Source organism: Cytobacillus sp. IB215665 (assembly GCF_033963835.1).
In the GTDB taxonomy this organism is placed as follows: Bacteria; Bacillota; Bacilli; order Bacillales; family SM2101; genus Nanhaiella.
On the sequence record NZ_JAXBME010000027.1, the window covers coordinates 1 to 48,884 of the forward strand.

Annotated in this window: 78 protein-coding genes; 69 read left to right on the forward strand and 9 right to left on the reverse strand. The window is 36.3% G+C overall.

Going from position 1 to position 48,884, the window contains the following annotated elements; all coding sequences use genetic code 11:
* The 37 genes from SLH52_RS21585 to SLH52_RS21765 all read left to right on the forward strand — a co-directional run.
* Positions 1-2,056 (forward strand): DEAD/DEAH box helicase (locus SLH52_RS21585; protein ID WP_320211270.1); only part of this gene is annotated, 2,056 nt, incomplete at its 5' end.
* A gap of 192 nt (positions 2,057-2,248) precedes the next feature.
* A complete protein-coding gene (locus tag SLH52_RS21590) occupies positions 2,249-2,521 on the forward strand; it encodes a hypothetical protein (RefSeq protein WP_320211271.1) in 273 nt (90 codons plus the stop codon).
* Positions 2,518-3,051: an ERCC4 domain-containing protein gene (locus tag SLH52_RS21595; RefSeq protein WP_320211272.1), complete on the forward strand. Its 534-nt coding sequence runs from the start codon at positions 2,518-2,520 to the stop codon at positions 3,049-3,051. Before SLH52_RS21590 ends, SLH52_RS21595 begins: the two co-directional genes overlap by 4 nt.
* On the forward strand, positions 3,048-3,602 hold the full coding sequence (locus SLH52_RS21600; protein WP_320211273.1) for an HTH domain-containing protein: 555 nt from the start codon (positions 3,048-3,050) through the stop codon (positions 3,600-3,602). Before SLH52_RS21595 ends, SLH52_RS21600 begins: the two co-directional genes overlap by 4 nt.
* A 195-nt stretch (positions 3,603-3,797) precedes the next feature.
* Entirely contained in the window at positions 3,798-3,941 is a 144-nt protein-coding gene (locus SLH52_RS21605; protein WP_320211274.1) for a hypothetical protein, read from the forward strand.
* Between the two features lie 18 nt (positions 3,942-3,959).
* Positions 3,960-4,088, forward strand: a complete 129-nt coding sequence (locus SLH52_RS21610) for a hypothetical protein (RefSeq protein ID WP_320211275.1) — start codon at positions 3,960-3,962, stop codon at positions 4,086-4,088.
* Between the two features lie 118 nt (positions 4,089-4,206).
* Positions 4,207-4,440, forward strand: coding sequence for a hypothetical protein (locus tag SLH52_RS21615; RefSeq protein ID WP_320211276.1), 234 nt, complete (start codon positions 4,207-4,209; stop codon positions 4,438-4,440).
* A gap of 172 nt (positions 4,441-4,612) precedes the next feature.
* Complete coding sequence (locus SLH52_RS21620) at positions 4,613-5,134, forward strand: hypothetical protein (protein WP_320211277.1); 522 nt, start codon at positions 4,613-4,615, stop codon at positions 5,132-5,134.
* Complete coding sequence (locus SLH52_RS21625; protein ID WP_320211278.1) at positions 5,124-6,917, forward strand: phage terminase large subunit family protein; 1,794 nt, start codon at positions 5,124-5,126, stop codon at positions 6,915-6,917. The genes SLH52_RS21620 and SLH52_RS21625 overlap by 11 nt, the downstream gene beginning before the upstream one ends.
* A 3-nt stretch (positions 6,918-6,920) precedes the next feature.
* Positions 6,921-7,151 (forward strand): DUF6148 family protein, encoded by a 231-nt coding sequence (locus tag SLH52_RS21630; RefSeq protein WP_320211279.1) that lies wholly within the window; start codon positions 6,921-6,923, stop codon positions 7,149-7,151.
* Entirely contained in the window at positions 7,148-8,710 is a 1,563-nt protein-coding gene (locus SLH52_RS21635; RefSeq protein ID WP_320211280.1) for a phage portal protein, read from the forward strand. Before SLH52_RS21630 ends, SLH52_RS21635 begins: the two co-directional genes overlap by 4 nt.
* A complete protein-coding gene (locus tag SLH52_RS21640; RefSeq protein ID WP_320211281.1) occupies positions 8,655-9,752 on the forward strand; it encodes a head maturation protease, ClpP-related in 1,098 nt (365 codons plus the stop codon). Before SLH52_RS21635 ends, SLH52_RS21640 begins: the two co-directional genes overlap by 56 nt.
* Positions 9,753-9,758: 6 nt before the next feature.
* Positions 9,759-10,130 carry a head decoration protein gene (locus SLH52_RS21645; protein WP_320211282.1) on the forward strand — a complete coding sequence of 124 codons (372 nt, stop codon included), beginning with the start codon at positions 9,759-9,761 and terminating at the stop codon, positions 10,128-10,130.
* 15 nt (positions 10,131-10,145) lie between these two features.
* Positions 10,146-11,189 carry a major capsid protein gene (locus tag SLH52_RS21650; RefSeq protein WP_320211283.1) on the forward strand — a complete coding sequence of 348 codons (1,044 nt, stop codon included), beginning with the start codon at positions 10,146-10,148 and terminating at the stop codon, positions 11,187-11,189.
* A gap of 12 nt (positions 11,190-11,201) precedes the next feature.
* Positions 11,202-11,612, forward strand: a complete 411-nt coding sequence (locus tag SLH52_RS21655; protein ID WP_320211284.1) for a hypothetical protein — start codon at positions 11,202-11,204, stop codon at positions 11,610-11,612.
* A gap of 2 nt (positions 11,613-11,614) precedes the next feature.
* On the forward strand, positions 11,615-11,950 hold the full coding sequence (locus SLH52_RS21660) for a hypothetical protein (RefSeq protein WP_320211285.1): 336 nt from the start codon (positions 11,615-11,617) through the stop codon (positions 11,948-11,950).
* A 6-nt stretch (positions 11,951-11,956) separates the two neighbouring features.
* On the forward strand, positions 11,957-12,514 hold the full coding sequence (locus tag SLH52_RS21665) for a phage tail protein (RefSeq protein ID WP_320211286.1): 558 nt from the start codon (positions 11,957-11,959) through the stop codon (positions 12,512-12,514).
* A complete protein-coding gene (locus tag SLH52_RS21670) occupies positions 12,511-12,993 on the forward strand; it encodes a hypothetical protein (RefSeq protein WP_320211287.1) in 483 nt (160 codons plus the stop codon). Before SLH52_RS21665 ends, SLH52_RS21670 begins: the two co-directional genes overlap by 4 nt.
* Entirely contained in the window at positions 12,983-13,258 is a 276-nt protein-coding gene (locus SLH52_RS21675; RefSeq protein WP_320211288.1) for a hypothetical protein, read from the forward strand. Before SLH52_RS21670 ends, SLH52_RS21675 begins: the two co-directional genes overlap by 11 nt.
* Entirely contained in the window at positions 13,258-14,709 is a 1,452-nt protein-coding gene (locus SLH52_RS21680; protein WP_320211289.1) for a phage tail sheath family protein, read from the forward strand. Before SLH52_RS21675 ends, SLH52_RS21680 begins: the two co-directional genes overlap by 1 nt.
* A 13-nt stretch (positions 14,710-14,722) precedes the next feature.
* Entirely contained in the window at positions 14,723-15,247 is a 525-nt protein-coding gene (locus SLH52_RS21685) for a phage major tail tube protein (protein WP_320211290.1), read from the forward strand.
* 13 nt (positions 15,248-15,260) lie between these two features.
* Positions 15,261-15,581, forward strand: coding sequence for a phage tail assembly protein (locus SLH52_RS21690; RefSeq protein WP_320211291.1), 321 nt, complete (start codon positions 15,261-15,263; stop codon positions 15,579-15,581).
* 360 nt (positions 15,582-15,941) lie between these two features.
* A complete protein-coding gene (locus SLH52_RS21695; protein ID WP_320211346.1) occupies positions 15,942-18,218 on the forward strand; it encodes a phage tail tape measure protein in 2,277 nt (758 codons plus the stop codon).
* The gene (locus tag SLH52_RS21700; protein WP_320211292.1) at positions 18,211-18,429 is read left to right on the forward strand and encodes a tail protein X; all 219 of its coding nucleotides are present in this window, start codon (positions 18,211-18,213) and stop codon (positions 18,427-18,429) included. The genes SLH52_RS21695 and SLH52_RS21700 overlap by 8 nt, the downstream gene beginning before the upstream one ends.
* Entirely contained in the window at positions 18,426-19,442 is a 1,017-nt protein-coding gene (locus tag SLH52_RS21705; RefSeq protein ID WP_320211293.1) for a phage late control D family protein, read from the forward strand. The genes SLH52_RS21700 and SLH52_RS21705 overlap by 4 nt, the downstream gene beginning before the upstream one ends.
* Complete coding sequence (locus SLH52_RS21710; RefSeq protein ID WP_320211294.1) at positions 19,442-19,903, forward strand: phage baseplate assembly protein V; 462 nt, start codon at positions 19,442-19,444, stop codon at positions 19,901-19,903. The genes SLH52_RS21705 and SLH52_RS21710 overlap by 1 nt, the downstream gene beginning before the upstream one ends.
* Positions 19,904-19,905: 2 nt before the next feature.
* Positions 19,906-20,310 carry a phage tail protein gene (locus SLH52_RS21715; protein WP_320211295.1) on the forward strand — a complete coding sequence of 135 codons (405 nt, stop codon included), beginning with the start codon at positions 19,906-19,908 and terminating at the stop codon, positions 20,308-20,310.
* Positions 20,311-20,321: 11 nt separating this feature from the next.
* Positions 20,322-20,624 carry a hypothetical protein gene (locus tag SLH52_RS21720; RefSeq protein ID WP_320211296.1) on the forward strand — a complete coding sequence of 101 codons (303 nt, stop codon included), beginning with the start codon at positions 20,322-20,324 and terminating at the stop codon, positions 20,622-20,624.
* The gene (locus SLH52_RS21725; protein WP_320211297.1) at positions 20,617-21,732 is read left to right on the forward strand and encodes a baseplate J/gp47 family protein; all 1,116 of its coding nucleotides are present in this window, start codon (positions 20,617-20,619) and stop codon (positions 21,730-21,732) included. The genes SLH52_RS21720 and SLH52_RS21725 overlap by 8 nt, the downstream gene beginning before the upstream one ends.
* Positions 21,725-22,396 (forward strand): phage tail protein I, encoded by a 672-nt coding sequence (locus tag SLH52_RS21730; protein ID WP_320211298.1) that lies wholly within the window; start codon positions 21,725-21,727, stop codon positions 22,394-22,396. Before SLH52_RS21725 ends, SLH52_RS21730 begins: the two co-directional genes overlap by 8 nt.
* A gap of 12 nt (positions 22,397-22,408) precedes the next feature.
* Positions 22,409-22,714, forward strand: coding sequence for a hypothetical protein (locus tag SLH52_RS21735; RefSeq protein WP_320211299.1), 306 nt, complete (start codon positions 22,409-22,411; stop codon positions 22,712-22,714).
* Positions 22,711-23,310: a hypothetical protein gene (locus tag SLH52_RS21740; protein WP_320211300.1), complete on the forward strand. Its 600-nt coding sequence runs from the start codon at positions 22,711-22,713 to the stop codon at positions 23,308-23,310. Before SLH52_RS21735 ends, SLH52_RS21740 begins: the two co-directional genes overlap by 4 nt.
* A 2-nt stretch (positions 23,311-23,312) precedes the next feature.
* Positions 23,313-26,342, forward strand: a complete 3,030-nt coding sequence (locus tag SLH52_RS21745; protein WP_320211301.1) for a hypothetical protein — start codon at positions 23,313-23,315, stop codon at positions 26,340-26,342.
* A complete protein-coding gene (locus SLH52_RS21750; RefSeq protein ID WP_320211302.1) occupies positions 26,342-26,563 on the forward strand; it encodes a hypothetical protein in 222 nt (73 codons plus the stop codon). Before SLH52_RS21745 ends, SLH52_RS21750 begins: the two co-directional genes overlap by 1 nt.
* A gap of 2 nt (positions 26,564-26,565) precedes the next feature.
* Entirely contained in the window at positions 26,566-26,709 is a 144-nt protein-coding gene (locus SLH52_RS21755) for an XkdX family protein (protein WP_320211303.1), read from the forward strand.
* A gap of 106 nt (positions 26,710-26,815) precedes the next feature.
* A complete protein-coding gene (locus SLH52_RS21760; RefSeq protein WP_320211304.1) occupies positions 26,816-27,232 on the forward strand; it encodes a phage holin family protein in 417 nt (138 codons plus the stop codon).
* A complete protein-coding gene (locus SLH52_RS21765; RefSeq protein ID WP_320211305.1) occupies positions 27,232-27,951 on the forward strand; it encodes an N-acetylmuramoyl-L-alanine amidase in 720 nt (239 codons plus the stop codon). Before SLH52_RS21760 ends, SLH52_RS21765 begins: the two co-directional genes overlap by 1 nt.
* Positions 27,952-28,039: 88 nt before the next feature.
* Here SLH52_RS21765 and SLH52_RS21770 read toward each other — a convergent pair whose 3' ends face one another.
* Entirely contained in the window at positions 28,040-28,369 is a 330-nt protein-coding gene (locus tag SLH52_RS21770; protein WP_320211306.1) for a YolD-like family protein, read from the reverse strand.
* A gap of 367 nt (positions 28,370-28,736) precedes the next feature.
* On the opposite strand from SLH52_RS21770, the gene SLH52_RS21775 reads away from it, so the two are divergent.
* The 8 genes from SLH52_RS21775 to SLH52_RS21810 all read left to right on the forward strand — a co-directional run bounded on the left by SLH52_RS21775 (position 28,737) and on the right by SLH52_RS21810 (position 31,671).
* Entirely contained in the window at positions 28,737-28,886 is a 150-nt protein-coding gene (locus SLH52_RS21775; RefSeq protein WP_320211307.1) for a hypothetical protein, read from the forward strand.
* A 182-nt stretch (positions 28,887-29,068) separates the two neighbouring features.
* Positions 29,069-29,383: a helix-turn-helix domain-containing protein gene (locus SLH52_RS21780; protein WP_320211308.1), complete on the forward strand. Its 315-nt coding sequence runs from the start codon at positions 29,069-29,071 to the stop codon at positions 29,381-29,383.
* A 243-nt stretch (positions 29,384-29,626) separates the two neighbouring features.
* A complete protein-coding gene (locus tag SLH52_RS21785; protein WP_320211309.1) occupies positions 29,627-29,779 on the forward strand; it encodes a hypothetical protein in 153 nt (50 codons plus the stop codon).
* A 252-nt stretch (positions 29,780-30,031) separates the two neighbouring features.
* Positions 30,032-30,265 carry a DNA-binding protein gene (locus SLH52_RS21790; protein WP_320211310.1) on the forward strand — a complete coding sequence of 78 codons (234 nt, stop codon included), beginning with the start codon at positions 30,032-30,034 and terminating at the stop codon, positions 30,263-30,265.
* A gap of 16 nt (positions 30,266-30,281) precedes the next feature.
* Positions 30,282-30,470: a hypothetical protein gene (locus SLH52_RS21795; RefSeq protein WP_320211311.1), complete on the forward strand. Its 189-nt coding sequence runs from the start codon at positions 30,282-30,284 to the stop codon at positions 30,468-30,470.
* 75 nt (positions 30,471-30,545) lie between these two features.
* Positions 30,546-30,929, forward strand: a complete 384-nt coding sequence (locus SLH52_RS21800) for a hypothetical protein (protein ID WP_320211312.1) — start codon at positions 30,546-30,548, stop codon at positions 30,927-30,929.
* A gap of 144 nt (positions 30,930-31,073) precedes the next feature.
* Positions 31,074-31,424, forward strand: a complete 351-nt coding sequence (locus SLH52_RS21805) for a hypothetical protein (RefSeq protein ID WP_320211313.1) — start codon at positions 31,074-31,076, stop codon at positions 31,422-31,424.
* 157 nt (positions 31,425-31,581) lie between these two features.
* Positions 31,582-31,671: a putative holin-like toxin gene (locus SLH52_RS21810; protein ID WP_320209868.1), complete on the forward strand. Its 90-nt coding sequence runs from the start codon at positions 31,582-31,584 to the stop codon at positions 31,669-31,671.
* A gap of 197 nt (positions 31,672-31,868) precedes the next feature.
* Here the strand turns inward: SLH52_RS21810 and SLH52_RS21815 are convergent, their stop codons facing one another.
* Positions 31,869-32,012: a hypothetical protein gene (locus SLH52_RS21815; protein ID WP_320211314.1), complete on the reverse strand. Its 144-nt coding sequence runs from the start codon at positions 32,010-32,012 to the stop codon at positions 31,869-31,871.
* A 163-nt stretch (positions 32,013-32,175) separates the two neighbouring features.
* On the opposite strand from SLH52_RS21815, the gene SLH52_RS21820 reads away from it, so the two are divergent.
* Positions 32,176-32,622: a hypothetical protein gene (locus SLH52_RS21820; protein WP_320211315.1), complete on the forward strand. Its 447-nt coding sequence runs from the start codon at positions 32,176-32,178 to the stop codon at positions 32,620-32,622.
* Between the two features lie 498 nt (positions 32,623-33,120).
* The gene (locus SLH52_RS21825) at positions 33,121-33,318 is read left to right on the forward strand and encodes a hypothetical protein (protein WP_320211316.1); all 198 of its coding nucleotides are present in this window, start codon (positions 33,121-33,123) and stop codon (positions 33,316-33,318) included.
* Positions 33,319-33,348: 30 nt separating this feature from the next.
* On the opposite strand, the gene SLH52_RS21830 is transcribed toward SLH52_RS21825, so the two are convergent.
* The 4 genes from SLH52_RS21830 to SLH52_RS21845 all read right to left on the reverse strand — a co-directional run bounded on the left by SLH52_RS21830 (position 33,349) and on the right by SLH52_RS21845 (position 35,658).
* The gene (locus SLH52_RS21830; RefSeq protein ID WP_320211317.1) at positions 33,349-34,311 is read right to left on the reverse strand and encodes a hypothetical protein; all 963 of its coding nucleotides are present in this window, start codon (positions 34,309-34,311) and stop codon (positions 33,349-33,351) included.
* 115 nt (positions 34,312-34,426) lie between these two features.
* Positions 34,427-34,633: a hypothetical protein gene (locus SLH52_RS21835; protein WP_320211318.1), complete on the reverse strand. Its 207-nt coding sequence runs from the start codon at positions 34,631-34,633 to the stop codon at positions 34,427-34,429.
* A gap of 16 nt (positions 34,634-34,649) precedes the next feature.
* Entirely contained in the window at positions 34,650-35,252 is a 603-nt protein-coding gene (locus SLH52_RS21840) for a hypothetical protein (RefSeq protein ID WP_320211319.1), read from the reverse strand.
* Positions 35,239-35,658, reverse strand: coding sequence for a hypothetical protein (locus SLH52_RS21845; RefSeq protein ID WP_320211320.1), 420 nt, complete (start codon positions 35,656-35,658; stop codon positions 35,239-35,241). The genes SLH52_RS21840 and SLH52_RS21845 overlap by 14 nt, the downstream gene beginning before the upstream one ends.
* A gap of 335 nt (positions 35,659-35,993) precedes the next feature.
* Here SLH52_RS21845 and SLH52_RS21850 point away from each other — a divergent pair, with 335 nt between their 5' ends.
* Positions 35,994-36,533 (forward strand): DUF3967 domain-containing protein, encoded by a 540-nt coding sequence (locus SLH52_RS21850; protein WP_320211321.1) that lies wholly within the window; start codon positions 35,994-35,996, stop codon positions 36,531-36,533.
* 32 nt (positions 36,534-36,565) lie between these two features.
* On the opposite strand, the gene SLH52_RS21855 is transcribed toward SLH52_RS21850, so the two are convergent.
* Positions 36,566-36,931, reverse strand: coding sequence for a hypothetical protein (locus SLH52_RS21855; RefSeq protein ID WP_320211322.1), 366 nt, complete (start codon positions 36,929-36,931; stop codon positions 36,566-36,568).
* The gene (locus tag SLH52_RS21860; protein WP_320211323.1) at positions 36,903-37,907 is read right to left on the reverse strand and encodes a ParM/StbA family protein; all 1,005 of its coding nucleotides are present in this window, start codon (positions 37,905-37,907) and stop codon (positions 36,903-36,905) included. Before SLH52_RS21860 ends, SLH52_RS21855 begins: the two co-directional genes overlap by 29 nt.
* Before the next feature lie 580 nt (positions 37,908-38,487).
* Here SLH52_RS21860 and SLH52_RS21865 point away from each other — a divergent pair.
* The 5 genes from SLH52_RS21865 to SLH52_RS21885 all read left to right on the forward strand — a co-directional run bounded on the left by SLH52_RS21865 (position 38,488) and on the right by SLH52_RS21885 (position 41,903).
* Positions 38,488-39,387 (forward strand): hypothetical protein, encoded by a 900-nt coding sequence (locus tag SLH52_RS21865; RefSeq protein WP_320211324.1) that lies wholly within the window; start codon positions 38,488-38,490, stop codon positions 39,385-39,387.
* Between the two features lie 628 nt (positions 39,388-40,015).
* Complete coding sequence (locus SLH52_RS21870) at positions 40,016-41,221, forward strand: AimR family lysis-lysogeny pheromone receptor (RefSeq protein ID WP_320211325.1); 1,206 nt, start codon at positions 40,016-40,018, stop codon at positions 41,219-41,221.
* Between the two features lies 1 nt (position 41,222).
* Positions 41,223-41,414, forward strand: a complete 192-nt coding sequence (locus tag SLH52_RS21875; protein ID WP_320211326.1) for a hypothetical protein — start codon at positions 41,223-41,225, stop codon at positions 41,412-41,414.
* 148 nt (positions 41,415-41,562) lie between these two features.
* Entirely contained in the window at positions 41,563-41,760 is a 198-nt protein-coding gene (locus SLH52_RS21880) for a hypothetical protein (RefSeq protein WP_320211327.1), read from the forward strand.
* Positions 41,761-41,780: 20 nt separating this feature from the next.
* Entirely contained in the window at positions 41,781-41,903 is a 123-nt protein-coding gene (locus tag SLH52_RS21885; protein WP_320211328.1) for a hypothetical protein, read from the forward strand.
* On the opposite strand, the gene SLH52_RS21890 is transcribed toward SLH52_RS21885, so the two are convergent.
* Complete coding sequence (locus tag SLH52_RS21890) at positions 41,904-42,263, reverse strand: helix-turn-helix transcriptional regulator (RefSeq protein ID WP_320211329.1); 360 nt, start codon at positions 42,261-42,263, stop codon at positions 41,904-41,906.
* Positions 42,264-42,458: 195 nt separating this feature from the next.
* Here SLH52_RS21890 and SLH52_RS21895 point away from each other — a divergent pair, with 195 nt between their 5' ends.
* The 16 genes from SLH52_RS21895 to SLH52_RS21970 form a co-directional block, all read left to right on the forward strand.
* A complete protein-coding gene (locus SLH52_RS21895; RefSeq protein WP_320211330.1) occupies positions 42,459-42,650 on the forward strand; it encodes a helix-turn-helix transcriptional regulator in 192 nt (63 codons plus the stop codon).
* 55 nt (positions 42,651-42,705) lie between these two features.
* Positions 42,706-42,906: a hypothetical protein gene (locus SLH52_RS21900; RefSeq protein WP_320211331.1), complete on the forward strand. Its 201-nt coding sequence runs from the start codon at positions 42,706-42,708 to the stop codon at positions 42,904-42,906.
* Position 42,907: 1 nt separating this feature from the next.
* Positions 42,908-43,147 (forward strand): hypothetical protein, encoded by a 240-nt coding sequence (locus SLH52_RS21905; RefSeq protein ID WP_320211332.1) that lies wholly within the window; start codon positions 42,908-42,910, stop codon positions 43,145-43,147.
* Positions 43,140-43,307, forward strand: coding sequence for a hypothetical protein (locus SLH52_RS21910; protein WP_320211333.1), 168 nt, complete (start codon positions 43,140-43,142; stop codon positions 43,305-43,307). The genes SLH52_RS21905 and SLH52_RS21910 overlap by 8 nt, the downstream gene beginning before the upstream one ends.
* Before the next feature lie 9 nt (positions 43,308-43,316).
* The gene (locus tag SLH52_RS21915; protein WP_320211334.1) at positions 43,317-43,550 is read left to right on the forward strand and encodes a hypothetical protein; all 234 of its coding nucleotides are present in this window, start codon (positions 43,317-43,319) and stop codon (positions 43,548-43,550) included.
* Positions 43,551-43,593: 43 nt separating this feature from the next.
* Positions 43,594-44,064, forward strand: a complete 471-nt coding sequence (locus SLH52_RS21920) for a hypothetical protein (protein ID WP_320211335.1) — start codon at positions 43,594-43,596, stop codon at positions 44,062-44,064.
* Between the two features lie 47 nt (positions 44,065-44,111).
* Entirely contained in the window at positions 44,112-44,492 is a 381-nt protein-coding gene (locus SLH52_RS21925) for a hypothetical protein (protein ID WP_320211336.1), read from the forward strand.
* Positions 44,493-44,532: 40 nt separating this feature from the next.
* Positions 44,533-44,760 carry a hypothetical protein gene (locus SLH52_RS21930; RefSeq protein ID WP_320211337.1) on the forward strand — a complete coding sequence of 76 codons (228 nt, stop codon included), beginning with the start codon at positions 44,533-44,535 and terminating at the stop codon, positions 44,758-44,760.
* Between the two features lie 48 nt (positions 44,761-44,808).
* Positions 44,809-45,168, forward strand: coding sequence for a hypothetical protein (locus SLH52_RS21935; RefSeq protein ID WP_320211338.1), 360 nt, complete (start codon positions 44,809-44,811; stop codon positions 45,166-45,168).
* Positions 45,169-45,207: 39 nt separating this feature from the next.
* Complete coding sequence (locus SLH52_RS21940; protein ID WP_320211339.1) at positions 45,208-45,486, forward strand: hypothetical protein; 279 nt, start codon at positions 45,208-45,210, stop codon at positions 45,484-45,486.
* Positions 45,487-45,529: 43 nt separating this feature from the next.
* Complete coding sequence (locus tag SLH52_RS21945) at positions 45,530-46,141, forward strand: MazG-like family protein (RefSeq protein ID WP_320211340.1); 612 nt, start codon at positions 45,530-45,532, stop codon at positions 46,139-46,141.
* Positions 46,138-46,326 carry a hypothetical protein gene (locus SLH52_RS21950; RefSeq protein ID WP_320211341.1) on the forward strand — a complete coding sequence of 63 codons (189 nt, stop codon included), beginning with the start codon at positions 46,138-46,140 and terminating at the stop codon, positions 46,324-46,326. The genes SLH52_RS21945 and SLH52_RS21950 overlap by 4 nt, the downstream gene beginning before the upstream one ends.
* Positions 46,323-46,865, forward strand: a complete 543-nt coding sequence (locus SLH52_RS21955; protein WP_320211342.1) for a host-nuclease inhibitor Gam family protein — start codon at positions 46,323-46,325, stop codon at positions 46,863-46,865. Before SLH52_RS21950 ends, SLH52_RS21955 begins: the two co-directional genes overlap by 4 nt.
* A 1-nt stretch (position 46,866) precedes the next feature.
* Entirely contained in the window at positions 46,867-47,472 is a 606-nt protein-coding gene (locus tag SLH52_RS21960) for an ERF family protein (RefSeq protein ID WP_320211343.1), read from the forward strand.
* Between the two features lie 4 nt (positions 47,473-47,476).
* On the forward strand, positions 47,477-47,839 hold the full coding sequence (locus SLH52_RS21965; RefSeq protein WP_320211344.1) for a single-stranded DNA-binding protein: 363 nt from the start codon (positions 47,477-47,479) through the stop codon (positions 47,837-47,839).
* Between the two features lie 47 nt (positions 47,840-47,886).
* Positions 47,887-48,884, forward strand: a 998-nt coding sequence (locus SLH52_RS21970) for a hypothetical protein (protein WP_320211345.1), incomplete at its 3' end; no start/stop codon positions are given.

Consider the following 48,884-nt stretch of genomic DNA (forward strand, 5'->3'; position numbering starts at 1 on the left):
AGGCAAATTCCAATACTATGAGCCTAGCGGACACACGCCCACGACATACAACCATGAAGCTATCAAAGTAAAAAGGTACATTCCGAAAGATACAGCAAAAGAGATCCTTAGTAGGCAGCAAAGAATATTAGTAAACTCTGCTACTGGAAGCGGAAAAACAACGGCATTTTTAGATGCATTCAAAGAACTGGAGAGCGAGAAAAATCACTTTTACATATTTTCAGCTCCAACAATTGCCCTAACTTTGCAGAATGCTACTAAACATAAGCTAATGTGCGTGAAGGGGCAAACTAAGAACCTGTTTAAAGAGGTTGCTCATTATGTAAGAAGTGGCAAGCGTATTTTCATATCAACCTATGATATGGCACCTGTGTTAGTTGAGTTTTTACGAATACTAAATGAGAATATGAAATTTAGTTTAGTAGTAGACGAGATGCACAAGTTTGTAACAGATTATGATTTGAATTATCGCTATGAAGCTATCAAAAACTTACATGAAATCAGCCATCAAGCTGCGTCATTTGTAGGTTTAAGTGGAACGATTGATGATATTTACAAAAATGAATTTGAAACAGTAATTGAAATTGATAACGGAAATCCTCAGTCACCATGCCAGGAGTTTGCAGTGTACACCTATGAAAAGAAAGCTGACTCGTTGCCTGAACTAGCACAATTAATTGAGGTATGGACAAGCAAGCGCAAATTATTGATATATATACAGTCAAAAAAGCAGATTGAGAAGCTTAAGAAGTTGTTACAACGCAAGGGAATAAAGGTACGAGCGATAAATGCGAACAGTAAGAGCAACCCAACCTACAAGCAATTAGTAGATAGTGAGACGATAGATTCTGATGTACAAGTAGTTTTAACAACGAGCGTTATTGCTGATGGAGTGAACATTCAAAATGATGTTGAATGGGAAGTTATTGCAGTCTGTAACGATTATTCTAACCTGTTTAATTATTCATCTATTAAACAAATATCGAACAGATTACGGAACACATACAGAAGGTTTTCCGTTTTCATGCAAGAGCCACGCAACAAGGATAAACAAAGGTTTGAACTAGAGAATGCGTACCAATTTCGCCTACGGTTGGCGACACAAATTGTTAGTGAAATCAATGGCCACCCTTACTTTGATCCTAGCTTATTTCGTTCAAGTATTATCGAGCGTAGATATGGCATCTATCAAGGTATGGAAGGCTTAGAAATAGATACATTATTCCTGCGTCACGCAGTGTCAGAAGAGCAAGAACGATACTTTTACGGTTATCGAATAGCATTTATTGAAGCAGTAGAAAAAGCTCTTCACATGAAATCTGAAGGCATCTTGAACATATCCGAAGAGATCCGTCAGAAGAAACTAGACTTAACATTCATAAGGGATATCCTGAATGAACTTGATGAATTAGAAGAACAAGAGGAAGAGGAAAAGGCTTCCGGCATAGGTCAAATGTTCACACAAGACATTTACAAGGCATTTGTGGAACAAGACGAAGTGAAGCTTAATGAGTTCAAACAAGTTGTGTCACCTATACATTATTCTTGCCTCACAAAAATTACTAATCTAGCTGACTTCCGAACTTGTCACAAGATAGTTACGAAGGTGCATCGTAAGGCCGACACACACGCCTTCTACAATGCGATTAGGCATCTAGCAGAGGCAAACTACTTGATGGCTTTATCTCGCCCCAGCAAGACCAAAAGAGTATTGGTAGGATTACTTAAACTTGAGGGATTTATGCCTAATGTTGAGTTTGAGAGGTGCCTTAAAAAGATTGCTAAACAAACGAAAACCACAAAATCAGACGTGAAATTAGTTGAGAAGATGCTTGAGTTTGAAAAGGTTCGAAACAAGAAGGAACGACACAAGCGAATTGTAGGGATCATTAAGCTAGAGAGTATTGTTGAAAGGTTCGAGTTGAACATGGATACAGTTAAGGCTATTACATTGAATTACAGTAAGCAAAAAGGCAAGACATTTGAAGCTGTAATTAAGAGTAAATTTGCGCAGATTGAGAACCGTACTAAAGAGGGGCTAGAAACGTTGATTTAATCGCATTTAGGGGTGACAGTTAATCCCCATAATAGTTAGTAATATATAAACAAATATCATGGGTTTAATTGTCACCCTAAAACGTTGATATACCAAGGATTACAGCGTGTCAAAATGCACGAAAATTAAATGCAAAATGGATAGCTTCAAAACAGGGCATTTTTTCTACAAATTTGTGGGGGTGAAATAGCCATGAAAAACAGCCAAAATGTTAGGCAAACGATGATGAAAATTATTAATTTCTTATTAGGTATAGAACAGGAAATTAATTTCAAAATAAATGATTGGTTAAAACATGATGATGAAGCTTTTCAACAAACTGTGAAGCTGTTCAATCAATTAGCAGAAAACGGTTGGAAGGATCATCATGATAACTTTACAGATTACGAGAGCAAGGACACGGACCAAATAGCAGCAGAGCTATACAAAAGGGCTATGTCATATTTCAAGGGGGTTGCTGCATGAATACAGCGTTACAGATGCACTTTACAGATACCGAGATTAAGAAAATAGAAAAGAGTCTTGTGATTATTACAGATACGAGAGAGCAGCAAAATAAACATATCCTTGAGTACTTCGATAAAAAGAAAATTCCATACAAACAAAAAGCCATGAAAACAGGCGATTACGCTGCAATGATACCTAAAAACCCGGAGCTAGGGATCATGCGTGATATATACCTTAATGCAGTAATTGAGAGGAAAAATAGTATCAATGAACTTGTGAGTTCAATCAAGGATAGACAACGTTTTGAAAATGAACTGATAAGAGGATCTAAACACCCTTTCTTGTTACTGATTGAGGATATGGACGGGTACAGAAAAATATTGATGGGCGATTACAGAAGTGAATACAAGCCCAAATCATTACTGGCAAGCATAAAGACGTTTGAAGCAAGATACAACTTTACTACTGTGTTTATTGATCCAATATTTACAGGTAACTATATCTATCATCATTTTCTTTACAGAGCAAAGGAGGCATTGAAGGGATGAATAAAAAGAAAACCAATCACACAGCGTTAATGGAACAAGTTGCTAAGATCAGTGCTGAAACGGCAGTAAATGCAGCGATTGAATATATGGAAGAGCAGAAAAGAAAAGAAGAAAAGGAAAGACGAGATAAACGGCTACGCAACACAAAGCTATTACTGAAGAATTACCGTTCCTTTGTTCTTCATACAGAGGAAATTACAGAGGACATTAATATCCTTAATGAATCAATACTCGATGATATGATTGAGGTCAATGAGCTTGCTGTAGAAAGCATCAGACGTAGTAAAAAGCGCACGTTAGCAATGGTTAAGTTCATGAATCAAATGCTAAGTATCTACAAAGTTATATGCGAGAATTCAAGTAAGCCTGAGGATATGAGAAGATATGAAACGGTTTATCTCATGTACATTTCAGAGGATAAAATGACTGCTAGTGAAATAGCTGAAACCCATAACATTGATAATCGTACTGTTTACAAAGATATTGATTCTGCAGCAAAAGAGATATCAAGTCTTATCTTTGGTGTAGATGGTATACGATTTGTAAGTTAGGGCAAAAAGAGGGCATTTTATGTACAGTACATGGATGTTACTATGATATTGTGAAGTAGTTGTCTCACATTCCTCCTTAGTATAATATTAGTGTTTAAAGTCTATCCGATGGGTAGGCTTCTCTTTTTGTTAAAGGGATTAAATAATAAATATAGAATCTATTAGTATAACAACAATGTGCGAGGTGATACGATGATGGCCGGAGACACTTCAGTTCCTACAGGCGGACGTAGTAGAAGTGGAAGTGGTGACGTTCCAGTTCCTACAGGTGAAAGATTTTTTAATCAAGATGAACCGATAGGAGGGTTTATGCCTCCGATTGATCCTGATATAAGTTAACTTGAAAGGGTGAATGATATGAGAAAAGATCCTATCAATCCTGGAGGGCACCATTTAGATCCGATTAATCCAGAGCCAGGTGGAGGACCATCAGTTAAACCTGGAGGCTATCATTTAGATCCAGTTGAACCAAAGCCAGGTGGTTAATAAATATTGAGTTACAAAGTCTATCCAATGGGTAGGCTTTATTCATATAATTTTCAATTTACCAATACAGGAAGATATCTCCTTTTGTCGAAATAAGTAGAGTAAAGGAGGTGTTAACATGGAGAGTCTAGAAAAGTATGAAGTTATATATAGTTTCCCAGATGGATCAACTGTAATAGAAGAATTCGATGCCAAAAGCATTGATGACATCTTATATAAGCATGATCTACAAGCTAGCAGGTGGTTTTCAGTTAATGGTGAAAGAATTTGGATAAACAAAGAATATATCCAATATATAAAAATTTTAAAAAAGAAAGCGAAAAGAGTAATGGATAAGCCATCATACTTGTGAGCATTCCTTCAGGAGTGCTTTTTTATATGGAGAAATACTAGGTTCTTTTGGGACTTAAATTCCTTGCGGGTAGTCGCCACCCCGAAATTTGGCTAGTTTCAAATGAAAAAAGGTCATTTTCGTTTTCGAATATAAATCTTGGGAAATATTTTTTTGAAAGGCGGTGAAACCCTTGTCAAATAAAGGTTTAAGCAAAGAATTAAAAGTTGTAACAAGTGCTCAAATTTCGAAAATCCTTGGTTTTACAACTGCAAGAATACGACAACTAGAATCAGAAGGTGCGCTTGTAAAAATATCTCACGGTAAATTTGATTTACCAGCATCGATTCAAAAGTATGTGGAATATATACGGCTTCAAGAAACTCCTGAAGAAGAATTAGACAAAACAACTGAAGAAACCTTATTGGTTAAAGCCAAGCGTGAAAAAGCTGAGCTTGATTTATCACTTATGAAGGGGCAAACACATAGATCAGAAGATATTGAAAGTGTCATGAATGACATGGTTGCAGCCGTCCGTTCAAAAATCTTAGCATTACCATCAAAACTAGCACCTCAATTAGTGAATTTAGAAAAAATTGCGGTGGTTAAAGAAAAGCTAACTAGTGAAATGCACGATGCTTTAACTGAGCTGTCCGAATATGATCCAGAAGTGTTTTATGGTTCTGAATATGTGGAGTTGGAGGATGATGGATAAAAATGTTGTTAAACTGTTTCGTAACATTGCTAAACAATTTGCGCCACCTCCCACCCTAACAGTATCTGAATGGGCAGATAAATATAGAAAACTATCTCCAGAAGCATCTGCAGAGCCAGGACAATGGAGAACAGATAGAGCACCTTATCAACGTGAAATTATGGATGCTGTTAATTCATCTGAATATGAAACAGTAGTCATTATGTCCTCAGCCCAGGTCGGAAAAACGGAACTGTTATTGAATGTCACAGGATATTTTATCGACTATGATCCAGCACCTATGATGTTAGTACAACCAACTGATAAGATGGCTGAGGCGTTTTCTAAAGACAGGCTTGCTCCTATGTTAAGGGATTCACCAACACTCAAAGGTAAGGTGAAGGATGTAAAATCAAGGGACAGTGGTAATACATTGTTACACAAAAAATTTGCTGGTGGTCATATTACATTAGCTGGTGCTAATTCCCCGGCTTCTCTTGCTAGTAGACCAATTCGCATTGTTTTACTTGATGAAGTGGATCGTTTTCCTTTATCAGCAGGCTCTGAAGGTGATCCCGTTTCACTAGTATCTAAACGAACAAATACCTTTTGGAATCGAAAGAAAATCCTCGTGAGTACGCCCACAATTAAGGGTGTATCAAGGATTGAATCTGCTTATGAAGATTCAACAATGGAACAGTGGCACTTGCCTTGTCCTAATTGTGAAGAATACCAGCCTTTAACTTGGGGGAAGATCAAGTTTGACCAGCAACCAATCACAATGGAATGTGAAGATTGTGGGTTCAGATTTACCGAACAGGAATGGAAAGCAGGAAAAGGTAGATGGGTGGCTCGGAAAACAAACGTAAAAGCTCGTGGTTTTCATCTTAATGAGTTATCTAGCCCTTGGAAACGCTGGGAAGAAGTAGTGAATGATTTTAAAGAGGCAAGAGAAGTACAGAAAAAAGGTGACAACGAGCGTATGAAAGTGTGGGTAAATACTTCTCTTGGTGAAACGTGGGAAGAAGATGGGGAACAATTAGACGAAAACTCATTGATAGATAAGCGTGAAGTTTATAAGGTTGACGTTCCTTTAGGTGTAAAAGTATTAACGGCTGCCGTGGATGTACAGGGCGATAGGCTTGAGTGTGAAGTTGTAGGTTGGGGAGCTGGAAAAGAATCATGGGGTATTGAATATAGGCGTTTTTATGGGGATCCTAGTGAACCTGAAGTGTGGAATGAACTAGATGATTATCTTGATCGCACTTGGAAACGTGAAGATGCTTTGGATTTGAAAGTTTCTTGTACTGCAATTGATTCAGGCGGTCACCATACGACAGAGGTTTATAGATTTTGTAAAGCAAGAGAGCACAGGAGAATATTTGCTATAAAAGGGCAAGGGGGCCAAGGTGTTCCCCTTATTGGGCGCATGTCTCGTACAAAACGTGAGAAATGCGCTTTATTTATTGTGGGAGTTGATTCAGGGAAGGAACTAGTAGTATCTAGGCTTAAAAAGGAATTTCAAGGTCCAGGATTTTGTCATTTTCCAAGCCAAGCTGATAAAGGGTATGACGAAGAATATTTCCGTGGTTTAACCTCAGAGAAGAAAGTCATTAGGTACCATAAAGGACGACCAAGGTTTGAGTGGGTAAAGGTAGGAAGTGTTAGAAATGAACCACTTGACTTAAGGAACTATGCAACTGCAGCCCTTGAGATATTGAACCCTGATTTAGATAAAGAACAACTTGTGAGAAAGAAACGTGTAAAAAGAAAACGTGGTGTATTAAGTAAAGGTGTGCAATAGGAGGTGAACGGAACAATGCCGTGGGATTTAGCAACTGCGAAGAAACATTTAGATGCGTGGCTTGAAGCAGAACTTGCTGTTTCAACAGGTCAATCTTATCGTATGGGACCATCACAATTGACTCGTGCCGATTTAGGGGAAATTCGTAAACAAGTTGAGTATTGGAAAAGAGAAGTTATACGACTTCAGTCAGGTAAAAGACGAGCAAGACGTATTGTTCCCCGTGATTTATGAACCGTCTTGATCAAGTAATTTCAAGCATATCACCTAAATGGGGATTAAAAAGGCAGGTTTCAAGGCAAAAACTTCAATTGGTGAATTCAGGATATGGGAACCATGGAGCTAGTAGGACCAAAAAGTCATTACTTGGGTGGAATTACAGAGGTGGTTCACCAGATGAGGATATTATTAAAAACCTTGATGTATTACGTCAAAGATCAAGGGATTTGTATTCAGGTGGAGCTGCATTAGCAACAGGGGCATTAAAAACATCACGAACAAACGTAATTGGTACTGGATTAAAGTTAAAGCCCTCTTTTGATGCCAATTTTTTAGGTATGTCGGAGGATGAAGCGAAAGAATTCAAGCAAAACATTATAAGAGAATTCGACTTGTGGGCAGATTCTAAGAATTGTGATGCAAGCAGAATGAATAACTTCTACGACTTACAACAATTAGCGTATCTTTCTCAATTAATGAGTGGAGACACTTTCGCATTGTTACCTTTCATTGAGCGAAAAAACAGCACCTATGACATTTGTGTAAGGTTGATTGAGGCAGATCGCTGTTGTAACCCTGATCAAAAGAAAAATAAAGACATTATGGGCGGGGTTGAAGTTGATGAAAATGGGGCGGTTATAGCCTATCACTTTGTCAATCAGCATCCACTAGGGGTTCAGTCAAAGAAAAAAGAGTGGTCAAGAGTAGAGGTTTTTGGTGAAGAAACAGGGAGGCGCAATGTTCTTCATTTAATGGAGTCTGAACGTCCAGAACAGCGCAGGGGTGTTCCTATCCTAGCCCCGGTCATTGAGTCATTAAAGCAGATAGGAAGGTACACAGAGGCGGAATTAATGGCTGCAGTAGTGTCAGGGCTATTTACAGTCTTTGTCCAAAGTAATCAAAGTGATGATCCATTAGCTAGTGGATTAGAAGAAGATGAACAATTAGATCCTGAAAATAACGATGCCATTGAACTTGGAAATGGTTCTGTTATTAATTTACTACCAGGTGAAACAGTAGAGACAGCGAATCCTGGTAGACCTAATGCTGTATTTGATACATTTGTGACTGCCATTCTTAGGCAAGTTGGAGCAGCATTAGAAATACCTTATGAATTACTTGTCAAACACTTTACGGCAAGCTATTCAGCGAGTCGTGCTGCATTACTTGAAGCGTGGAAGTCATTTCGAATGCGTAGAGCTTGGCTTGTATCAGATTTTTGCCAGCCTATTTATGAGGAATGGTTTGCTGAAGCTGTAGCAAAGGGGCGTATCCTTGCACCGGGATTCTTTGATGATCCACTCATTAGAAAAGCATATACAAAAGCTGAGTGGCATGGACCTTCACCAGGTCAAATTGATCCACTGAAAGAAGTAAATGCAGCAACGAAACGTATTGAACAAAAGCTGAGTACAAGGGAAAGAGAAACAGCCGAATTGACAGGCGGTGACTTTGAAACAAATGTCCGTCAATTAATAAGGGAAAATAAAATTCTCGAAGAAGGAGGCTTGATGGTCATTGACTCAGAAACAGAAGAAGTTTTGGAACATGGTGAAAAACGAGAAGAAGAATAGCGGTGAAATTAAAATATACGGTGAAATCAGTGATTACAATTGGTGGGGAGATTCTATCACACCAAAAGATTTTGCTACTGATCTAGCAGATTTAGGTGATGTTGAAAACATTGATGTGAGAATTAACAGTGGAGGCGGTGGAGTCTTTGCTGGATTATCTATCTACAATCAATTAAAAAGACATTCAGCAAACATAACAGTGTTTGTTGATGGTCTTGCAGCCTCCATAGCGTCTATCATTGCAATGGCTGGTAACAAAATCGTGATCCCTACAGGATCTTTTTTTATGATTCACAACCCAATGTCTAGTGTATGGGGAGGTGATGCAAATGAATTGAGGGAAACAGCAGAGTTATTGGATAAAATTCGTGATTCCCTTGTAGATGTTTATGAAGCGAGAACGAGTATGAATCGTGATGAAATAGTAGAAAAAATGGACAATGAATCTTGGTTTGGAGCTAGTGAAGCCGTTGAATTTGGATTAGCAGATGAAATAGAAGAAGCCATGTCGGTGACTGCAAGCATGCAGGGGCGAATGGCTATTTTTAATGGAGTAAACATTGATTTATCTCGTTTCACAAATGCTCCTAAGCTCCCAAAACAGCAAGCAAATCCATCAAATGAGCCACAAAACATTGTTCAAAATACTAATAACGAGGTGAAAAAAACAGTGAAAAATCTTGAAGAATTAAAAAATGAGCACCCTGATATTTATAATCAAGCCATACAAGCAGGAGCAGAACAAGAAAGGGGAAGAATTGAAGCCCTGGATAAAGTGAAAGACAGTAATCCTGGTAATGATGAAATTATTAATAAAGCAAAATATGAAACTTTCAATACTGCAGAACAAGCAGCATTGGACATTTTGAATGCTCAAAGTGCCAAACGTAATGATTATTTAAACAACGTAAAAAATGACGCTCAAAATTCAGGTATTAACAACGTTACACCACAAGAACCACATAATCAAAAAACGGTAAATGAAGAGGCAAAAGAAAAAGGTAGCGCCATTGCTAACTTCATTAATAAAAACAGGGGGTAATTGACCATGCCGGAACAATTAGTAACTGATATTGGTAGTAGAGATTTTGACAATCTCATAGCTGGTGGCCAAGAGAATATTACAACAGGGGTTGTTACTTTAAAAGGTGGAAATCAATACACCCGTGGAACAGTAGTCGGTCTTTTAACTGCAGATGGCAGTTCCGTTATTGTTGATTCTAGTAAATCTGATGGTTCGGAACGTCCTTACGGAATTTTAACAGATGATGTTGATACTACAGATGGAGATATGGAAGCTGTTGTTTATCTCACTGGAGAATTCAATGAAGATAAGCTTACTTTTGGTGGGGCAGATACACCAGGTAATCACAGGCAATCATTAAGAGAAATGGGCATTTTCATTAAGAAAATAGGATAGGGAGGATTTAATTTTATGACAATCAGTTTATATGATCCACGTACAATGTTAGAAGCTGTAAGACAAATGAAGCCTGTTAATACATTTTTAAAAGATACCTTCTTTTCAAATAATCGTACTTTCACTACTGAAACTGTAGATGTTGATTATTACAAAGGACGTAGAAAAATGGCTCCGTTTGTATCACCAAGACTAGCTGGAAAGGTAATAGCAAGAGAGGGATTTGACACAAAAAGCTTTAAAGCTCCGTTAATTAAGCCTAAAAGAGTTATTACAGCCGATGATTTGTCGAAACGTTCAATGGGAGAAAATATTTATAGCGGTTCAACACCTGAAGAAAGACAAGCTGAAATGTTAGCAAATGACCTTATGGAACTTGACGATATGATTACAAGGCGTGAAGAGTGGATGGCTTCACAGGTGCTGTTTACTGGACAAGTTCATATGGTGGGTGATGGTGTTGATCAAGTATTAGACTTCAATTTTACAAATAAAGTTGTGCTTACTGGAAGTAAATTATGGGATGATCCGAATTCAAACCCTTACGCAGATTTGAAAGAATGGCGTTTGAAAGTAATTAAAGCCTCTGGTACAACACCTGACCGAGTTATTTTGGCAAGTGATGTAACTGAGAGTTTTATTAACCATCCTAAAACAAAAGAGTTACTTGATAATCGTAGAATTATCATGGGACAAATCAATCCACAAACATTCCCTAATGGTGTGACGTATCTTGGTTCTATATCTGCGTTAGGTTTAGATATTTACAGTTATGATGAGTGGTATTATGACGATGAAACAGACCCTGAAAATCCTACAGAAAAGCCAATGGTTCCAGAAGGTACAGTATTTTTAGGTTCTACCCGTTCTCGTTCATCAATGTTATATGGTGCGGTAAACATTATTCAAAACGGTGAAAATTTCGGAACGTTTGAAGGAACAAGAATACCTAAATCATGGGTTCAAAATGATCCAGATGCTAGATTCTTGCAGATTAATAGCCGTCCGTTACCTGTTCCACATGAAGTAGATGCTTGGCATATTGCTCAAGTGCTGTAAGGGGTGAGGTAAATGAACATTATTTGTAGGTGGCCCATTCAAAAGGGAAAGGAAATTGTGCCGGTTGGTGAACCAATTGATCTACCTGTAAATGAAGCAGAGCGTTTAATTAAAAAGGGGCTTGCAGAGGAAGTAAGGACTATCCCATTGCTTGAAGGCAGTCATACTACTGAATTAGCAGATGAAGTTGATCAAGAAAATATCAGTGAAGATAGTGACTATATAGAAATAACAGAACAAGAGTACCAGGAACTACATCAAGCATTGTACCAAGCATTTAATAAAGATCCATTGATTACAGCAGCAAAGGCTGTAGGCGTGGAATTAAGTGAAGAAGATGTGAAGAAGAAAGACTCTGTGATTGAACAAATTATAACGCAAGACAAGGTGGATGAAGTTCTTGCTACAAAAGAAGTTGATTAATCATGCCTAAGCTGCGTGATTATTTAAAATCTGATTTAAACACTTTTTTTAATACAGATGAATTCGGTGAGGTGCATACTTTAGGCTCGAAGGAAGTTGTGATGATAATTTATGAAGATGGATTCGGAGAGAAATCGGGGAGAGCGAATGACCTTGAAAATGCCACTCAAAGCATCTATGAATCTGTAACTACGATTTACCTAAAAGCTTCTGACTATAAAAAGCCATCTGTTGGGAAAAGAATTAAATTAGATGGCAAAAATTATTATGTTGTTGATACATCTGTAACAGGCGAGATATTAAAAATCAGTTTAGAGGCAAATGAAAGTTACGGGTGATGCCCTATGATAAAAATTAATGCAGAACAGTTAGAAAAACTAGAGGGTATATTTGCTAATACTCCTGGTCAAATTCCCATTGTTACAGCAAGAGCTATAAACCGTGCTGCAGAAGCTGCCAAAACACAGGCTAGTAGATCAGCACGGGATATTTATATTATCAAGCATAAGGGTATTACAGACACTATCAAAATAAAGAAAGCTAATTCTAGTAACTTGAATGCAAGTGTTCGTTCGCGTGGTTCTAAGATTGATTTAATCAAGTTTAAAGTTAATCCTAAAAAACCACAACCTAAACGGAAAACACCTATTGTTGTTACTGTGAAAAAGGGATCAAAAAAACCTTTTAAAGATGGCTTTGTAGCCGAAACATCAAACGGACACATAAATGTGTTTACGAGAGTTTCAAATAAGAGGCTCCCTATTAAGGGGCACTATGGTCCGTCAGTTCCTCAGATGCTTGGCAATGAATCAGTTGTAAAACATGTTGAGGATCGAGCTTATGAGGTATTAGATACAAGGCTAGAGCATGAGATTAACAGATTGTTAGGGGGTAGATCATGACAACGCCCATTAATTTAGTAGATGAATTGGTTAAATTTATTGAAGGTGTAGTTAAAGAATATGATTTAACTACCAAAATAAAAGGGGAGAATAAAGCACCTTCTGTGTATGCTGGCTATCTCCCACCAGAGGATGATGATGGCGAGGAAAGATTAACACCTCAAGATTATCCTTTTGTTATTGCTCGCTTTGTATCGAATACAGATGATTTCTCTAATGGGGATTCTGTTAATATTCGTCTAGTTATAGGTACATATAGCGAAGATGAACAAAATGGCTGGCGTGACACGTTAAACATTGCAACTAGAATCAAAATTGAGTTGAAGAAAAAACAAATATTAGGTGCATTTGCCCTTACGAATCAGATCCAAGTAGAACTATTCGAAGAGCAATTAGTACCTTTTTGGCATGCAATCATGGATTTGAGTTTTAACGAACCTCAAGTCCAATCAGAAACGGGGTTTGATTATGACAACTAAAAAGAAGAAAAAAGCAGCCTCTACTAAAGGGGCTGTTTTAATTTATGTGGGACCATCTAATAATTTTATTGCTCGATATTCTAGTTATAAAAATGGGTACCCAGCCCATTTAAAGGACCATTTAGAAAAATCTCCTACACTAAAAACACTGTTCGTGGAGTCAGGAAAATTTGCAGAGTTTGAAAACAACGTAAGCCAACCAGGTACCGTTGAGAATATTCGCTTTCAGGAAGCGAAAAAGTATTTTAGTAAGGCGGTGAAATAATGAGTTACAGACATGGTGTTTATGTATCGGAAGTACCAACGTCAGTCATATCGCCAATTGAAGCTACTGCAGGGCTGCAAGTTGTCGTGGGTACAGCACCGATTAATCTAGCAAAAACAGATGAGTATTTCAGTAAACCTTTATTAGCTTACTCATTAACTGAAGCTGTTGAAGCACTAGGGTACTCAGATGATTTTGAGAACTACACCTTGTGCGAAGCCATGGACAGTTCATTTAGGCTCTTTGGTGTTGCGCCTGTAGTTTTTATCAATGTATTGGATCCTGAAACTCATAACACTACTGGAGAGAAAGAAATAAACCTTGTAAATCAAAAAGCCACTATTGATGAACAAGGCATATTGCTAGATAAATTGACTGTAAAACTAACTAATGATGCAGCAGAAGCATTAGTCAAAAATACAGACTATCTCGCAACATTTGATAATGATGGCAAAGTAGTAATTGCTATTATTCCAGGCGATGGGGTTACTGCGGAACAGGAAAAGCTCTATGTATCTTATACAAAGCTAGATCCATCAAAGGTTGATAATGACGACATTATTGGTGGTGTGGATGTTGATACTGGGGAAGCCACAGGGCTAGAGCTGATAAACAACGTATTCCCTAAATTTGGACTTATTCCTGGTCAAATACTTGCTCCAGGATTCAGCACGGAGCCAACCGTTGAGGCTGTGATGAAAGCTAAAGCTGGGAATATTAATACGTACTTTAAGGCTGCAGCATTAACGGATGTTGATTCATCTACAGCAGATACCTATTCAAAAGTTGCTGAGTGGAAAAACCAAAATAACTACACAGGAGCAAATGAAGCTGTTTGTTGGCCAAAAGTAGCCCTAGGTGACAAGGTTTATCACATATCCACTCAATTAGCTGGACTTAATGCACGAACGGATGCAGAAAACGGTGATATCCCTTATGTGAGCCCTTCTAACAAGAATTTGCAGATGAATAGAGCTGTTTTAGAAGATGGCACAGAAGTTAACTTGGGACCTGATCAAGCAGCATACTTAAACGGGCAAGGAATTGTTACGGCATTAAACTTCAGTGGAGGATGGAAAGCCTGGGGAAATAGAACAGGGGCTTATCCTGGTACTTCTGATGTGAAAGATACGTTTATTCCTGTCAGGCGGATGCACAATTGGATTGCAAATACTATTGTTCTTACAACTTGGCAGAAAGTTGATGGACCAATTAATAAAAGATTGATTGAAACAATTGTAGATAGCCTCAACATTTGGCTCAACGGCTTAACATCAACAGGCGCATTAGTTGGTGGAAAAGTGGAATTCAGGAAAGAGGAAAATCCAACAACTGATCTATTAGACGGTACAGTGCGGTTTCATGTTTCTCTCGCTGAACCAACGCCAGCAAGAGAAATAGAATTTTTACTTGAGTTCGATGCCACTTATTACAATAGATTGTTTGAATAAGGAGGAATGATATATGTCAAAGGTGATCCCGGAAAAAGTAAATGACTATAGGGTATACCCAAACGGTTCTACAGACTTAAGGGGGGTTGCGGATTTGCAACTCCCTTCTTTTGATGCTATGACGGAAAGCATCACAGGAGCAGGAATTATTGGTGAATACGAAGCTGCAAACTACGGACACTTTGGGAGCATGAAACTAACGTTAAACTGGAGAATGATCACAGGGGAATTGACTGAGTTTCTGAAGCCTGAAGCTTTGCAGCTCGATTGCAGAATTGTTAATCAAGAGTATGCGGTAGCTGCTGCGAATCACGCCTTTACACCTCAACGAGTTTTGGTAAAAGGGCAAGTTATTAAAAATGATTTAGGGAAAGTTGCTAAAGGATCTGGGTATGAAGGATCAACAGAAATTGAGGTCACTTATATAAAACTAGAGCGTGAAGGAAAAACAATAGTTGAACTTGACAAAATGAACTATATCTATGTAGTTGATGGAATCGATTATATGAAAAAAATCCGTGAAGGATTAGGACTATAAAGGAGGAATAAACATGAAAATTGAATTAATTAAACCGTTTAAAATTGATGGAAAAGAACTTAAGGAGATCGATTTAAACCTTGAAAATTTAACAGGTGCAGATATATTAAAAATTGATATGGAGATGAGAAGGGAAAAAACCAGAGGATTTGCTGATGTTTATGACCAAGAAATCCTTTTAAGGTTGGCATCAAAAGCTTGCGGTATTCTTAAAGATGATTTGGAGAAGTTACCAATTAATGATTTCCTTGAAGTTACCTTTGGAGTGAGAAATTTTTTGCTGAGATCGTCGGAGGAGCAGGAGGAGCTAGAGACTTCAGAGAAATCCTCTTAACCTTTGCTGGAGTTACTAGGGACGGTCTACAATATTGGGAATCTAAAACTATTCTTGAATTAAGAATGTGGAAAGAGGACATAGCAGCAATGAGGGGGGATTCCGATGGGTAGAAAAAACTACGAAATGTCGTTTCAAATCGGAGGAAACCTCCAAAGGTCTTTCTCCAGTTCATTTTCGAAAGTAACAAAAGGCCTTACAGGAATAAAAAACGAAGCCAGGCAAACCCAAAGGGCTTTGGATTCTTTGGGTAATGATTTCAGAAGAGGAAAAATACATCAAAGCCAGTACGCAGAAGAAACAACAAGACTTACAAAAGAACTAAAGCAATTAGAACGTGCTCAAAGCCGGATCAACACCATGAAATCATCTTTTAGTAGTAGTGTTAGTACAGTTAAGGCAACGGCTGGTATTGCTGCGGTTGGTACTGCAGCAGTAGCCACCAGTGTAGCTTTTAATTCTATGAATAAAGCAGCGAACTTTGAATCGCAAATGACAAAGGCTGGCGTTATTGCAGGAGCCTCATCATCTGAGCTTAAAAAATTAAGTGACGAAGCATTAAAACTAGGAGCTACATCAAGCCTTTCTGCCTCTGAGGTATCTGTTGCTATGACAGAGCTCGGGGCAAAAGGTATGGACACAAACAAGATTATAGCAGCCATGCCTGGCATATTGGCGGCTGCCGAAGCAAGTGGCGAAGATTTAGCCATGACTTCAGATGTTGTTACGTCTGCCTTGAACGCTTTTGAGCTGAAAGCTTCAGATGCAAACCACGTAGCTGATGTGATGGCCATGAGCGCAAACAAAACAGCAGCCGGAGTTATGGACCTTGGTTATTCCTTTAAGTATTCTGCGCCTCTAGCTAAAACTGTAGGAATAAGCTTGGAAGAATTAGCAGCCGTTACAGGGATTATGGTTGATAAGGGGCTTTCAGGGGAGCAAGCCGGAACAGCATTACGAATGTCATTATCTCGTTTAGCAGATCCACCTAAAGAAGCTTCAACAGCCTTGGATAAATTAAACATATCGGTAACTGATAGCCAAGGAGAATTTAAGTCCTTAGCTGAAATAGCAGGCGATTGGAATAAGGCTACTAAAGATCTTACTCAAACTCAGAAAGTACAATATGCCACAACGGTTTTCGGTACTGAGGCTGCAACAGGGATGCTGAATATATTCTCTGCAGGCCCTGATAAGATTAATCAGATGACAACGGCACTTGTCAACTCTGAAGGGTCAGCAATGGATGCAGCAAAAGCTATGAAAGATAATTACGGGGGAGCACTTGAAGAATTAAAGGGATCCATTGAATCAGCACAAATTAAATTTTCTTCACCTATTCTTCCTGTATTTCAGGATCTTTTTTCTGGTCTTAGCGCAGGAATTGACGGTAAATCAAGTGAAATTGAAAAAGCTGGTCAAAAGCTTGCTGCAGGGCTAAGTGATATCTTTGAGCCGTTTTCGGTTCAAATGCCTGTTAAGCCTGAGTTTAACGCAAATGATATGAGAATGATTGACGGACAATCATTCCATTCTCAAGCTATGGCCCAATATGAAGAGGACTTGAAGAAATTCAATAAGTACAAGGATATGGATTTCAGTGATAAGTTTGTCTACATGTTGGATGAAACTATGGGGAAAACAGAAAGTTGGCTCTCAGGTTCAGGTGGCGAGAGTATGAATAAGATTTTCTCCCAACTTGGTGAAATGGCTGCAAAATCCTGGGCGAGTGCCTTTACGGGTGCTGTTAAATCATCTGCAAGTAACTTGATGGAAGGAAACGTGGCTGCGGCTGCAGGAACAGGCTTTGCTGCATGGATGCTTGGCGGTGGCTTGATGGTAAAAGGCGCTAAAGGTGCGACTAAATGGGGCTTAGACAAACTCTCCAAAAAAGGCAGTAATAAGAAGATGGTAAAAGCGCAAAGGGCGGTATTACCAACATCAACACCTGAAGGAAGTAGAATGTCACGCCACAAGGGAAAGCAAGCATCTGTGAAAAGTCTTGTGCCTCAAGGAAGTAAAAAAGCAATTGCTCAAGTACCAGCCAAAGGTGGGAATGCTCTCAAATGGTTGGGGAAATCAGCCCTGGGGGTTGCAAAAAAAGCAGTATTACCTGTGGCGCTTGCTGCAGAGGCTTATAACATATTTAAATCTAAAGATAAAGCAAAAACGGCTGTACAGGCAGGGAGTGGAATTGCTGGAGGTATCGGTGGAGCTAAAGCTGGTGCTGCTTTAGGAACTGCACTTGCACCAGGGATAGGATCAATAATAGGTGGAATTGTTGGTGGTTTAGGTGGCTACGTAGGAGGAAAGTTCTTTGGTGGAAAAGCCGTTGATAAAACAAGGCAAGCGAGTCAAGCAGCACCAACATCTTCAAGTAATGCAGTAGCAGCATTGCCCGATACAAAAGCATTAGAGGGTTCATTCAAGGATATTAAAACCAATGCTGATAAAGTGAAAGATAACTTAGAGTTATTAACCATGTGGACAGGTCAAGCAAGTGGGTGGCTGGCTTCTCTTAAAAACATACAAACTGCCGGAGATAGAGTTGTAGAAGCTTTAAACAACTTGGAAACTCGGATCAATAACATTGAATTGCCTAAAGTACAAAGCAAGAGGGTGAGTTTCAATGACTAAAACCTACATTACGGTACAAGGTGATACCTGGGACATTATTGCATATAAACAATTGGGGAGTGAATATTCACTCCCTATTTTACTGGAGGCAAATAAAGAACATCGTAGCACCGTTATTTTCTCAGGTGGTATTAAATTAGATATTCCTAAAGTAGATACCTCAATTGTTACTGAGAGGCCTGCCTGGTTAGGCGAGGATGAAGAACTATGAATAGTAGACGTACTTACTTAGATATCACCTATAACAAGCATAATATCACTGAAGATCTCAGTGAGAATTTAATAGATTGGACATTTACCGACAACTTGAGTGGTCAGATTGATGATATCTCACTTACTTTGGAAGATACCGAGCATAAATGGCTAGGTGATTGGTTCCCCACAAAAGGCTCTCTATTAGAGGGAATCATTTGCAAAGAGAATTGGAAAGAACAGGTTATCAAAACCAAAATAGGTAAGTTTGAACTTGATGAAATAGATGCCAGTGGTGAGCCTTCAGAAGTCGTTATAAAAGCTTTGTCCGTTCCTGAATCTTCTAGCATTAGGGGAGAAGAAAAGTCCAAGGCGTGGGAAAAGACAACCTTAAAAGTGGTTGCTGGTGACATTGCCTCACAAAACGGGCTGAAGCTTTATTTTGAAGCAAACGACAATCCTAAAAAAGATAGATACGAGCAACTTAGCGAAACGGATTTGGCTTTTTTACATCGACTGTGCAACGATGAAGGGCTATGTCTTAAGCTATCTAATCAAGCAATTGTTATCCTCGATGAAGCTGATTATGAGAATAAGGATCCAGTAGCAACCATTAACAGACGAAGTAAGGAAAGTGATGAGATCCAGGTCAAACATTGGTCTGCAAGAACAACATTAAGTGGCACGTACAAGGCTTGCCGTGTTCAATATAGCGATTCTAGTAAAAAGAAAACGATTAAAACAACATTTACACCACCTAAAGCGCCAAAAGTTGGCCGAACATTAGTTGTCAAAGAACAAGTTAAATCAGTTGCTGAAGGTCAAAGGCTTGCTAAGAAAAGGCTCAGAGAAAAAAATAAAAATGCTACTCTAGTAAATTTAGTTGTCACATCTACTAAACATTTAGATGCTGGCGTAACAGTCACTTTAAAAGAGTTTGGGAAGTTTGACGGTAAATACATTATTACTCAATCTATCAACTCGCAGAATAGTGTTCAACTAGCATTAAGACGATGCTTGGAGGGGTATTGATGGAAGAAAAAACAGGCATTGTAAAAACAATTTACCCTGATCGATGCACGGCAAGAGTAGCTTTTGAGGATGAAGAGGATCTTCTTTCTGATGAGCTGCAAATTGTTGTACGTGGCTCACTGAAGAATAAAGCTTACTGGATGCCAAAGGTTGGGGAACATGTTTTTTGCAGTTTCACCAAACAGGGCAAAGGCTATATACTAGGCTCTATTTACTCAGAAGAGGATAAACCACCCGTTATAGATGAAGGCAAAAGGCATATAACATTTGAGGATGGAACTACTGTTGAATATGACACAAAAACTCATACACTATCAATTCAATCAAATGGATCAATTAATATTAATGCTGCAGGAAATATAAATGTAACAGGGGATGTTGTTGCTGATGGCATTTCATTAAAGAATCATACCCACACTGAAACAGGTGCTACTACTAGTAAACCAATCGGAGGTGGTTAATCTTGGCTAAGATTGGCACATTTGGTGAGATAGTTTTTGAAATTTCTCCGAATAAAACACAAACGTTTAAGGACTTTAATAGAACGGGTTCTGCCAGGTGGAATGATCATGACATTATTGGCCATAAACCGAAATCAGAATTTAACGGCCCAGGGCTTGAAGAAATTAACTTTACAATCATATTAAAGGCAGAGTTTGGAATCAACCCTATTAAACAATTAGAAATGCTCAGGGAAATGAGAGACACAGGAAAAGTTGCCCCTTTTATTCTTGGAGGCAAGCCGATTTCTCAAAATTATTGGTCCATTCAAAAGTTAAGTGAGTCACACAAAGTCATTGATAATCAAGGAAATCTACTCAATGCAGAGGTTCAGATAGATTTAAAAGAGTATTACATTAAACGGTAAGGAGGGTGATTATGCAACATGAAGTGACTAGAATAACAGAATATAATTTCGGTGCTACAGGCATTGACGAGATCCTTCAGAATGTTGGTTTCATCCTTTCAACCGTTGTTTATTCTTGCCCGATGGACAGGGCTTTTGGATGGGTACCGGACTTAGATTCTCCAATTGTTGCAGCAAGAGCCATTAATCAAGCTCGAATTATCCAGGCTATCCAAAAGTACGAACCACGGGCAATTGTAGATGAAATTAAAATGGAGGGTGATCCTATAAATGGGAAACTAAAAGCGATAGTAAGGGTGAGTATAGATGAATAGATTTAATTTACCTGACGTTAATTTTTTGGACAAATCGCCTGAAGAAATCGAAAAGACCATGCTTGATTATATTGAAAGTAAAACAGGTATTACCCTTTCTAATGCAGATCCACGTAGAAAGTTTGTACAAGGTCTTGTTCTTTATATAGTCCAGGAACGCAATAACTTGGATTATGGACTGAAGCAAAATCTATTAGCTTATGCTGAAGATGAATACTTGGATCATCATGGAGCTGGGGTGAACACTGCAAGGCTCGATGATAAAGCTGCAGTTACTACAATGGAATTTGTTCTTGAAGAAGAACGTGTGGACAATCTGGTCATTTCAGAGGGCACACGTTTTCTTGTTGGAGAAATATTTTTTGCGACAGATGAAACAACTGTTGTTCCTGTTGGCCAACACTCCATACAAATGCTTGCTACATGCACTGATAAAGGTGAAAAGGGTAATGGATATTTGCCAGGTGAAATAACCACCCTTGTTGATCCTATTCCGTGGACAAAAGAAGTTAGAAACGTAACAACAAGCTCAGGCGGTATAGGAATTGAGGAAAATGATCCATATGCTGAACGAATAAGAATTGCGCCTGAATCGTTTTCAGTTGCTGGCCCTGAAGGTGCTTACGAGTATTGGGCAAAAACGACAAGCCAAGAAATTGTGGATGTAGTTGTATTAAGTCCAACAGAGGGAACCGTTGATATACGTGTACTACTGAAAAATGGCGAACTACCTTCACTGGAGCTTTTGGATGAAGTGTTAGTCATCTGTTCACATAAAAAAGTAAGGCCAATTACAGATTCAGTAACGACTAATGTTCCTGATGTAATTAATTATAATGCAGATGTTGAATATTGGATTCTTCAATCAAACGCATCTGTATTAAGCGCCATTCAAGCTAACGTTGAAGATGCATACCAGGATTACTTGAAATGGCAGCGTGAAAAAATGGGCCGTGACGTTGATTTAACAGAGCTTATTGCCAAGTTAAAAGAGGCTGGAGCTTATCGAGTGAAGGTGAATTCTGAAATGTATATACCAATTGAAAAACATCAAGTGGCAAGGGAAGATGTTCAAAGCCTAGTGTTTGGGGGATTAACGGATGAATAGTATTCAGGAATATTCAGTTGTTGACCTTCTTCCTCAAAGCCTAAAAGTAGATCCTTTTATGGTTGCTCTTGGTGAAGCTTTTGAGCAGGAGATAAAAGGCGCTTATAGGGAAGCTGAATCAATGTCTATTTTTTATGATGTGAATAAATTGCCTGAAAATCTCCTGGACTATTTAGCATTTCAGAAACATGTTGATTTCTATGAAAATTCGCTACCTATTGAACAAAAGCGCCAACTGATCCAAAACGCTAACATGTGGCATAGAACCAAAGGAACTCCGTGGGCTGTTGAACAAGTAGTATCGATTGTTTTTCCTAACGCTGAAGTATTTGAGTGGTTTGATTATAGTGGAGATCCTTACTACTTTCAGATTGAAGTTGAACAGACAAATATTAAAAGTGACGACATTAAAAGGCTTATTCAAATGGTGGATGCCACAAAAAATAAGCGCTCCTGGTTAGAAGGTATTGCTGTTAAAATGCCAAAAGGACAACTAGAATTAACCCATGATACGAAAGAGATTCATGTTCCTTATCCAATCTGTAATAAATTCAGTACAGCAAGTATGCACGGTAAACAACTTTCAAACAGCGCTGAAATGAATGTTGCTCCCTATGATTTTGAAATTAAATACCCTGTTTGTGGTAAATTTAACGCTGGTTAGGTGGTGGTAAAGATGCCAGTAAATCAATTATTGGTAGATCAAACGATAGATTTTATTAGCAATTTATCAACTAAAGCAATCGTAACAATAGATGGTGTAGATCAAGAATTTCCTTTCTATAAAGTAGTTAAGAAAGATAATCAAATAAAGAAATATGTCTATTTGCAATCAGAGACAGGTTACATTAACGAAGCAAGAATAGTTGATAGTATAGGAAGGAATTTAGAAACACATAACACCAGCATTCAAAAAGGGGAAGATGGTTTTATGATTGTATTTCTCATTGAGCTGGTCATTAAAGGGGGGATTGTTTTATGAGCATCGTTATAACTTCAACTAATCCGTATATAAAAACTGATTGGCTAGATGAGATTGAAGATCCAACGGAAATAGATCCTGCAACGGGAGAACCAAAGATATTACAGCATGGGACGAAGTATACAGCGCAAAGGGCCAATAACATTGAAAATGGCATTTTCAATGCTTATGAATGGCTTATTCAACAAGCTTCTGACATTCAAAAATTAGAGGTGCAAATGGAGATTGACGGGAGGGTACCAGGTAACAGTGGTGCTTTTTTTGTTACTTTTGAAGGTGATGGGAACCGTATCACCTTACTTAGTGAAAAAGCTGTTGTTATCGAGGAAGTGTCTGCAGGAGCTACATCTTTCAGTGTGGATGGCATTGAAGGATTTGAAGATTTTACGGTTGTTACAATTTATGATGATGAAAATAACGAGGACATAATGATTACTAATATTGATACAGCAACAGGTACGATAACCATACAGGGTGCTCTTGTGAATGGTTATAAAAAAGGTGCTGTTATTGCAAGAAGTAACTCCGAAAATGATGGGAGATTAACATTTGGTGAATGGAGTACATTTACAATCTCTGTTAATGAGGTGATTTAATAATGGCAAGAAAAACGATAATAAGATATAGTGAATCATCTAATGGCGCCTGGGGACGAAAATCTAAAGTTATTGCAGAATTACCTGAAGGTAGAATAATAAATGCAGAAGCTCCGGATACAGATGAAGAATTAATTAACTTATGGATTGAAAAAGATAAAACAACAATTGAGTTATATCAAGCTTTTGATGGTGATTCATCTTGGACTAAAGTAAATGAAATAGATCTTTCATTTTCAACATCTCTTAATGATGAAGGTGAAAATATATTTTGGTGTTATTCAGAATATAGGGTTAGCACTGCATTAGATCAAGTAATAATTTCAGATTATAATGATAGAGATAATAGTACAGGTCAACCTGATTGGATATGGTATACCCTACTTAATTATAATCCTGGTGATCTTTGGTCCGAAAGAAGTGTAACAACAGATATAATAAATGATAATGTTAATCTTGAAAACATGAAAATAAATATACCTAATCAACAAGTTCTTGATATGGAATTATATGAAAAAGATAGGCCCGCAAGATATATTTTAATTGACGACCAAGCAAGTAAAATAACTATTTGGGAATATGATGAAGATGCTGAGATATGGCACTATGAAGAAGATGTAGATCAAATTGGTTCAGAAGGAACATTGGTTAGCAAAACAGGTATTTTAGAAGTACTTGGTGGAAGTAGATCTAATATTATTGGAATTGCTAATGAAACAGTTCAAACACCATTGTTTTTAGCTCCTAATAGGTTAAATGAAAGAATAATGCAGGGTGAAAAATATGAAATAAAATGGCAAAATAGTTCATTAGGTGATCCTGAAGGTCATGATTACACTTATGAGTTATATTTAAGAGATGGTGATGGTCAATTAAGAACTCTTGCTACTAATTTAAACAAAACATCAACAAGTTATGAAATTACTATTCCTGAAGATTCACCTGTAACAACTGAAGCTTATTTTAGAATTACTGTTAGGGATGAGTTTGGAACTTTTTCAAGTAGAGATAGTAATAAGATTGAAATATTTGCTAATACAGCACCATCAACACCCGGAGTATTTTCAAGCCCTATATATAATGAAGAATTGGAAAGTGGAGATTTAAGGGCATTTGCGGTTGGTGCTGCTACCGATTTGGAGAATAATATCTCTAAATACATGTGGGAAGTATCAATAAATGGAGCAAACTATGAGCAAGTTGGACAAACATCATCGCCTAGTTTCACATACGAAATACCAACAGCAACAAGTCTAAGAATGAGGGTTAAAGCGGTAGATAGCAAGGGTTTGGAATCGTCATATAGGGAAAGTGGAACATTTACCGCCACAAAGCCTAAATATTATTGGAATAAATACCATGTTAATACAACATACGGAAACGATTCAACAATAGAATATACACTAAAAACATCAAACGTGAGCACTGAATTTGATAAAATGAAAAGGGATATTATATGGGATGGAGATAGTTGGGAATATAAAACTGGTGAAAACGACGGTTGGTGGGACCCACCAACATGGGTTAATATTGGTGATGTAGGCTATCTTCTTCAGGGTGACACAATAGTAAAACGAGTTGCAATAACGTCAGGAGAAAGTGATGATTATCATGTAAACGCAGATATTTATGAAGCCGATAGATACAAACCACCAACAATTACTTATAGCAAAGGTGTCTTAACTGAAACTGGAGTTATTGGAGAAGAAAGTGATTATCCTGATGATGGTAGGCACTATGATAATTATTGGTACGTAAAAGGAAGCCGAGTAAACGAAAGTATTGTACCACCACAGCCGTTTTCATCACCAGCTAGTAATACTATATTTAAGCCTGTAGACCAAGCAGTAGTGACCGTTGGATCTTCTAGTGCATCAGATGTATCGTATGAATTTGAATATAATTATAATAACGAGACATGGTATCGATTTGGATCGTCAGCATCTACAACATCGAGCATTGTCATTACTAGAGATGCCACAAAAACAAACATCCAATTTAGGGCAAGGACGAAAGATGATAATAATGTTTATTCCGATTGGATTTATTCCGATGTTTTTGAAATACAACACAACCAAGCACCGACTGTTGTACTAACCACAACTGATAATCGTACACTTTACGAAAATGACACTCTAACAATTGAAGGTCAAGCAACTGACGAAGATGTAGGGCAAGTTGTTATTGTTCGTTATCAAATTGATGGACAAACTGAAAGGGCTATTGAAACGCAAATATCGAACGGAACACCATTCCCATTTTCAAAATCTATTACTTTGAAGAACGGAATCTTGTATGATGGAGAAACGGTTGTAACAGATCAACTTGAGGAAGGTATTGCTCACACGCTTAAAGTAACAGTTGAAGATGATCAAGGTGGTATAACGGAAGATAATCGAACATTTTACGTAGTGTTGAATCGTCCACCAACTATATCAATTGATTCATTTCAAGAATTGTCAGATCTAATAGATAATGACACAATCACTATCACTGGAACAGCAGGAGATCCTGAAAATGGAGATGTGGTTGTAAAGTACAATCTAAATGGCAACTCATACAGTCAAATCCATAACGGTCCATCTGGAGCATTTTCGTTTGATCTTAAGCTTGAAGCGTTGACAGAAGATGAAAATACAGTTCAAATACAAGCTATTGACGGATATAATTTTGTAACAACAAAATCATTAATTATAAATAAATCAGAAATTGAAACGCCTTTACTTAGCTCTTTTGCTCGATTGGAAATCGATGCACCAAAAGGGACAGCGAAAGGCGTTTTGTTATGGATTCAGCGTGATCCTGCCTTAAACATTACTGCAGAAATAAGCATGACTATGAACAATGAGCCGGAGGATTTTCAACCTATGTTGCTTGATAATACAGCATCATTAACTGATGAAATTACCGAAGATACACTTAAATATCAAGCAGATTCAGAGAAAGAAAAGATCATATTAAAACTTTTGCTTGAACGTGATTCAGTCGATGTAAGCCCATCAATCAGTTTAATATCGGGGGTGCTTGATTAATGGCATTAATGAGCAGAGAGAGACTGCCGGACGGAACATTCGGACCTTTAAAAAAGGTGTTTGAAAATGATTTTACAGTCGAGGAACAGGTAGCTGGATTGGGAGAGCAATTAGCATTAGCAATTATAGAAAACATAGAAAAGGATGCTGTAATAGATACTCTTGGTCAAGAGTTAGCATTGTTAAAAATTGAAGTAATGCAACTTAAAGGAGGTGAGTAACGATGGCATTTTGGAAACTAGCATACTCTCTTAAGTGGGTTTCAATTGACAAGCTACGCCTTGTTGTCAAGACTGACGCAAACCCACACGGAGAAATCACAGAAGATGAATTTAAGCAAATCACAAATGAAGATTTTGCTTTATAAGGTGGGCTTAGGCTCATCTTATTTTTATCAAACAAAACACCCAATATGTTTACTAACGAAAAATACAAGCCCATAGTGGGCTTTTTATTATGGAAAGGAGAAAGATATGAAGCACAATACAGATACTTTATATACATTCATCACTGGCGGAGCTTTCGCAAGCTTCGCTTTTTTAGTAGGAGGGGTAGATAAGCTATTAATTGCTGTTGGAATTTTCATGATACTAGATTATGTGACAGGCATAGCTGCAAGTATTGAAGACAAAAGCACATCTTCAAAAACAGCATTTAAAGGATTGCTCAAAAAAGCAAGTATGCTGTCACTTATTATTGTTGCGAATCAATTAGACATTATCACAGGGAATGAAGGTAGCTTCATGAGAAATGCTATGCTGATGTTTTTAATTGGTACTGAAGGTATTTCATTGTTAGAAAACTTAGCAAAGCTTGGTGTACCATTCCCATCAAATTTTAAAGCAGTATTTGAACAAATGAGAGATAAAAACAACGGAGGGGATAAGTAATGAAAATCTTATTAGATGCTGGTCACGGATTTCACACTCCTGGTAAACGTGTTCCTGATGGAACAATGAGAGAGTGGCAATTTAATAGTAAGGTTTGTGAATATGCTAAACAATTCTTAGCGGAATATGAAAATGTAAAAGTTCTTATCTCACATGATCCAACTGGACAGAGTGATGTACCACTTCAAAAACGTACAGATATAGCAAATGAATGGGGAGCTGATGTACTAGTTTCAGTTCACGCTAATGCTGCAGGGAATGGTTGGCATAGTGGTGAAGGCGTTGAAACATATGTTGATTCATCAAAACCAAAGGATGCCTATGATCTTGCTGTAGCAGTTCAAAATCAGTTATTGCGTGAAACTGGCAGAAGAAACAGAGGGGTTAAAACAGCAGATTATCACATGCTACGAGAATCAAACATGACTGCCATCTTACCTGAGTGTGGATTCATGACGAATAAGGAAGAAGCTCAATTGTTAAAGTCCGATTCTTATCGCAGGAAATGTGCTCAAGCTATCGTAAACGGAATTGTGGAACATTATAAACTGAAGAAAATAGTCATTAAGCCTGTAACAGAAGTTCCAAGCGAATATGCTTATGAACTCGCTAACGCAGTGGAATGGGCAAAAGAAAACAACATTTCAAATGGTGAACGATTAAACGAACCATGCACAAGAGCGCAAGTATTATTGATGCTCTACCGTGCTCGAGAATAACGCATACAAAAAATAACAATTGCATAATATAAAATACAGCAAGATATTCACTCCACGAAAAAACAGCCCTGCAAAGCATGTAGGGCTGTTATATTATTTGCACGTTTATTATGTCCTCAAATTTAATTCTGTGAACTTCCTCAAATTTATCCACTACCCTGATATGCTTATTGTATTGATCCAAAAAATGAATATATCCCATGCAAGGCTTAAAAGATCCATTCTCAAAATATGTCACAGTCACTTCTTGTGTAAACTCCATAGCTTCAAGTATTGTGCTGTTTATTTCTTCTATTTCATGCTCATCTAAGACAGGCTTTTCCACTTTATAATAATCTGCTTGTGCTTCTTTCATCATCTTCATTTGTTCGGGCTGTATAAATGCAGGCATCCATTTCATAATCCCTCTATCTTTCAAACGTATCACCTCAGTACTTATTATATACGAAAGTATGTTCGGTTAGTAAAAGAAAAAATAAAATTTTCTAGTGTCCTGTCCACACAATCATTGTAGAAACTTCATATTTTGTTACTGGATGGGATTAGTCACCCAATACATCAAAAGTCTTTTGCTCTTGCGAGTAGGAGGCTTTTTATATTTCATTTATCTATAACGTAGTACGTTAATGAAAATATTAATTTTGTCTGAGGGTGTTCTAGCAACACTATTAATTCTAACAAAATTAATATTTTTTTGAAAAAAGCCCAATTATTTCTACTAAACAGTTGCCAAGAGTCAACAGAAATGGTATAATTAAATTAAGAAAAGGGGGTGGAAAAAAGAAGTGGTTGACATGATAAAAGACATAGTAATTATAATAGCATCAACGCTCGGTGGAATAAAAACTTACCAAGACCTCAAAGACAGAAGAAAAAACAACAAGAAAAAGAAAAAGCGTTCTAAACCTTCTAATAAGAAGAAAAAGAAACGCTAAAACATTCGTATAGTTAGTAGATAGTGGTGGGAGCGCACAACTCCCATCTACTACTAACTAGTATATCACAGTCAACCACTTTTTATAATTATGAAAAAAATTAACTCAACAGATATTTTGTTTATAGTCTTGTTTCTAGCCTGGATCTCTGATTTAGATTTCTCAAATATGAGTGTATTAAAGTGGATCGGAGTCACTACGGTAGGAGTATGGTTTGTACTACTCTTGATAAAAATTTTGAAAAGGTGATTTGTATGAAATACAACTTTAACAGCAAAGAAGAACTGATTGAATTTATCCAGGACGAAATACTGACCACGCCTGAAGCGGTGGAATATTTAGGGATCTCAAAACAAGCATTAAACAAGGCGGTCCATCATGGAAAAGTAACTCCAGTAAAGGAAGTGCCACGAATCAAATTGTTTTTAAAATCTGACCTGGAGGCTAGAAAACAAGAGGCTGAAGAATTGAGAAAGAAGTACAGACCGTATGATTGAAAATAACTTTAATACCACCTTTTAAAGTCCTGCTCTTGCCGAGTATGGCTTTTTTATTTTGCATTTATCTAACATATAGTACGTAAAGGAAAAGATAATTTTGTCTGAGGGCGCTCTACCAACACTATTAAAAATTGAAAATCTATTATTTTTTACCAATAAATCCAATAATTATCATGTTTTATCTTGACTTAAGTCAAGATAGTTGATATAATAATAGTATAGAAAGGAGGTGAAAGAATAATGGACATGGATACATGGGAGAGGTTGCTAAGAATAATTGCTTGGTCGGTTGGAATACTAGCAGGGCTGACAGCAATAGCAAAAAACTTGCTAGACTTGAAAGACAGAAAAGAAAAACTACAACAAGAAAAAGCGCATTCCGATAAGGAATAACGCAAATACTCAAAGTAAGGTGGGAGCAGGTTCGGCTCTCCTCCTACCTTACTATCATTATACCATGTCCGTTAAAAATTATGAAAAAAACTGATACTTTCCATATTATTTTTCTCGTATTGTTTATATTTCACTTTGCATCATTAGACTATAAAAACCTAACCAGCCTAGATATTATTGCATCTATTTTAGCTGGGGTGTGGCTGCTAACTGCAGCCCTTACCCTGTGGTTAAGAAGGAGGATTAAGCAGCATGACAACTAATGGACTTACTTTTAAAAACAAAGAAGAATTAAAGATGTTTATAGCTGAAGAGGTAATAAATACGTCTGAAGCAATCGAGATCCTCGGTTGCTCCAGGCAGAATTTAAATGATTTGGTCAATAGAGGTGTACTAACACCAATTAAAGAAATGGTACGTGACAAGCTATTTTTCAAATCAGATATATTAGAAAGAAAGAAAGTTGTTATGGCTAGAAAACAGTGACATAAGGAGAGTAACGATGATGCTCTATAAAATATATAAAAATGATCCAGTAGCAGGAGAAGTTGTTGCAACAATAATAAGAGGGAAGCTTGAAGCAATCGACAAGTGCAAAGAGCTGAAGGCTGAACGTGGCGAATTGTATTTTATTAAACCTTATGATGAGAGAAATGACGAGGAAGTAACAGAGCCTAATAGACTTATGTGATAGTGAGTTTAATAAAAGAAAAAGATGTGCCACGAACTCTTGCGAAAAAATTTATTACTTGGGAGGTTGTTTTATATGAAAATAAAAGAGACTAAATACACAAAGATTTTTGGAAATGGTGATTTGACAACTGTTCTACACTTATTAGAAAAACATAGTATTGATGATTTAGATGTGGTAGATTTAGAATTTGAAGTGCCAGATCAAAATGTCCTAAATTCTTCAACTCTTAACACATTTATTATTAGAGCGTTTGATACTAAATTATCATTTTGTTTTGAAATTCACTCAGGAAGGTATGTATTCTCTGGCGGAACTCTCACACATAATGGTGAAGTTATTATGTATGAATATGATAAGCTAAATGAAGCGTTGTCAGTTTTGAGTGATCTTTTACAAGTATCAGATAAGTATATAGCTTTCTTACAAAGAAATTTTAGCGATAGATCATTGGGTTAAATTAAACTCCATTACCAAGAGTTGTAGTGAATTTACTATTATTATGTCTGTTATTAATAATAAATAGTAACAATTAATTAAACATAATGATTATTGAGTTGAATATCGCTTTTTGGGGAATGGTATATCTTGGAGGTGTGTTGTATGAGCGTTTATTTTTTATCTAAAAATACAGTGCTTAAAGGTAAAATTATTAGGGAAAGTAAACGAGGAACTGCCTACTGGATTAAGCCGGACCATAGTAAAAAAGCTAAGTTAATCAACAGGGGAAAAGTATATGAAACAGTTGAAGATGCAAACAAAGTGTTAGCATCTAAAAGACTTCAGCAGTCTGCTGTTAAAAAGAAGCGAGAACGAGAACTGAAAGAAGAACTTAGTAAGAAAAAGGTAATAGTTGAAGGAATTTATAAAAAACACGGGGTTGAAATTCCATATCTTTCTTGGGCTTCTTCTTCAATTGAGGAACTAGAAAAGTATCAAAAGGAATTAGGCTAACTAAATAGGTGTTCTGTTTAATTAAGAAAAGATGCCACGAACGCAAGATGTACTTTCACAGCAAAATGCGTCAATATGGGCAACTATGGTATAATTGGAATACAATAGCGAATTTCTAAGGGTGGTCGGCTTCATTCCCTGAAAGGGGGTGAGGCGTATGACGGTATTTGAAGCGTTGATGTTGGCAATTGCATTTTGCGGGCTGATCATTTCAGTACTGTCTTTCAATAAAAACGGCAAAAAATAGACCACCCTTAACTCTTTAGCCGGAGCGATTGGTGGTCTATTTTGACTATTCAAGCCGACTCCTGAAGGAATCGTCTATTGTTAGACCGTTGGTGTTACAGCACCTTCGGTCTTTCTTATTGTATGCAGTTAATGCTTGTCTATGATTAGAATATCATAATTGTTGGAAAATGTACAATTGCTCATATACAATAGGGTCTAAAGAGGTTTGATAATTACATATTCTCTACCATCATCAAATTCAACTTCACGAACATCATTCACATATTCTGAATCTGCTATTTTTACTACATTGAATTGTGGCATTTTCTGCAATTCTTCAATTAATTCATGAACTCTCATCACAAAACCCCTTTTCCCAGCTATATTTCTTAATATATCCGAAGTACAGTATATGTAACCATAATTTGTTAATAATACTATTGAAAATAAATATTCCAATTTTGTACTTTGTGCTTTTCAATAACAGTGGTACAAAGTACAAAGTACAAAAGGAGTGCTAATATTGCTGCTCGATGAAGAAGAGCTGGAAAAAGCAAAAGAATATGTATTTGTTATGGAAGCACAGGGATTTAGTAATAAGGAAGTTATCAAAAATTTATCTGATATGTATACACAAAAACAGATAGCTCAAATTCTTGATGTAAATGTCCGAAGAGTAAAATATCTATACCAAAAGTTTGGGATCAGGAAAAATACAAGGGTTACAAAAAAGTGTCACGGTTGTGGCGAAGAACTCCATATATCGTTTTTCAATACAATCACTGAGAATGGACAAGAGAGGTTCAGTCCATTTTGTAGTTATCATTGTGCAAATGAGTATAATCGAAACAGATATTTTGTTAGGAAGTATAAAGCAATCGACAAAGAGGCGGCAGAAAGAGAAATTCGTATATATGAACAATATATTGAAGCCTATAAGGATTTATTAAAAGACATCGAGCAGAGATAATCTTTCTCGATGTCTTTTGTATATCCATGTATAGAATATTCAATTCTAGTTTACATAATAGCAACTATAGGAACCAATGACTTTTTACAAACGTTGATATAGCAGGGTTTTTAAAGGTTGAAAATTTATCATATATACATGATTTTATACATAGGCTTTAAATCAAGGTTTTTGAGAAGGCTAAATAAATTATTTCCCGAAATTCTTGCATATTTTTTATGTATAAACCTTTCAGTTTTCTTGGTAGGAATATGCTCTTTTCTGTCGAATTGGAATTATATATCCAATTTATTAAGGGAGGTAGCTTTTTTGGGATATTTTAAGAATTTGATAATCGAACAAAAAGAGCCTAGAGACAAAGATCCCCAAAAATACTGTTCAGTTTGTGACGAAATGATTAGCGATGTAGAAGCTTTAGCAAATAACGGTACCTGTGACAAGTGTAAAAATTAACAAAGGAGCTGGTATAAATGCTAGATCCAGGTGGCGGTGTCGTTAATGACAGATCATGAAAACGAGATAAATAGTTATATAGAAGAAATGCGTTCAAGTGATTTAGTTGAGGTTCAACCTTTTTCAATGTTACCTGAAGGTAAACGACTCATTTTTAAAGGTGGTCGTGAAGTGTTCATTTACTACTGCCCGGTAAATAATTGCGTCAAGACTTCAGCGCAAGATGTTGTTGGCGTAACGTAAAAAAAGGACTGTAATTAATGCAGCCCTTTTTTATTCTTCGGATTTACCGTTTAACCATTCCATAGCTTGTGGTGGATACTTTTCATTTTTAAAAAATTCAACGTCTTCCTCAGATAATTCATACCAACCACCTTCAGTTGATCTATTACTGAATTGCTTTTTAATAAATTTATTTAATAGTTTATAAGTATCATATGTTTCAAGGGTATGTATAATTTCTAGCTCATCTCCATACTCTTCTTTAATTTGGCTCACTCTATGATCAATTGACACCGATATTGAAAATTTTAAATTGTATAATCCACTAGAGGATGATCTACATAGAAGTATACACCCTGACTTTGGTGCATCCCTTTTTCTTAGTTCTTCTTCCCGTTCCTTAGCTTTCTTAGCATTTATTTCACGTTCTATTTCATTTTGTCTTTCAACATCTTTATTGTATCTATCAACATCTTTATTGTATTGGTCTATTTGTTCTTGTGTGTATAGAGCAGTGAACTCTAATATTTCCTTTGCTAATTGTTTCATATCATCTAAACGCCATATATGTCCTTCTCTTGAGGATGAGAAATTTTTTACATAAATACCATTTTTCTTAGAAGGGGCCACTAACTCCACCATCCCCATATGAGCTTCATCTCCATGCTGATGTGAAGATTTACTTACCATAATTTTATTTTTAAGAGGCAATAATTTGAATTCGATTTGGTTTAATTTTTTATGCAGTTCTGTAAAATCTATAGTGCCATCTTGTAGTTGTGTAATCAATCCATAATTTACTAAATTTAGAATAATTCTCTCTATTTTCTTTTTTTCAAAACCTGTTATCTTACTAATAAAGTTCTGATCAGGGTTTTGGTGTTGAAATTTGATGCATGCATCTAATAAAACATACTCTTCCATTTCAAGGCCTATTTTTCTAAAATACATAGTTAGTTTTTTAGAAAAATTTTGGTTATCAATCATTAGTGCTTTTTCGTTAATCGTACTCATAGTAGAAACTCCCCCTTTTTATTAATAATAATTTACTATCCAAAAAAATACATTATTTTTATAAAAAGGTTGTTGGTTCAAAAATAAAAAGAGCTGTAATTTTATGCAGCCCTTTTTATTTTTTTACTTTTTTCTTTTTCTTCCTCTTTGGTAGTCCCCATTTTTCAGCAACAGCGAGTATTTTTTTCGCTTCCTCTTCAGCCTCTTTCTTTGTCATTTTCAATGGTTTTTCCTCCTCTAAGTCTTGCACTAAAAAATACTTATCCTGGTGTTGTTTTAGCTTTTTAGCTATCTCACTAGCTTTTTCCTTTGTCATAACCAAATGAATCGCCCCTTTGTTATTGGGATAAGCGTTTAATAACATTTTCCATAACGTTTGTTAGAGATCCGTTTTTATAATTGAATATGAAGTCTCTATATAAAATTTGCAATACTTCACTTACTGTGAATGATTTTTCTTGCTGTATATCGGCTATATCGCTCAACATAACCTCCAACCTTAAAGCATCTTTTCTTTTTATTATACAATCAACGCTCTTCATCTTCTGATCTCGAGGATTAATATAGAAGGTTTTGTTTCCATCCTTGTAATTATGGACTTCAATTGTTTTTCTGAACCTGGAATCCAATTCACGGTACAAATCATACGGGTTACTTCGCCTCTTAGCTTGATATAAAAAGTCATCCAGTAAAATGCTAATTAGGTTTATTTGAGTAAATCGCTTCTCCATAGCATCTGATACATCATCACAAAAGAGTTTTCCACGTAAGTATTCTGATAAAGGTACTGTGAACGTATATTTTAAATCCGTGTACTCATTAAATTTTCGAGTGATCTTGAACATAATTTTATCTAATACACCTGTAGGAGAATATGAAAGGTCATCTAATTCCTCTTTATATACACTATATAGTGCCTGGTTCAAATCATCTTTCTTCATATATGCCACTCTCTTCCATCAACATAAATGAAACAATCCTATAAGCTGCCTCTCTTAAACTACAATCCCAACTAATGGTATAATCAAAAAGCAAGTCATGAAAATATCTTTCAAGTTTCACTGGATATGGTTTTCCCTTTGGATCATATTTAATTTCTGAGAATGGATAGTTCCCTTTTAATCCCCTTTTAATTAAAGCAGTACAAAAATTTGTGGGATCCATTCCCTTCCTTTTTGCTAATGTTTTAATTAGCTGCCTCTCTTGTTGTGAAAATGGGATCTTAACATCTTTTTTCTTATCAATTCTTTCTTTTCTACCTTCTACCTTTGTTATTGGTTTTTTACGAACATTATTTGTTTGAGGCCTTTTTGTTTTTTGATCAAAAATAGGATTAATTGGTTTCAATACAAACCCTCCCCCAACACTTTAAGACCTTACTTCCCTTTTGATGCTAGTGTCATAATGTTGAAATGTTATATAGTAATCTATTCAGCAGTGAAGAAGATTAGAACAAGCTCTAAGCGTTTAGAAAATAGATTAGTTGGCTAAACTTGTAAAATACGAATATTTAAAGGTAGAGAGGTGTGAAATGTATGAAAGAGAAACTAGATAAAGATCTCCTAATAAAATTCGGAAAGCTTGGAAAAAAATCAAAAACGGTGAAAAAAGTTAAGGTGAAAAAACAAAAATAAAAGGATTATCACCTCTTATATCGAACGATATAAACAGGAGGTGTCGATATGAAAGATTATTCAACTAAAGACATAGCCAACATAACCGATATAGCGGAAAGTACGGTTAGAAAATATTCTCAACTCTTAGAAGCTAGTGGATATGTCTTTAATAGAAATGCCAGTGGTTATCGAATCTTCACAAAGCAAGATAAAGAAATATTCTTTGAACTGAAAAACGCATCTAAAAGTGATAAATCAGTAGAGGAAATAGCACATGACATAGCGTCAAAATACATAGCGAAAGTCGATACAACAAAAGATGACGTATCGGGTAATACGCAGCCACAGCAAGGGATTGAGTGCGACATGCTGGCTGATTTAACAAAAAAATTAGACGTATTGACCGATATGAGCGAAAAACAAAATAAACTAAATGCAGAATTGCTAAAAAAACTTGATCAACAGCAGAAATATATTGATGAGCGTTTAAATGAAAGAGATAAATTACTAATGCAGTCATTGAATGAGGCCACTGAAGTACGTAAACAAATCGCTGCTGCTACAGAAGAAAAGAAGGGGTTTTTCGCTAAATTATTTGGTAAATAAAAAAAGCGTAGAAAAATAATCTACGCTTTTAATTAATCCATCCCAAAATTAGTAGCTGCTTGCTCAGTAAAACCCTTTAGATTATTACTAGTTCTTTCAGTTTCTTCTATAGTATTAGTTGTCGGTTTTGAAGGGGAGGGAGCTGAAGCAGTACCAGAATTCAACTGAATCCATTTATTAATTACTTCAGATGGCTCGGATGATCCCACTGACTTAGCAATAATTGAATAAGTTTTTAAAATCTCTTTCAATCGGTCCTGGACATAGCCACGTTTTACAACTTTTTGTGTTTCGCCATCCGTTTCTTGATATTCAATTCCTTCATTTTCTATTTGATCGAGAAGGGCATACACTTCTTTTTCGTTGTCATTAACGTACAGTTGCACTTTCTTTTTCACGTTCAATCACAGCCTTTCCATAATCGAAATACCCAAGGACGTTTGCTTCTTGCGCATCATCCAAAATAATAAAGCTATTTCTATTTTTTGCTTTAATTCTACTTGAGTGCATTTTTGCCATACCACCTGTAAAAATAACATTATTATACGATTTTAAGTCGAAATTATTATCACGTATGAATAAAAACATATCATCAAAATGCTTGTTTAAAATGTCTTTTACTTCATTTATTTCTTTTATATCTAATACTTGACCATCGTAAACCATACCTTTTTCAAGAAGCTGTGGAATATTTGATATTGAAATAGATCGCATGTCTCCGAATTGGTCTACTAGAAAATTATAAATGTCAATATGTGCATTTTTAACACCTTTCAAAGCTCCTGCACGTTGATTAATAGTATATCCCTTCATTTCCGTGACATCCAGTGTGCCGTGTCCTCCGTCTACGATAAGTGAAAGTTGTTCTTCAGGGTTAACTTTTTCGCTGTTCACCAAGTTCATGTAAGTTCCAATTGGTTGCGGTAGTACGTGAACCTTTTCTACTTTAATAATTATTTCTTCGCCATTAATAGAAATAACTTTGCTGCCTTCAATTGACTTTTTAAGATCGTCAGCTTTAGCCTTAAAATGATTAACTGGTAGTCCAGTAACTAGGTGAGGTATTGTAACAGATTCTCTAAAATCTTTTGCTATAAAAGCAAATAATAGTTGTTTAAATTCTATTGAGTCATATCGCCCCATATCGTCATCACCAAGGGCTGGAATTGCTGTTAAATCAGCCTTTCTAACATCATTGCCGACATGGTATGTATCGGAATCTTGGTATTTAAAAGAATCATAGTCACTAGTTGTTGAGAAAAAATCAGGAGCCGTAGCAAAAACAGACGGCTCTACCAATACACTGTCACCATTCGTTCGTTTAGTATAGCCATTTCCAAGGTCAATCGCATACGGAATATTTAAGCGTTTCATTTAAAAAACCTCCTTGAATTAAGTTTGAATTAAATTTAATTTCAAATTGAATCAACTATATTCCTATATTAGCAGATTCAACCAACTTAATTCAAGTTTAATTTAAAATAAAATCAATTATAATTCTAATTTGAATCAAATGAATAAGAAGTAAAAATTATTGATTCAAAATTAATTCATTTTCAATTCAAGTTTGATTCATTAGGATTTGAAGGGTATGAGGGAAACCGTTTACAAAATTGCCTATTGCAATCTATCCAGTAGAGGTATAAACTAGAAAACAAGTACATAAGAAACGGAAATGTAAAAAGAACCTTCTCTTCGACTGTTATAAAGTGCTACCAACACTTTACAACGGTTAAACCGTACTAGCCTACGGTAAAACACTTTTGCCAAAAAGAAAGTTCTTCATAATTAACTTTATTAGATATATCATTATATATTCTACTATTTTTAGTTATGAAATTCAAGACTTTTCAGGGACAAATGTTTTGCCAATTTACGAGATTTTTCTCGTATTGTACGGATGGCGAATGCATTTGTTCTTTTTCGTTCCCCGAAAAGAAAGGGACGAGTATTAATGCTACTTAACGGAAGAATCGAAGAATTTCAACGCTACAGCAACTTTAAGAGCTTAAAAGACTTCAACAACAACATTGAAATGTTCTTATCCATATACAAAAAAGAGTTTACAAAATCAGAGTTTATAGCCTTTAATCGCTTGCGAAAATACTGTGCTAAGGTTATCGGTGTCGCTAATGCTAGTATTAAGACAGTTTTAGCTGGGATCCAGGACAAAGATACCGCAGCAGGAGTAAGTGAGTCTACTTTTAAACGTATGAAACGCAAGGCTGTGAAACTAGGAATATTAACTATCGAACCAACACAAAGGAACAATAAATCTCAGTCTACTAACCTTTGGATATTCAATCGATTTGTTTCAAATTCTAATAAAATTGACCCCCCACCTACTAGTGGAGAGGGGCGAAAAAAGCCGGAACAAAAGGAAAAAGTTGTTGATCAATTGGCCCCCCTTGAAACTGGCCATTCTATCTATACTAATCTTCATAATATTAATAATCATTTAAATACCAGGTCATTTAAGTACATAAAGTTTGTCCCTAAAATTGTAAACCAAAAATATGCATCACTTTTTCAGCATGATCTGAGAAAAATATGGACAAGAGTCACAAGTGCATGTAAACAAGCGAAAAGAACTTTTAGTGATGTCCGTATCAGCAAGACAGATAAAAATGAAATTGGATTGGTAGCAATTGATTCATTATATCGATATATTGTTGAACGTAACAAAAAGAATGAAACTATGCCACTTGATGAACAATGCAGCATAGTATATTCGGTGACGTTTTCTCAAATAGAACAGCTTAAAGTTTGCCAGGATCCGATATTTCAGGATGTAAACAAAGAAAAATTATTGAATGATGAAAAACATAGTTTAATCGTTAAAATGCTAGAGTGATAGTACCTATAAACGTTGATTTAACAATGTTTTTTAAGGTGTCAAGGTAAAACAACAAAATATAAGTATGTTGATACTTTTGAAGAAAACGGGAGTATTTGAGAGCATTAACGGTCTGAGACTCTCCAAACCACGTCTCAGGGCAGAAGAAAAATTTTACAGCGTATGTTAGGGTTTTTGTAAGAAAAATGTAAATAGAAAATATTTTGTGGCCACAGAATTATAATTACAACATTTACCAAAATAGAATTTTTAAAATGTTTGCAATTCTTTTGGTAGAGGCGTAAAATTATAGCTATATAAGCGTTTACAAAAAATGGACAAATTTGTAACTTTATAGTTTATAAGTTAAAAAACTTGCAATTTTTTCTAGTAACCGAACGTGCAAAATGATATAATACGAACATAAACACGAACGTTTGTTTGTATAAAAGAATAAAATTAAAGCCGTCACCTTTCCCTGGACAGTTAAGGTGACAGCAGCGTATCCTATCTCTCTAAAGCACTAGGATACTCTTCATACTATATCAAAAATAAGCAATGTTTTCCATATATTTTTGACGTATGCAAGAGTGTTAATCCTTGGAAAAGTGATAGGGATTAACTTTTTTTATTGGGAGGAAAACAAATGTCAACAAACACCTCCACCTTAGATTTTGGCACAGAATTTCAAAAATTAATTAGAAAATACGGGATAACTCAAAAAAAATTATCGGAACAATTTGGGATGAAACAAAGCACACTTTCAAGAGTGTTAAAAGGTAGTAGAGGCGGTGACTTTGAAAAGATATACAAGATTGTAAAGTATGTGGCTACCCTTTCACCTAAAATTAAAGTAGAAAAATTAATGCTGCTTTACATTCGAGATTTAACAAATTATGATAATGTTAAGGTGGCAATGGAGTACTGCGATACTCATAACTTCCTAGGCCAGTTGCAAAAATTATGTGAGTATTTTTGGTCAAAGGCCAAAGAATCGAATGAGTTAAAAGCGTGGGCTGACCTGTACAATCTGAGCATTCAAAGAAAACTAGGTAAGATTTCATTAACAGATTGGTATAATAAGCTCATGGAAATAGAGCCATCTTGTAAAGAATCTGAGATATATCGCTCACTAAGGGCTCTTGAGCATCTGAATCAAGAACAAAATTATAGAGAAATATCCGATAACATGAAGATGTTGCAAGAAAATATTAGCCATGTTGAAAATACATATATACGTTTTTCCTTTGGGATCCGTTTAGGAGAGTTTCTGCAAGCAATATATGTACGTTCAGGGAAGTTTGATGAAGCTGAAGAGTTAGCTTTACAAACACTGGGCTTTTCAATTGGAAAAGGCTTTGATGCCTTTGCTACCATTACATTGGCGGAGAGAAACATCCAAGATAAATCAAAGATTGATATAGCAATCCAACATTTTGAGAAAGCTATTGAAATATACGAGGAAATGAATAGGTTAAGTGTTGCTTCATTATTCGTCAAAAGAATAGAACTTATAAAACTATTACATAGTGTTGATATACCACTTGAGGATATTAAGCATAAGCAAAACATTGCTTTTAAGCACATCTTAGATGGAAATACGGCTCACGGAATGAAGCTTCTTGACGAGTTAGATATTGAAGAAGGTAAACAGGAAGCTATACGTGATTTCATGAGAGGTAAAGCAACAGGTGATAGAGGTTTTTACTGGAAAGCTCTATCTACATTTATGAAACGTAATGATAGATTGTATGGTTACTTCCCTATGAAAGAACTACTAAAGCTAGGGGAACATGAAAATGGTGTTTTAGGTCTCTATAATATCTACGAGACAGAAAGAGGTGAACAGTAGCATGTTTAAAAAAGGATTAATAGCATTAGTAATGGGTGCATTTTTGCTTTCAGGACAAAGTGTAGCATTTGCTAATGAAGAAGCTGAAGAAACAAATACAGAAGAGGTACCTGTTATAGATACAACTTTATTGGTGGTCAGTAAGGATGATGTTGTTAAATTTAATACTGATCCGGCTCCAACAGGCGGTTGATCAACAACTAAATAAAATACTAAATTGATATTTTAAGAGAGACGTAACCTTTAACTAGGTTGCGTCTTTCCTGTTTCTAGAGAAAAATTGACAATCTTTGAAAAAAATCACAATTTGTCAATTTTAAAAAAATATAGGAGTGATCATCATGGCATATCTAGCAGAGCAAACGACAAAGCAAACAGCAGAGATAATACCTTTTCCAAATAAAAAAATCCAAACAGAAATCGATGAACTAGCAGAAAAGGCTTTTGAGATCATGGATCAAGAGAAATGGAAGTATACAGATTGGGATCCTGATCTGAGGGAAAGGGACTCGTGGTCCGACATTTTGAAGAAAAGATAAAAATAACAGGGGGCAATAATATGAATAAAGAACTATTAAACGCACTAGAAAAAATTGTAGAAAACAATAATGCAAATATGCCAGCTGCAACTAAGATAGCAGAAATAATTCAAAATAAAAAAGCTACCTGTTCTACCAGGTAGCTATAAACCTTTATTAGATTTCACTTTTACATAGCCAATAACTTCTTTGATTATCTCATCTTTCTCACCTTCAGGTAATGACTCGATAATCTCATACAGTTTCATAGCTTCAGCAGTAATAATACTATTTTGATCAGCAGTCAATTTAGGCTCGTCACTTTTACCGAGTAAATAATCTATTGTCACACCAAATATGATAGAGAGCTGTTCAATTGTATCAAGTGTTGGCCGTCTTTCGCCACGTTCCATTTTTCCAACGCTGGAGTAATTCATTCCTAGCATTTCACCAACATCTTCTAGTGTGAGGTTTTTAGCTACACGAGCAGCACGAATATGCTTACCAATTTTCTCATAATCCATATTTTTTTAACAGTCCTTTCAGGACAAAAGTCCATGTACAGATGGCTATATTGTATCAGAAAAAGTCCAATAAGGACAATAGTAACTGTTTTTTTGATCAAAAAAATTGTTGACGAAGGACTAAAAGGACAGATATACTTTGATTACAGCAGACCTTAAAGTCCTAATATAACATATGACGGTAGGTGAGAAATTATGCTCCAAAACAAAATAGCTTATCACAGGAAAATTAGAGGTATAAAACAAGGGGAATTAGCTAAAATGCTTGGAATGAACCAATCAGCACTGAGTAAAATCGAACTTGGAAAAACTACTTTTACAGTAGATAAAGCTCACGTAATAGCTACCATTTTTGATACAACAATTGACGAATTGATAGTTAAATAGAATTTTTTTACACTAGATAGGACTTTTAGGACTAAACAAAAAGGAGGTTGAAACCTTGGAACATCCATCAATCACCAAAACAATGCGAACAGGCTATTCAGAAGTAGAAAATAAGCCCAAAAGAGATTATTACGATGAAGAAATTTATCAAGGCGAAAAAGTGTGGTTAGACTCTAACACTGGCAATCTAATACTAAAATGCAACTTGGCAAAATACATAACGGAGCATTACGATTTTGATTTAGTGGAGGGATAAAGTGGATATTAACATGCTTGAAGAACATTCAAAAGCTGTTGCTGAAGCTTATGACAAAGGTGTTATTAGTTCTTATGGAAATGAAGTGCATCTTGCTCCTGATCTGTTCGAAAAAATCGTGAAGCAAAACTCAGGGTTAAAAATCGTTGAGATGTTAGTAAGAGGATGTAGTCGAAAAATATTTCATGTTAATGGCCAAACTTACTTTTCTCTTTTTGGAAATGATGATCAACATGAATAACTCAGTGGTTATCACTGATAGCCGTACACAATGGATGATCGCTGAAGATAAATTAATGAGCTGCATGACCAGGTGTCGTCTGTATAAGGAATGCGCAACTAGAGTTGGTGTTGACTGTAAGAGACTTGGAGGTTCTGAGATTCCAAAAATACGTAATTGAGGTGAGAATATGTTTACGAATGAAATCACGATGCGGAGACACGGAAAGCTTGAATTAGTGAAAGCAATCCAAGAAAAAGAGCGGAACGGTTGGGAGTGCGTTGCTCCAATTGCCAAAAGTTCTAATCATAAGAAAGAATGGCAATTATCATCAAATCCGAAGAAGGTCAACAAAAAACGTGACTATAGAGGTGTTTCTGAGGATTACACGTATGTTGTAAAAATGCGAAGAGTAGCTAACTAAACATAATTTGTATTTTGTTTATTAAAAAAGGGGGCATTTGAGGTTGTGCTGGGTTGAAGTTACTAAAGCCGATAAACGAGCTGTCAGATTAGCAGATCGCCATTATACAAGACAAAAGCCAGGCACTAACCAATTTTGCAGACCTGGTAAAAATATTGTTCTACTTTCAAAAGATGAAAAAGCCTTATGGGTGTCGTGGCAAGGCATACGGGATGATGGATTAGATGCTTGGGAGTGTACATTATTTAGAAATGAAGGGGAGTATCTATCCTCTCACTTAATTGTACTAGCATTAGGAATTACTACTGCTAAATGGGGAATTCCACCAAAAGACGGAATTATTACATATGTAGGTAAGCACTTAAAGGGTGGAACATTTCACGCAGCAGGGTTTAAAAAGATTGGAAAGAGTAAGAAAAGAGGACTTCCTTTACTTCAACTACCTCAAGAAAGAATGCCACCACCACTTCAAGCAGCTGATGTAAGTTTATTCGAACATGAAATGTTGATTTAGGAAACTCTTGAATTATTTTGTTTACTAAATGTTGAGGAGGAAAAACGATGGAAAACAAACAACGATTAGATGAAATTATGGGCGTAGCAGTTAACTCAGCAAAAGATCAAGGCGTAGGAGTTACTGATAAAGTTAATTTAAATTTAGATGATTTTATGTTTTTGCATGGGTTAGCTGAAAAAGTTGATAAGTCAGTGTTATTACCGAAAGAAATCGCAAATGCAATAAATGTTATGGATCAAAATGAAATGACTTGTTTTGCAATAATTTGCTCTCTACAAGAAGAAAGTTGGTTGGAAAATAGAGGTTGCGAAATAGAAGAGGTAATCAAAGCACATAAAATATTAAGAAAATGGTCATTTGGTGACAGTGGCGGGAACACTGATCGTTTAATAGAGGCTTTAGCAAATGGTTATATCGAGAATTAAGGAAACTCAAGAGTAAGCGAGTCGATTAGGAGGAGAAATAATGAAAAATATTAAAGTTTGTTTACACAAAAAGAACGCCCATACATTGGAAAGAAATGAACAAGGCAAGTGGTTTTTAGATGAAAAAGAAATTGGACAAGAACAAGCAATCGAAGAGCTTGCTGAAGCAGTTCAAGACTTAGGGTATTGGTGTCAGGTTGCAAAGGATGTATTGCCTGAAGAACAATTTGAGTTAGTCAATGAATCATACTATTACGAAGGTGACTGATAAGTTATAAGACTTAATAAGCATGGAGTCGATTAGGAGGGTGACAAGGTGAGTCAATTAAAAAAGAAATATAAGAAAACTCGAATTGAATTCAAGAAAGAACTAACGACTGCTGTTAAAGAAAACAAGGCTCTTGCAATGCTAATAATTGAAACATATACAGCGTGGCAACATACAAGACATATAACGAAAATTTGGGCTATGTTTAGGAATCCATCTTATAGTGATTTTCAACGTGATTACTCAGATAACTTGATGGGTAAGCATATAACGGGAAGGGTAGATATATGGAGATCACTTCATTTTGGTGGCGAGAAAGACCTTTGTAATAAATACAAGTATGAGATACCTGAAGTTTATGCAATGGGGGATGCTTTAGGAATTGCATATAAGCATTTACGAAACTAAATAGCAATTATGTTTACTAGCATATAAGGAGGCGTGCAGATGCCTAATAAATTTTTAGAACTCGATAAGATTATTACAGTTTGGTTGGATGAAGAAGATGATTTCGGAATTGTAGAAATGGAATGTTCCGTTCTCCGAAATTCATTTTGCCCTATTGAACGCAATGAATACTTCAGCAAAAATAAATATTCAATAAAAGATTATCTTTGGTTTCCGAATTATCAAGGTGCTAGAAGGAATATCAAGCCTTATATTACGGGCAGGTTATCGCAAAGAAACATTGATATTCTTGTAAAGTTGGATGATAAAAAGTCTTAGTAACCACAATGATAGAACAGTTCACTAAAATAAGGGGAATTAAATGAACAAAAAGAAAGCTAGATTAAGAGTTAATAATTTACTAGATCGTTGTCAAGATTGCCCTATTAAGCCAACGAAAGTTGAGTCAGTTTCACATGTTGAGGCTGTTTGTAACGGTTGTACAGTTTATCAAGAGTTACTGCAGTTAGGAAAATTCTTGGGAACTGAAAAGAAGAAAGGGGTGGGGAAGGTGCCAAAAGCATTAGATCTATCTGTTGGAGAATATTTCTCACTAAAGAAAAAGGGATTGAAAGAAAAAGAGATTGCAGAAATTAAAGGCGTGACAAAACAACGGATTTACAATTGGAAATACGCACGTAGAGAAGAATTGAACAAAGCAAAGTGTGAAGATACGGGCATAACAGATATTGTTCTTATGGATGTTGCAGCCGAAAGAGTAAGGCAAGAAATGAAGTGGGGGAAACAACGCCATTCAGACGGTGATTGGTTGAAAATATTAGTTGAAGAAGTGGGCGAGGTTGCACAAGCTATGCAAATTAACCAGGGATGGGGAAAGTCCTCAGATGCTTCTGATCAATACAAAGAACTCATTCATGTTGCAGCAGTTGCTGTGTCGATGGCTGAACAGATTAAGGAGGGACAAAGCACATGAAGTGCCCGATTTGTGAGTCGAAATCACAAGTGTTGGATAGTCGCCCTGAGAAAAAAGGTATTCGTAGAAATAGAGAATGTAAAGAGTGTTTAACTCGTTTTACTACACATGAAACGCTTGTTATACGGTCGATGGATAAGCATTTGATTCAGAAGTATCACGAAAAGGAAGAAGGGTGTATATGAACCAACTTCATGAGCAAGAGCTTGAGGGGATCGAGGAAAAAAAAGAAGGTTTTGCAATTACAGATATGGACAAACTCAACTGGGCGTTTCGCAAAGTATCAGCACTAAGGGCGAAGCACAATCAAATTACTAAACTAGCAGATGCAGAGCGTGAGCGCATAAATCAGTGGGAGGCTAAGGAACTAAGGGACATACATAATAGCCTCCAATTCTTCGAAACTCACATTTCTAAGTATCATGCGAACCAATTGGCTGAAAATCCAAAATCTAAAACTATAAGTACGCCCTACGGGAAAACGAAGGCTCGTAGTTCTAGTGAGCAAATTGACAAAGCTAACGAAGATGCCCTTTTAAAACACGTACAAGCCTCAAATTTGAACGATTATATCAAGCCTGCATTAATGTGGGGAGAGTTGAAGAAATCTCTTAACATTGTAGAAATAAACGGTCAGAAGGTAGTTGTCGATGAGTTAGGACAAAAAGTTGAAGGTGTCTCAATTAAAGAGGCAAATACGAAGTTTAGCGTGGAGGTGGACTGACTTGAATATCTATCAAAAATTAGTAGAAGTTCGTAAAAAAGTTCCCTATCTACAAAAAGAATCACAAGGGCATCAATACAAATATGTAGGTAGCTCTGATGTTTTAGGAGCTATAAGAAGTGAATTAGATGCTCAAGGCTTACTTTTACTAGTTGCTATTAAAGATCACAAGGTGACAACAAGTGGTGAAGATGGCAAAACTCTAACTTATTTTACGGAGCTAGATTTACTTTATACATGGGTGAATGCTGAAAATCCCGAAGAGAAAATTGAGATCCCTTTCTATGCTCAAGGTATCGATAGAGCTGGGGAAAAAGGGGTAGGAAAAAGTCTCACATATGGTGAAAAATACTTCCTTCTTAAATTCTTCAACATCGCAACAGATAACGTTGATCCTGACGCATTTCAAGAAAAGCAGCAAGATAGAAAACCTCAAGAAAAGCCGAGTGGGGATTTATTAAAAGAGATCAAAGATACATGGAAAGCTAAGTTTTCGGACTTTGACATAAACAAAAAGACGCAAAAAACCTATAAGAAGAACGTGGACAACCTTAGTAAAGAACAAGCCGAAGAGTTCCTATCAACATTAAAAGCCATTAAGGAGTGATTGAATGTTAAATAAATGCATTTTCATAGGACGTTTAACTCGTGATCCTGAGTTGAGGCATGGAGGTACTGGAATAGCAATAGCTACATTTACCCTTGCTGTTAACCGTTTTAATAATCAAGAAGCCGATTTTTTACCTATCAAGTTATTTAAAAAACAAGCTGAAAATGCAGCCAATTATTTAAAAAAAGGTAGTTTATGCGCAGTCGAAGCTCGTGTTCAAACAGGGAGCTATGAAAAAGACGGCAAAAAACAGTTTACAACCGACTTTGTAGCAAATCAAGTTGTCTTTTTAGATCAAAAAAGCAGTAATGACAGTAAAAATGAGCAACCTGTAGAGATTTCGGACGATGATTTACCATTTTAGATTATACCAGGAGAATAAACACCTTTTTTGAAAGTGAGGGGATATAGTTGCACAGTTTGGCAGAGAGAGAAAAGACTACTATAACAGCAAAACATCACGTACTAGTGCATCATATCCCTTTTAAAGCACAACCACAAGGGGCTCAAATGGGAAAGATCACAAATGACTTGAAGCGCTCATTTAGCAAGCCCTTTACTATTCAAGAAATCCTGGAATTATTCGCAAATGGTCACAGTATTATGCTCTCACATGCCCAGGTAGACAAAGATAATAGGTTTCGTTTTATCTCAGCGAGTTGTTTCGCTATTGATATTGATGATGAAGAAATGAAGATCCAACCAAAAGAACTCTTAATAAAATTAAAAAGTAGAATAGCAGGTATGTATTACACCTTCAGTCATGGAAAAGAGGGTAAAGGATATCGTTACAGGCTCGTATTTCAACTGGATCAGATAGTAAATGATGAGTTGAAAATGAAGGGCGTTATCGAAACTGTAAACAATGATCTAAATATGCTAGGTGTTCCAGTCGATACCCAGGCTAAAAATCCACTTCAGGTAGTTCGTGGTGGTACCAAATTTATACTCGTTAATGAAAATAACAAGCTAAATACTAATAATCTTCTAAAACGTGTCCAGGAAGAAAATATTAAAAGGCAGCAAGAGTTATATGATTCATTTGAAAAGGAATTGCGCCCTGTTTCCTTCAAGGTACTAAAGGAAATGGCCGAGAAGGTCGGATATATCCCTTCTGGAATGGGGCAAGGTGAAGATTGGAAACGAATTGTTGTAGGTATTCGCCATTATGCCAATTTAGGCTACATTACAGACGATGAAGGTTTTGAGTTGTTTGACATTATCAGTGGTGGTGAACAGTCACAAAAGTCATGGGAAACGCTGCGAGCCCACGGACAAGCTACCATTCGCAGCCTAGTATATTTTGCTAAGAAACAGGGCTATATAGGCAAATTCCAATACTATGAGCCTAGCGGACACACGCCCACGACATACAACCATGAAGCTATCAAAGTAAAAAGGTACATTCC

Excerpts from the sequence above, each read along its gene's own strand:
- SLH52_RS21755 (WP_320211303.1), top strand. The coding sequence starts at position 26,566 with ATGGCATTTTGGAAACTAGCATACTCTCTTAAGTGGGTTTCAATTGAC.
- SLH52_RS21950 (WP_320211341.1), top strand. The coding sequence starts at position 46,138 with ATGAAGTGCCCGATTTGTGAGTCGAAATCACAAGTGTTGGATAGTCGC.
- SLH52_RS21955 (WP_320211342.1), top strand. The coding sequence starts at position 46,323 with ATGAACCAACTTCATGAGCAAGAGCTTGAGGGGATCGAGGAAAAAAAA.
- SLH52_RS21700 (WP_320211292.1), top strand. The coding sequence starts at position 18,211 with ATGACTAAAACCTACATTACGGTACAAGGTGATACCTGGGACATTATT.
- SLH52_RS21830 (WP_320211317.1), bottom strand. The coding sequence starts at position 34,311 with ATGAGTACGATTAACGAAAAAGCACTAATGATTGATAACCAAAATTTT.
- SLH52_RS21655 (WP_320211284.1), top strand. The coding sequence starts at position 11,202 with ATGAACATTATTTGTAGGTGGCCCATTCAAAAGGGAAAGGAAATTGTG.
- SLH52_RS21875 (WP_320211326.1), top strand. The coding sequence starts at position 41,223 with ATGTTTAAAAAAGGATTAATAGCATTAGTAATGGGTGCATTTTTGCTT.
- SLH52_RS21925 (WP_320211336.1), top strand. The coding sequence starts at position 44,112 with ATGGAAAACAAACAACGATTAGATGAAATTATGGGCGTAGCAGTTAAC.
- SLH52_RS21725 (WP_320211297.1), top strand. The coding sequence starts at position 20,617 with ATGAATAGATTTAATTTACCTGACGTTAATTTTTTGGACAAATCGCCT.
- SLH52_RS21600 (WP_320211273.1), top strand. The coding sequence starts at position 3,048 with ATGAATAAAAAGAAAACCAATCACACAGCGTTAATGGAACAAGTTGCT.
- SLH52_RS21800 (WP_320211312.1), top strand. The coding sequence starts at position 30,546 with ATGAAAATAAAAGAGACTAAATACACAAAGATTTTTGGAAATGGTGAT.
- SLH52_RS21750 (WP_320211302.1), top strand. The coding sequence starts at position 26,342 with ATGGCATTAATGAGCAGAGAGAGACTGCCGGACGGAACATTCGGACCT.
- SLH52_RS21650 (WP_320211283.1), top strand. The coding sequence starts at position 10,146 with ATGACAATCAGTTTATATGATCCACGTACAATGTTAGAAGCTGTAAGA.
- SLH52_RS21915 (WP_320211334.1), top strand. The coding sequence starts at position 43,317 with ATGTTTACGAATGAAATCACGATGCGGAGACACGGAAAGCTTGAATTA.
- SLH52_RS21645 (WP_320211282.1), top strand. The coding sequence starts at position 9,759 with ATGCCGGAACAATTAGTAACTGATATTGGTAGTAGAGATTTTGACAAT.
- SLH52_RS21810 (WP_320209868.1), top strand. The coding sequence starts at position 31,582 with ATGACGGTATTTGAAGCGTTGATGTTGGCAATTGCATTTTGCGGGCTG.
- SLH52_RS21690 (WP_320211291.1), top strand. The coding sequence starts at position 15,261 with ATGAAAATTGAATTAATTAAACCGTTTAAAATTGATGGAAAAGAACTT.
- SLH52_RS21670 (WP_320211287.1), top strand. The coding sequence starts at position 12,511 with ATGACAACGCCCATTAATTTAGTAGATGAATTGGTTAAATTTATTGAA.
- SLH52_RS21760 (WP_320211304.1), top strand. The coding sequence starts at position 26,816 with ATGAAGCACAATACAGATACTTTATATACATTCATCACTGGCGGAGCT.
- SLH52_RS21695 (WP_320211346.1), top strand. The coding sequence starts at position 15,942 with ATGAAATCATCTTTTAGTAGTAGTGTTAGTACAGTTAAGGCAACGGCT.
- SLH52_RS21790 (WP_320211310.1), top strand. The coding sequence starts at position 30,032 with ATGACAACTAATGGACTTACTTTTAAAAACAAAGAAGAATTAAAGATG.
- SLH52_RS21805 (WP_320211313.1), top strand. The coding sequence starts at position 31,074 with ATGAGCGTTTATTTTTTATCTAAAAATACAGTGCTTAAAGGTAAAATT.
- SLH52_RS21740 (WP_320211300.1), top strand. The coding sequence starts at position 22,711 with ATGAGCATCGTTATAACTTCAACTAATCCGTATATAAAAACTGATTGG.
- SLH52_RS21860 (WP_320211323.1), bottom strand. The coding sequence starts at position 37,907 with ATGAAACGCTTAAATATTCCGTATGCGATTGACCTTGGAAATGGCTAT.
- SLH52_RS21665 (WP_320211286.1), top strand. The coding sequence starts at position 11,957 with ATGATAAAAATTAATGCAGAACAGTTAGAAAAACTAGAGGGTATATTT.
- SLH52_RS21735 (WP_320211299.1), top strand. The coding sequence starts at position 22,409 with ATGCCAGTAAATCAATTATTGGTAGATCAAACGATAGATTTTATTAGC.
- SLH52_RS21590 (WP_320211271.1), top strand. The coding sequence starts at position 2,249 with ATGAAAAACAGCCAAAATGTTAGGCAAACGATGATGAAAATTATTAAT.
- SLH52_RS21885 (WP_320211328.1), top strand. The coding sequence starts at position 41,781 with ATGAATAAAGAACTATTAAACGCACTAGAAAAAATTGTAGAAAACAAT.
- SLH52_RS21840 (WP_320211319.1), bottom strand. The coding sequence starts at position 35,252 with ATGAAGAAAGATGATTTGAACCAGGCACTATATAGTGTATATAAAGAG.
- SLH52_RS21965 (WP_320211344.1), top strand. The coding sequence starts at position 47,477 with ATGTTAAATAAATGCATTTTCATAGGACGTTTAACTCGTGATCCTGAG.
- SLH52_RS21675 (WP_320211288.1), top strand. The coding sequence starts at position 12,983 with ATGACAACTAAAAAGAAGAAAAAAGCAGCCTCTACTAAAGGGGCTGTT.
- SLH52_RS21890 (WP_320211329.1), bottom strand. The coding sequence starts at position 42,263 with ATGGATTATGAGAAAATTGGTAAGCATATTCGTGCTGCTCGTGTAGCT.
- SLH52_RS21815 (WP_320211314.1), bottom strand. The coding sequence starts at position 32,012 with ATGAGAGTTCATGAATTAATTGAAGAATTGCAGAAAATGCCACAATTC.
- SLH52_RS21795 (WP_320211311.1), top strand. The coding sequence starts at position 30,282 with ATGATGCTCTATAAAATATATAAAAATGATCCAGTAGCAGGAGAAGTT.
- SLH52_RS21785 (WP_320211309.1), top strand. The coding sequence starts at position 29,627 with ATGGACATGGATACATGGGAGAGGTTGCTAAGAATAATTGCTTGGTCG.
- SLH52_RS21615 (WP_320211276.1), top strand. The coding sequence starts at position 4,207 with ATGGAGAGTCTAGAAAAGTATGAAGTTATATATAGTTTCCCAGATGGA.
- SLH52_RS21765 (WP_320211305.1), top strand. The coding sequence starts at position 27,232 with ATGAAAATCTTATTAGATGCTGGTCACGGATTTCACACTCCTGGTAAA.
- SLH52_RS21710 (WP_320211294.1), top strand. The coding sequence starts at position 19,442 with ATGGAAGAAAAAACAGGCATTGTAAAAACAATTTACCCTGATCGATGC.
- SLH52_RS21660 (WP_320211285.1), top strand. The coding sequence starts at position 11,615 with ATGCCTAAGCTGCGTGATTATTTAAAATCTGATTTAAACACTTTTTTT.
- SLH52_RS21910 (WP_320211333.1), top strand. The coding sequence starts at position 43,140 with ATGAATAACTCAGTGGTTATCACTGATAGCCGTACACAATGGATGATC.
- SLH52_RS21945 (WP_320211340.1), top strand. The coding sequence starts at position 45,530 with ATGAACAAAAAGAAAGCTAGATTAAGAGTTAATAATTTACTAGATCGT.
- SLH52_RS21625 (WP_320211278.1), top strand. The coding sequence starts at position 5,124 with ATGATGGATAAAAATGTTGTTAAACTGTTTCGTAACATTGCTAAACAA.
- SLH52_RS21595 (WP_320211272.1), top strand. The coding sequence starts at position 2,518 with ATGAATACAGCGTTACAGATGCACTTTACAGATACCGAGATTAAGAAA.
- SLH52_RS21940 (WP_320211339.1), top strand. The coding sequence starts at position 45,208 with ATGCCTAATAAATTTTTAGAACTCGATAAGATTATTACAGTTTGGTTG.
- SLH52_RS21635 (WP_320211280.1), top strand. The coding sequence starts at position 7,148 with ATGAACCGTCTTGATCAAGTAATTTCAAGCATATCACCTAAATGGGGA.
- SLH52_RS21610 (WP_320211275.1), top strand. The coding sequence starts at position 3,960 with ATGAGAAAAGATCCTATCAATCCTGGAGGGCACCATTTAGATCCGATT.
- SLH52_RS21685 (WP_320211290.1), top strand. The coding sequence starts at position 14,723 with ATGTCAAAGGTGATCCCGGAAAAAGTAAATGACTATAGGGTATACCCA.
- SLH52_RS21730 (WP_320211298.1), top strand. The coding sequence starts at position 21,725 with ATGAATAGTATTCAGGAATATTCAGTTGTTGACCTTCTTCCTCAAAGC.
- SLH52_RS21870 (WP_320211325.1), top strand. The coding sequence starts at position 40,016 with ATGTCAACAAACACCTCCACCTTAGATTTTGGCACAGAATTTCAAAAA.
- SLH52_RS21605 (WP_320211274.1), top strand. The coding sequence starts at position 3,798 with ATGGCCGGAGACACTTCAGTTCCTACAGGCGGACGTAGTAGAAGTGGA.
- SLH52_RS21895 (WP_320211330.1), top strand. The coding sequence starts at position 42,459 with ATGCTCCAAAACAAAATAGCTTATCACAGGAAAATTAGAGGTATAAAA.
- SLH52_RS21720 (WP_320211296.1), top strand. The coding sequence starts at position 20,322 with ATGCAACATGAAGTGACTAGAATAACAGAATATAATTTCGGTGCTACA.
- SLH52_RS21930 (WP_320211337.1), top strand. The coding sequence starts at position 44,533 with ATGAAAAATATTAAAGTTTGTTTACACAAAAAGAACGCCCATACATTG.
- SLH52_RS21865 (WP_320211324.1), top strand. The coding sequence starts at position 38,488 with ATGCTACTTAACGGAAGAATCGAAGAATTTCAACGCTACAGCAACTTT.
- SLH52_RS21850 (WP_320211321.1), top strand. The coding sequence starts at position 35,994 with ATGAAAGATTATTCAACTAAAGACATAGCCAACATAACCGATATAGCG.
- SLH52_RS21745 (WP_320211301.1), top strand. The coding sequence starts at position 23,313 with ATGGCAAGAAAAACGATAATAAGATATAGTGAATCATCTAATGGCGCC.
- SLH52_RS21680 (WP_320211289.1), top strand. The coding sequence starts at position 13,258 with ATGAGTTACAGACATGGTGTTTATGTATCGGAAGTACCAACGTCAGTC.
- SLH52_RS21825 (WP_320211316.1), top strand. The coding sequence starts at position 33,121 with ATGACAGATCATGAAAACGAGATAAATAGTTATATAGAAGAAATGCGT.
- SLH52_RS21880 (WP_320211327.1), top strand. The coding sequence starts at position 41,563 with ATGGCATATCTAGCAGAGCAAACGACAAAGCAAACAGCAGAGATAATA.
- SLH52_RS21705 (WP_320211293.1), top strand. The coding sequence starts at position 18,426 with ATGAATAGTAGACGTACTTACTTAGATATCACCTATAACAAGCATAAT.